At 72.2% G+C, this 57200-nt stretch carries 52 protein-coding genes and 1 riboswitch (2 of these 53 running past the window's edge); of the genes, 33 read left to right on the forward strand and 19 right to left on the reverse strand.

The window, feature by feature from the left end; genetic code table 11:
• Window positions 1-910: the 5' portion of an N-acetylmuramoyl-L-alanine amidase gene (locus ACFC0Z_RS22480; RefSeq protein ID WP_376440715.1), read on the reverse strand. The gene continues 1916 nt to the left of window position 1, outside the view; only the first 910 of its 2826 coding nucleotides appear in the window; the start codon lies at window positions 908-910; the stop codon falls past the left edge of the window.
• A 174-nt stretch (window positions 911-1084) separates the two neighbouring features.
• On the opposite strand from ACFC0Z_RS22480, the gene ACFC0Z_RS22485 reads away from it, so the two are divergent.
• Together ACFC0Z_RS22485 and ACFC0Z_RS22490 are read left to right on the forward strand one after the other, a co-directional pair.
• Entirely contained in the window at window positions 1085-2437 is a 1353-nt protein-coding gene (locus ACFC0Z_RS22485; protein ID WP_376440718.1) for a class II 3-deoxy-7-phosphoheptulonate synthase, read from the forward strand.
• A 138-nt stretch (window positions 2438-2575) separates the two neighbouring features.
• Window positions 2576-2845: a bacterioferritin-associated ferredoxin gene (locus ACFC0Z_RS22490; RefSeq protein WP_376440720.1), complete on the forward strand. Its 270-nt coding sequence runs from the start codon at window positions 2576-2578 to the stop codon at window positions 2843-2845.
• 25 nt (window positions 2846-2870) lie between these two features.
• On the opposite strand, the gene bfr is transcribed toward ACFC0Z_RS22490, so the two are convergent.
• Window positions 2871-3347, reverse strand: coding sequence for a bacterioferritin (gene bfr / locus ACFC0Z_RS22495; protein WP_352025269.1), 477 nt, complete (start codon window positions 3345-3347; stop codon window positions 2871-2873).
• Window positions 3348-3530: 183 nt separating this feature from the next.
• Here bfr and ACFC0Z_RS22500 point away from each other — a divergent pair, with 183 nt between their 5' ends.
• Window positions 3531-4181 carry a sulfite oxidase-like oxidoreductase gene (locus ACFC0Z_RS22500; protein WP_376440723.1) on the forward strand — a complete coding sequence of 217 codons (651 nt, stop codon included), beginning with the start codon at window positions 3531-3533 and terminating at the stop codon, window positions 4179-4181.
• Window positions 4182-4221: 40 nt separating this feature from the next.
• Here ACFC0Z_RS22500 and ACFC0Z_RS22505 read toward each other — a convergent pair whose 3' ends face one another.
• The 5 genes from ACFC0Z_RS22505 to thiO all read right to left on the reverse strand — a co-directional run bounded on the left by ACFC0Z_RS22505 (window position 4222) and on the right by thiO (window position 9293).
• Window positions 4222-5097 (reverse strand): deoxyribonuclease IV, encoded by an 876-nt coding sequence (locus ACFC0Z_RS22505; RefSeq protein ID WP_376440725.1) that lies wholly within the window; start codon window positions 5095-5097, stop codon window positions 4222-4224.
• A 5-nt stretch (window positions 5098-5102) separates the two neighbouring features.
• Window positions 5103-7031, reverse strand: a complete 1929-nt coding sequence (gene pknB / locus ACFC0Z_RS22510) for a Stk1 family PASTA domain-containing Ser/Thr kinase (protein ID WP_376440728.1) — start codon at window positions 7029-7031, stop codon at window positions 5103-5105.
• Window positions 7032-7129: 98 nt separating this feature from the next.
• Window positions 7130-7924 (reverse strand): thiazole synthase, encoded by a 795-nt coding sequence (locus tag ACFC0Z_RS22515; protein WP_376440731.1) that lies wholly within the window; start codon window positions 7922-7924, stop codon window positions 7130-7132.
• Between the two features lie 5 nt (window positions 7925-7929).
• The gene (gene thiS, locus ACFC0Z_RS22520; RefSeq protein WP_376440733.1) at window positions 7930-8142 is read right to left on the reverse strand and encodes a sulfur carrier protein ThiS; all 213 of its coding nucleotides are present in this window, start codon (window positions 8140-8142) and stop codon (window positions 7930-7932) included.
• Entirely contained in the window at window positions 8139-9293 is a 1155-nt protein-coding gene (gene thiO, locus ACFC0Z_RS22525; RefSeq protein WP_376440736.1) for a glycine oxidase ThiO, read from the reverse strand. The genes thiS and thiO overlap by 4 nt, the downstream gene beginning before the upstream one ends.
• Window positions 9291-9403, reverse strand: a riboswitch (TPP riboswitch). Its footprint overlaps the gene before it by 3 nt.
• A gap of 82 nt (window positions 9404-9485) precedes the next feature.
• On the opposite strand from thiO, the gene ACFC0Z_RS22530 reads away from it, so the two are divergent.
• The 5 genes from ACFC0Z_RS22530 to ACFC0Z_RS22550 all read left to right on the forward strand — a co-directional run bounded on the left by ACFC0Z_RS22530 (window position 9486) and on the right by ACFC0Z_RS22550 (window position 13965).
• The gene (locus ACFC0Z_RS22530; RefSeq protein ID WP_376440739.1) at window positions 9486-10709 is read left to right on the forward strand and encodes an NAD(P)/FAD-dependent oxidoreductase; all 1224 of its coding nucleotides are present in this window, start codon (window positions 9486-9488) and stop codon (window positions 10707-10709) included.
• A 57-nt stretch (window positions 10710-10766) separates the two neighbouring features.
• Window positions 10767-11132 (forward strand): Rv2175c family DNA-binding protein, encoded by a 366-nt coding sequence (locus ACFC0Z_RS22535; protein ID WP_376440742.1) that lies wholly within the window; start codon window positions 10767-10769, stop codon window positions 11130-11132.
• 123 nt (window positions 11133-11255) lie between these two features.
• Entirely contained in the window at window positions 11256-11909 is a 654-nt protein-coding gene (gene thiE / locus ACFC0Z_RS22540) for a thiamine phosphate synthase (protein WP_376440744.1), read from the forward strand.
• Window positions 11910-12068: 159 nt separating this feature from the next.
• The gene (gene metF, locus ACFC0Z_RS22545; RefSeq protein WP_376440747.1) at window positions 12069-12986 is read left to right on the forward strand and encodes a methylenetetrahydrofolate reductase [NAD(P)H]; all 918 of its coding nucleotides are present in this window, start codon (window positions 12069-12071) and stop codon (window positions 12984-12986) included.
• 55 nt (window positions 12987-13041) lie between these two features.
• A complete protein-coding gene (locus tag ACFC0Z_RS22550; protein WP_376440750.1) occupies window positions 13042-13965 on the forward strand; it encodes a hypothetical protein in 924 nt (307 codons plus the stop codon).
• A gap of 1 nt (window position 13966) precedes the next feature.
• On the opposite strand, the gene ACFC0Z_RS22555 is transcribed toward ACFC0Z_RS22550, so the two are convergent.
• The 5 genes from ACFC0Z_RS22555 to ACFC0Z_RS22575 all read right to left on the reverse strand — a co-directional run bounded on the left by ACFC0Z_RS22555 (window position 13967) and on the right by ACFC0Z_RS22575 (window position 19927).
• Window positions 13967-15403, reverse strand: coding sequence for a phytoene desaturase family protein (locus ACFC0Z_RS22555; RefSeq protein WP_376440753.1), 1437 nt, complete (start codon window positions 15401-15403; stop codon window positions 13967-13969).
• Between the two features lie 9 nt (window positions 15404-15412).
• The gene (locus tag ACFC0Z_RS22560) at window positions 15413-16036 is read right to left on the reverse strand and encodes a DUF4126 domain-containing protein (protein ID WP_376440755.1); all 624 of its coding nucleotides are present in this window, start codon (window positions 16034-16036) and stop codon (window positions 15413-15415) included.
• Window positions 16037-16316: 280 nt separating this feature from the next.
• On the reverse strand, window positions 16317-16925 hold the full coding sequence (locus tag ACFC0Z_RS22565) for a TetR/AcrR family transcriptional regulator (protein ID WP_376440757.1): 609 nt from the start codon (window positions 16923-16925) through the stop codon (window positions 16317-16319).
• A 28-nt stretch (window positions 16926-16953) separates the two neighbouring features.
• The gene (locus tag ACFC0Z_RS22570) at window positions 16954-19095 is read right to left on the reverse strand and encodes a YhgE/Pip family protein (protein WP_376440760.1); all 2142 of its coding nucleotides are present in this window, start codon (window positions 19093-19095) and stop codon (window positions 16954-16956) included.
• Window positions 19067-19927, reverse strand: a complete 861-nt coding sequence (locus ACFC0Z_RS22575; protein ID WP_376440762.1) for an ATP-binding cassette domain-containing protein — start codon at window positions 19925-19927, stop codon at window positions 19067-19069. The genes ACFC0Z_RS22570 and ACFC0Z_RS22575 overlap by 29 nt, the downstream gene beginning before the upstream one ends.
• Before the next feature lie 166 nt (window positions 19928-20093).
• Between ACFC0Z_RS22575 and ACFC0Z_RS22580 the strand changes: the two genes are divergently transcribed.
• The 3 genes from ACFC0Z_RS22580 to ACFC0Z_RS22590 all read left to right on the forward strand — a co-directional run bounded on the left by ACFC0Z_RS22580 (window position 20094) and on the right by ACFC0Z_RS22590 (window position 22041).
• The gene (locus ACFC0Z_RS22580; protein ID WP_376440765.1) at window positions 20094-20531 is read left to right on the forward strand and encodes an SAV_6107 family HEPN domain-containing protein; all 438 of its coding nucleotides are present in this window, start codon (window positions 20094-20096) and stop codon (window positions 20529-20531) included.
• Window positions 20532-20598: 67 nt separating this feature from the next.
• Complete coding sequence (locus tag ACFC0Z_RS22585; RefSeq protein ID WP_376440767.1) at window positions 20599-21387, forward strand: methyltransferase; 789 nt, start codon at window positions 20599-20601, stop codon at window positions 21385-21387.
• Between the two features lie 249 nt (window positions 21388-21636).
• Window positions 21637-22041, forward strand: a complete 405-nt coding sequence (locus ACFC0Z_RS22590) for a DUF3040 domain-containing protein (RefSeq protein ID WP_376440770.1) — start codon at window positions 21637-21639, stop codon at window positions 22039-22041.
• Between the two features lie 115 nt (window positions 22042-22156).
• Here ACFC0Z_RS22590 and ACFC0Z_RS22595 read toward each other — a convergent pair whose 3' ends face one another.
• From ACFC0Z_RS22595 to ACFC0Z_RS22610, 4 genes are all read right to left on the reverse strand, one after another.
• Window positions 22157-24574: a DUF3488 and DUF4129 domain-containing transglutaminase family protein gene (locus tag ACFC0Z_RS22595; protein WP_376440772.1), complete on the reverse strand. Its 2418-nt coding sequence runs from the start codon at window positions 24572-24574 to the stop codon at window positions 22157-22159.
• A complete protein-coding gene (locus tag ACFC0Z_RS22600; protein ID WP_376440775.1) occupies window positions 24571-25932 on the reverse strand; it encodes a DUF58 domain-containing protein in 1362 nt (453 codons plus the stop codon). Before ACFC0Z_RS22600 ends, ACFC0Z_RS22595 begins: the two co-directional genes overlap by 4 nt.
• The gene (locus ACFC0Z_RS22605; protein ID WP_376440778.1) at window positions 25932-26951 is read right to left on the reverse strand and encodes an AAA family ATPase; all 1020 of its coding nucleotides are present in this window, start codon (window positions 26949-26951) and stop codon (window positions 25932-25934) included. The genes ACFC0Z_RS22600 and ACFC0Z_RS22605 overlap by 1 nt, the downstream gene beginning before the upstream one ends.
• Window positions 26952-27117: 166 nt before the next feature.
• Window positions 27118-27657: a beta-class carbonic anhydrase gene (locus ACFC0Z_RS22610; protein WP_376440781.1), complete on the reverse strand. Its 540-nt coding sequence runs from the start codon at window positions 27655-27657 to the stop codon at window positions 27118-27120.
• Window positions 27658-28008: 351 nt separating this feature from the next.
• On the opposite strand from ACFC0Z_RS22610, the gene rsmH reads away from it, so the two are divergent.
• The 16 genes from rsmH to ACFC0Z_RS22690 all read left to right on the forward strand — a co-directional run bounded on the left by rsmH (window position 28009) and on the right by ACFC0Z_RS22690 (window position 46280).
• Window positions 28009-28965: a 16S rRNA (cytosine(1402)-N(4))-methyltransferase RsmH gene (gene rsmH, locus ACFC0Z_RS22615; protein WP_376440784.1), complete on the forward strand. Its 957-nt coding sequence runs from the start codon at window positions 28009-28011 to the stop codon at window positions 28963-28965.
• Window positions 28962-29600, forward strand: a complete 639-nt coding sequence (locus ACFC0Z_RS22620; RefSeq protein WP_376440787.1) for a hypothetical protein — start codon at window positions 28962-28964, stop codon at window positions 29598-29600. The genes rsmH and ACFC0Z_RS22620 overlap by 4 nt, the downstream gene beginning before the upstream one ends.
• Before the next feature lie 6 nt (window positions 29601-29606).
• A complete protein-coding gene (locus ACFC0Z_RS22625) occupies window positions 29607-32024 on the forward strand; it encodes a penicillin-binding transpeptidase domain-containing protein (protein WP_376440790.1) in 2418 nt (805 codons plus the stop codon).
• 16 nt (window positions 32025-32040) lie between these two features.
• Window positions 32041-33765: a UDP-N-acetylmuramoyl-L-alanyl-D-glutamate--2,6-diaminopimelate ligase gene (locus tag ACFC0Z_RS22630; protein ID WP_376440793.1), complete on the forward strand. Its 1725-nt coding sequence runs from the start codon at window positions 32041-32043 to the stop codon at window positions 33763-33765.
• Window positions 33766-33769: 4 nt separating this feature from the next.
• A complete protein-coding gene (gene murF / locus ACFC0Z_RS22635) occupies window positions 33770-35194 on the forward strand; it encodes a UDP-N-acetylmuramoyl-tripeptide--D-alanyl-D-alanine ligase (protein WP_376440795.1) in 1425 nt (474 codons plus the stop codon).
• Entirely contained in the window at window positions 35191-36261 is a 1071-nt protein-coding gene (mraY, locus tag ACFC0Z_RS22640) for a phospho-N-acetylmuramoyl-pentapeptide-transferase (RefSeq protein ID WP_376440798.1), read from the forward strand. Before murF ends, mraY begins: the two co-directional genes overlap by 4 nt.
• Window positions 36243-37682: a UDP-N-acetylmuramoyl-L-alanine--D-glutamate ligase gene (murD, locus tag ACFC0Z_RS22645; protein ID WP_376440800.1), complete on the forward strand. Its 1440-nt coding sequence runs from the start codon at window positions 36243-36245 to the stop codon at window positions 37680-37682. The genes mraY and murD overlap by 19 nt, the downstream gene beginning before the upstream one ends.
• Window positions 37683-37737: 55 nt before the next feature.
• Complete coding sequence (gene ftsW, locus ACFC0Z_RS22650) at window positions 37738-39078, forward strand: putative lipid II flippase FtsW (RefSeq protein ID WP_376440803.1); 1341 nt, start codon at window positions 37738-37740, stop codon at window positions 39076-39078.
• Window positions 39079-39084: 6 nt separating this feature from the next.
• A complete protein-coding gene (gene murG, locus ACFC0Z_RS22655) occupies window positions 39085-40179 on the forward strand; it encodes an undecaprenyldiphospho-muramoylpentapeptide beta-N-acetylglucosaminyltransferase (protein ID WP_376440806.1) in 1095 nt (364 codons plus the stop codon).
• Between the two features lie 24 nt (window positions 40180-40203).
• Complete coding sequence (locus ACFC0Z_RS22660; protein WP_376440809.1) at window positions 40204-41007, forward strand: cell division protein FtsQ/DivIB; 804 nt, start codon at window positions 40204-40206, stop codon at window positions 41005-41007.
• A 293-nt stretch (window positions 41008-41300) separates the two neighbouring features.
• Complete coding sequence (ftsZ, locus tag ACFC0Z_RS22665; protein ID WP_376440811.1) at window positions 41301-42512, forward strand: cell division protein FtsZ; 1212 nt, start codon at window positions 41301-41303, stop codon at window positions 42510-42512.
• Entirely contained in the window at window positions 42509-43273 is a 765-nt protein-coding gene (gene pgeF, locus ACFC0Z_RS22670) for a peptidoglycan editing factor PgeF (RefSeq protein WP_376440813.1), read from the forward strand. The genes ftsZ and pgeF overlap by 4 nt, the downstream gene beginning before the upstream one ends.
• A complete protein-coding gene (locus tag ACFC0Z_RS22675) occupies window positions 43270-43989 on the forward strand; it encodes a YggS family pyridoxal phosphate-dependent enzyme (RefSeq protein ID WP_376440816.1) in 720 nt (239 codons plus the stop codon). The genes pgeF and ACFC0Z_RS22675 overlap by 4 nt, the downstream gene beginning before the upstream one ends.
• A gap of 139 nt (window positions 43990-44128) precedes the next feature.
• Window positions 44129-44749 carry a cell division protein SepF gene (locus ACFC0Z_RS22680; protein ID WP_376440819.1) on the forward strand — a complete coding sequence of 207 codons (621 nt, stop codon included), beginning with the start codon at window positions 44129-44131 and terminating at the stop codon, window positions 44747-44749.
• Window positions 44750-44830: 81 nt separating this feature from the next.
• Window positions 44831-45121, forward strand: coding sequence for a YggT family protein (locus tag ACFC0Z_RS22685; protein WP_017238790.1), 291 nt, complete (start codon window positions 44831-44833; stop codon window positions 45119-45121).
• 61 nt (window positions 45122-45182) lie between these two features.
• The gene (locus ACFC0Z_RS22690; RefSeq protein ID WP_376440822.1) at window positions 45183-46280 is read left to right on the forward strand and encodes a DivIVA domain-containing protein; all 1098 of its coding nucleotides are present in this window, start codon (window positions 45183-45185) and stop codon (window positions 46278-46280) included.
• Window positions 46281-46791: 511 nt separating this feature from the next.
• On the opposite strand, the gene ileS is transcribed toward ACFC0Z_RS22690, so the two are convergent.
• The gene (gene ileS, locus ACFC0Z_RS22695) at window positions 46792-49929 is read right to left on the reverse strand and encodes an isoleucine--tRNA ligase (RefSeq protein ID WP_376440824.1); all 3138 of its coding nucleotides are present in this window, start codon (window positions 49927-49929) and stop codon (window positions 46792-46794) included.
• Window positions 49930-50498: 569 nt separating this feature from the next.
• On the opposite strand from ileS, the gene ACFC0Z_RS22700 reads away from it, so the two are divergent.
• From ACFC0Z_RS22700 to ACFC0Z_RS22725, 6 genes are all read left to right on the forward strand, one after another.
• Window positions 50499-51173 carry a TraR/DksA family transcriptional regulator gene (locus tag ACFC0Z_RS22700; RefSeq protein ID WP_376440827.1) on the forward strand — a complete coding sequence of 225 codons (675 nt, stop codon included), beginning with the start codon at window positions 50499-50501 and terminating at the stop codon, window positions 51171-51173.
• Between the two features lie 67 nt (window positions 51174-51240).
• Complete coding sequence (gene lspA / locus ACFC0Z_RS22705; RefSeq protein ID WP_376440830.1) at window positions 51241-51873, forward strand: signal peptidase II; 633 nt, start codon at window positions 51241-51243, stop codon at window positions 51871-51873.
• A 17-nt stretch (window positions 51874-51890) separates the two neighbouring features.
• On the forward strand, window positions 51891-52832 hold the full coding sequence (locus ACFC0Z_RS22710; RefSeq protein WP_376440832.1) for an RluA family pseudouridine synthase: 942 nt from the start codon (window positions 51891-51893) through the stop codon (window positions 52830-52832).
• Complete coding sequence (locus ACFC0Z_RS22715; RefSeq protein ID WP_376440835.1) at window positions 52829-53299, forward strand: GNAT family N-acetyltransferase; 471 nt, start codon at window positions 52829-52831, stop codon at window positions 53297-53299. Before ACFC0Z_RS22710 ends, ACFC0Z_RS22715 begins: the two co-directional genes overlap by 4 nt.
• Before the next feature lie 87 nt (window positions 53300-53386).
• Entirely contained in the window at window positions 53387-54970 is a 1584-nt protein-coding gene (locus tag ACFC0Z_RS22720; protein ID WP_376440837.1) for a Na+/H+ antiporter, read from the forward strand.
• Window positions 54971-55008: 38 nt separating this feature from the next.
• Window positions 55009-55578 (forward strand): dienelactone hydrolase family protein, encoded by a 570-nt coding sequence (locus ACFC0Z_RS22725; protein WP_376440840.1) that lies wholly within the window; start codon window positions 55009-55011, stop codon window positions 55576-55578.
• Window positions 55579-55683: 105 nt separating this feature from the next.
• Here ACFC0Z_RS22725 and ACFC0Z_RS22730 read toward each other — a convergent pair whose 3' ends face one another.
• A complete protein-coding gene (locus ACFC0Z_RS22730) occupies window positions 55684-56652 on the reverse strand; it encodes a zinc metalloprotease (protein ID WP_376440843.1) in 969 nt (322 codons plus the stop codon).
• 346 nt (window positions 56653-56998) lie between these two features.
• Window positions 56999-57200, reverse strand: partial view of an alkaline phosphatase D family protein gene (locus tag ACFC0Z_RS22735; RefSeq protein WP_376440845.1) — the final stretch only. It continues 1448 nt past the right edge of the window; the window shows 202 of its 1650 coding nt (coding positions 1449-1650); the start codon falls outside the window, past its right edge — the gene reads right to left on this strand; its stop codon occupies window positions 56999-57001.

Below are 57200 nucleotides of genomic sequence, written 5' to 3' on the forward strand. Positions count from 1 at the left end.
CGGCGAGCGTGTAGTTCTTCTGCCCGGTGCTCGGGACCTCGGCCGGTCGGAATTCACAGCTCAGGTTCGACGGGCACTCGGGGGTCGGGAGTGCCGTGGTGGCGGTGAAGGTCGCTGCCAGCGGCACGTTCGACGGTTTGACCGGCTCCACCGCCGGGTCCGCCGGAAGCGCGACCGACTCGCCGTCGGTGGTGAGCGCGGCCTCGCCGGTCTTGATCGACTCGAAGACGCGCTTCGCGAAGAGGTCGGCGCCCTTCTTGTCGGGGGACTGGCTGTAGCGGGCCACGGCCGGGTACCAGGCACCCGGGTCGTCGGACAGCTCGGCGCCCGCCTGCTTCTGGTACTCGGCGAGCAGGGCGGCACCGGCGCGGACCGACGCGGCGGTGTCGTCCTGGACGGCGTCGGCGGAGCTGTCGATCAGCTCGGCCGCCTTGTCCAGGGTGTGCAGCCGCGGGTCGTCGGTGTCGACGGTCAGGTTCGGCATGGCCCTGAGGGCCTTCAGCGCCTTCGCGGCGTTGAAGGTCTTCTCGATCTCGGCCTTGCCGCTCGCGTTGAGGTGGGAGAGGAGCTCCTCGTCGCTGGGGTCCTCGACGTCCTCCGGGTCGACCTTCGTCAGGCCCATGACGTTGTACGCGCCCGTGGTGCTCGGCAGACCGTCGTGGGACTCCCACCGGGTCTGGTTGTACGACACCGCCATCAGAACACTCTGCGGTACGTCGAACTCACGCGCCGCATTCGCGAACTGCGACTGCAGGGAGGCATCCCCCGTCGTCTTCGCGTCGCCGTTCGCGCCGACGAGGCCCGGCGAGGCGATCGCGAGGGTGCCGATCGTGGCCGTGGCGACGACGGCCGCAGCCGCTCCGTACATGAGCCGTTTCTTCTTGCGGTCCCTGCGGTGCCTCTGGGTCACGCCCACCCCTGTGAGTTCGGCTTTGCTCTTGTTAAAACGAGTTAAGAAAGTGAAACGGGCCAGAGGGTAACACCACTCGAACGAGCGAAGATCACCGGGAGACATTCGGGGCGCGTGTCTCAGCCACTGGGCAGTGCGACGGACACGGTCGCGGGACCCCGTACTGTGGTGTGCGTGACCGTGAACGCTGATACCCACGCCGTCGCCAAGGCGACCTGGCGAGACCTGCCCGCGGCGCAGCAGCCTGAGTACCCCGATGCCGAGGCTCTGCGCGATGTGATCGCGGACCTCGAGTCGTATCCTCCGCTCGTCTTCGCCGGCGAGTGCGACCAGCTGCGCGCCCGGATGGGAGCCGTCGCCCGTGGCGAGGCGTTCCTGCTCCAGGGCGGCGACTGCGCCGAGGCCTTCGACGCCGTGTCCGCCGACCACATCCGGGCCAAGCTCAAGACCCTGCTCCAGATGAGCGCCGTCCTCACCTACGCGGCCTCCGTGCCCGTCGTGAAGATCGGCCGCATCGCGGGCCAGTACTCCAAGCCCCGTTCCAAGGGGACCGAGACCCGCGACGGCGTGACCCTGCCGACGTACCGCGGTGACTCGGTCAACGGCTTCGACTTCACCGAGGCGGCCCGCATCCCGGACCCCGAGCGCCTGAAGCGGATGTACAACGCCTCCGCCTCGACGCTCAACCTGGTGCGCGCCTTCACCACCGGTGGCTACGCCGACCTGCGCCAGGTGCACGCCTGGAACCAGGACTTCGTGAAGTCGTCCCCCTCGGGCCAGCGGTACGAGCAGCTGGCGCGCGAGATCGACAACGCGCTCAACTTCATGAAGGCCTGTGGCACCGACCCGGCCGAGTTCAAGGCCGTCGAGTTCTACGCCTCCCACGAGGCGCTGCTCCTCGACTACGAGGGTGCCCTGACCCGTACGGACTCGCGCACCGGCAAGCTGTACGACACCTCCGGCCACATGGTCTGGATCGGTGAGCGCACCCGCCAGCTCGACCACGCCCACATCGAGTTCTGCTCGCAGATCGCGAACCCGATCGGCATCAAGCTGGGCCCGACGACCACGGTCGACGAGGCGCTGACGTACATCGACCGTCTCGACCCCGAGCGCGAGCCGGGCCGGCTGACCTTCATCGTCCGCATGGGCGCCGACAAGGTCCGCGACAAGCTCCCCGAGCTCGTCGAGAAGGTCACCGCCTCGGGCGCGGTCGTCGCCTGGGTCACCGACCCGATGCACGGCAACACCTTCGAGGCCGCCTCCGGCCACAAGACCCGCCGCTTCGACGACGTGCTCGACGAGGTCAAGGGCTTCTTCGAGGTCCACAAGGAGCTCGGCACCCACCCGGGCGGCATCCACGTCGAGCTCACCGGTGACGACGTCACCGAGTGCGTGGGCGGCGGCGACGAGATCTTCGTCGACGACCTGCACCAGCGCTACGAGACGGCCTGCGACCCGCGGCTCAACCGCAGCCAGTCGCTCGACCTGGCGTTCCTGGTGGCGGAGATGTACCGCGACCAGTGAGGGTCGTGATCAGTAGGTAGGTTCCTACGGGGATGGGGCGCGGATCGTTGTGATCCGCGCCCCATCGTCGTATGGGGGGCTTTTGAAGCCCCGACCCGCCGGGTAAGGTTAGGTTAACCTAAACGATCTCGGCGGGAGGTGAACCGCGTGTACGTCTGCTCATGCTTCGGTGTCACGGAGAAGCAGGTCAAGGAGCACGCGGACGCGGGCGCCTGCACGCCCCGCCAGATCGCCTCGGCCTGCAAGGCCGGCACGGACTGCGGTTCCTGCGTCCGTCGTATTCAGGCCATTCTCGGGCGCGGGAACTGCCCCCGGCGCGAGCTCGTGGACCAGGGCATGCCCGCCCTGACGGCCGAGATGGGCGCCGAGATGGCCGACACCGTCGTGGAGCTCGGCGAAGCCGCCTGACGCGGCCGACCGTCTTGCCGGCCGACTAGCTCGGCTGCTCGATGAGCGTCGAGACGTAGAGCGCCTCGCCCAGGGACTCGATCAGCTCCAGCTGCGTGTCCAGGTAGTCGATGTGGTGCTCCTCGTCGGCGAGGATCTCCTCGAAGAGGTTGGCGGACGTCACGTCCCCCTTCGCGCGCATGACCTCGATCCCGCGCTTGAGGCGGTCGATCGCCTCCACCTCGACCTGGCGGTCCGCCTGGAACATCTCGGTGATCGTCTGGCCGACCCGGACGTGGAAGAGCCGCTGGTAGTTGGGCAGGCCGTCGAGCATGAGGATGCGCTCGGTCAGCTTGTCCGCGTGCTTCATCTCGTCGATGGACTCTTCACGGGTGTACTTGGCGAGCTTCGTCCACCCCTTGTTGTCCTGGATGCGGTAGTGCAGCCAGTACTGGTTGATGGCCGTCAGCTCGCCGGTCAGCTGCTCGTTGAGGAACTCGAGGACCTCGGGGTCGCCCTGCATCGCAGAGGCTCCTTCCGTTGCACGTGGTGTGTTCGCGCCGTCACTGGGCAGGATGGCCGCATCCTCGCACCCCGAATGGGGGGAGTCCAGTAAGTGCAGGCTTAGTGCGACTTGTCCTAATAAAAGGCCGGGTAAGGGGTCTGCTGGTCATCACCACCCCTCGCCGTCTGTCACCATGGAGGAATGGGTCAGCCGGAGAGCGGAGAACGCCGGGAAGATGAAGCGGGGGAGCCGGATCGTTCACCGGATCTTCCGCCGGGCCAGCGCATCCAGCGAGGCTGGCCGGTCACCCACTACGGACCCGTGCCCAAGTTCAAGCCGGAGCGCTGGGAGTTCCGCGTCTTCGGCGCGACGGCGGACGGTGACAAGCGCTGCTGGAACCACGAGGAGTTCTCGGCGCTGCCGTTCTCCACGGTCGTGGCCGATCTCCACTGCGTGACGAAGTTCAGCATGCTCGGCGCCGAGTGGGGCGGGGTGCCCGCCCGGACCATCCTCGAACTCGCGCCGCCCGCTCCGCAGGTCACGCACGTGATGGTGTGGGCCGAGTACGGCTACAGCGCCAACATGCGACTCGCCGACTTCGCCGACGACCGCACGATCTTCGCCACCCACAAGGGCGGGGAGCTCCTCACCGCCGAGCACGGCTTCCCGCTGCGGCTCGTCGTCCCGCACCTGTACGCCTGGAAGGGCCCCAAGTGGGTCCGCGGCGTGGAGTACATGGCCGCCGACCGCCGCGGCTTCTGGGAGGAGCGCGGCTACCACAACCTCGGCGACCCCTGGACGGAGCAGCGCTACTCGTACCAGGAGGAGCCGGGGGACGGCCCGGAACTGTAGCCGCCCGGAGCCGTAGTGGCGGGAAAGCGGCGGGAAGCCGTCAGGCCCGGCGCTCGCGCAGCTTCTTCAGGAGCTCGACGTCCGCGATGTGCCCCTCCGTGCCGCCGGGCGTCTCGATGATCAACGGCACGCCGTCGGTGGCCGGGTGGCGCAGCAGGTGGCCGAAGGCCTCCTCGCCGATGTGACCGGCGCCGATGTTCGCGTGGCGGTCCTTGTGGGCGCCCACGACGTCCTTCGAGTCGTTGGCGTGGATCAGCTTCAGCCGGCCCTCGCCGACGGTCGCCACCAGCTGGTCGAGGGTCTGCGTCGCGCCGTGCGGACCGGTCAGGTCGTGGCCCGCGGCGAAGATGTGGCAGGTGTCGAGGCAGATGCCGAGCTTCGGGTGGTGGTCGAGGGCGTCGAAGTACGGACCGAACTCCTCGGCGCGCGAGCAGAGCGAGAAGCCCTGGCCGGCCGTGGACTCGATGAGGAGGTCCGGGTCGTCCTCGTGCGTCAGCTCGTCGAGGAGCGGCAGCATCCGCTCCCGTACCTGCGCGAGCGCCTCCGCGCGCGGGCGGCCGCCGGTCGCGGAGCCGGTGTGGACCACCACGCCCCTCGCGCCGATCTCGCGGCCCCGGCGCAGCGAGTGCCGCAGGGACTCGACCGACTTCTCGACGGTGGCCTCGGTGTGGGAGCCGAAGTTGATGAGGTACGGGGCGTGGACCCAGGCCGAGATCGACTCGGCGGCGCACTCCTCCCGGAACCGCTCGTCCTGGGCGGGGTTGCCGGCGGGGGTGGCCCAGCCACGCGGGTTGGCGACGAAGACCTGGACGGTCTCGGCGCCGAGGGTGCGGGCGTAGCCGAGGCCGACGGTGGCGAGGCCGCCGGCCACGGGGACGTGGCCGCCGACGGGGTTGCGCAGGAGTGCGTCGCGCATGGTGCTCAGAGTCCCTTGATCGTGAGGGTGACGGTGGAGCCCTCGGGGGCGGTGTCGCCGCCGTCGACGGACTGGCTCGCGACCGTGTCGCCGAGGAACGGGAAGGACTTCTTGATCTCGACCTCGAAGCCCGCCTCCGTCAGGGCCGCGCGGGCGTCGTCGGTGGTCTCCCCGGTGACGTCCGGGACCTCGACCATCCTCGGGCCCTTGGAGACGGTGAGGGTGATCGTGTCGCCCTCGGCGGCGCGGCTGCCCTCGGCGAGGGACTGCGCGGCGACGGAGCCGGACGGCTCGGGGGAGTGGACCCGCTCCGGCGCGACCTTCACGGTCAGGCCGTCCTCCTCCAGGAGGGCGGTGGCGTCGGCGAGGGTCTCGCCGGTGACGTCGGGGACGTCGACCGGGGAGCCCTTGCTGACGAGGAGGGCGACGGCGGAGTCGGGGCTGCGCTCGGTGCCGGCCGCGGGGTCGGTGCTGATCACCGCGCCCTGGGCGACGGTGTCGTTGAACTCGCTGGTCACGACGCCGGGGGCGAGCCCGTCCTCGGTGAGGATGCGCTTCGCCTCGGCGAGGGGCTTGTTCCTGAGGTTCGGGACCTTCACGGTCTCGGGGCCGCGGGAGATCGTCAGGGTCACCGTGCCGTTGCCCCGGACCCGTTCGCCGGGGGCCGGGTCGACGGCCATGACCGTGCCGCGCTCGTACACCTCGCTGAAGGCGCGCTTCGTCGTGCCGACGTCGAGGCCGGCGTCCTTGACGCGCTTCGTCGCGACGGCCTCGGTCTGGCCGAGGACGGCGGGGACGCGGGTGAACTGGCCGGAATTGATGTACCAGACGCCGGTACCGAGGCCGAGGAGGAGCAGCACGGCGAGGACGATCGTGAGGGGGCCGCGGGGCGGTCTCCGGCGGCCGGCTGCGCGAGTGGCCGGGGGCGGCGGCACGGGGGTGGGCATGACGTTCGTGTGCTGGACGGGCTGCCGCTCGTCGCCGCCGTCCGCCTCGGCCGGTACGGCGCGGGCGATGACGGAGGTCCGGTCGTCGGCGGTGTCCCGGGCGCCGGAGCGGGCCTGCGGGGGCTCGGCGTCCAGCTGCTCGTCGCCGAGCGCCGCGCGGGCCTCGCGGAGCAGGGCGAGCAGGGCGACGGCGTCGTGCGGGCGGACCTCGGGATTGCGGGCGGTCGCGGCCGCGACCAGCTCGTCCAGCTCCACGGCGAGGCCGGGGACGGCGGCGGAAGGGGCCGGGACGTCGGTGTGGAGGTGCCGGTAGAGGACCTGGGCGGGGGTGTCGCCGTCGTGCGGCTTGGCGCCGGTCAGCATCTCGTACAGCACGACACCGCAGGCGTACACGTCGGCGCGGGTGTCGGCGGTGCCGTGCTCGATCTGCTCCGGCGCGAGGTACGAGACGGTGCCGAGGACCGAGCCGGTGGTGGCGGTCGCGGAGCCGACGGCGCGCACGAGGCCGAAGTCGGCGACCTTGACGCGGCCGTCGTCCCCTATGAGGACGTTCTCCGGCTTCATGTCGCGGTGCACGAAACCGGCGCGGTGGGCGGCGCCGAGCGCGGCGAGGACGGGCTCCAGGATGTCGAGCGCGGCGCGGGGCGCGAGGGCGCCGCGCTCGCGCAGCACGTCGCGGAGGGTGCAGCCGGCGACGTACTCCATGGCCAGGTAGACGTAGGCGCCCTCGGCGCCCTGGTCGAAGACGCCGACGACGTTCGGGTGCGCGAGCCTCGCGACGGACTTCGCCTCGCGGATGAAGCGCTCGACGAAGGCGGCGTCGGTGGCGAGGGAGGGGTGCATCACCTTGAGCGCGAGGACGCGGTCGAGGCGGGTGTCCACGGCCCGGTAGACCGTGGCCATCCCGCCGACGGCGATGCGCGCGTCGACGCGGTAGCGGCCGTCGAGCAGCCGCCCGACGAGGGGGTCCTGAAGGGTCGTGTCCACGGCGTCGAGTCTACGAGCCGGTCAGGGGCCCCCTGCCCCGTCGCCCCCGTACTGCGTCGAACCTGTGACGAGCGCCTCGCGGGCGACGGGGCCGGGGGTCAGAACGCCGGGCGTTCGGGGTCCAGGCGGGGGAGGCCCGTCGTGGGGGAGGACGCTTCGGCGAAGTGGCGGCGGGGGATGCGTCCCGCCCGCCACGCCAGCCGCCCGGCCTCCACCGCGTGCCGCATCGCCGAGGCCATCAGCACCGGCTCCTGCGCCCGCGTCACCGCCGAGGCCAGCATCACCGCCGCGCACCCCAGCTCCATCGCGAGCGCCGCGTCCGACGCCGTGCCCGCGCCCGCGTCCAGGATCACGGGGACCTGGGCCCGTTCCACGATCAGCTGGAAGTTGTGCGGGTTCCGGATGCCGAGGCCCGAGCCGATCGGGGAGCCGAGGGGCATGATCGCCGCGCAGCCGACGTCCTCCAGCTTCCGGGCGAGGACCGGGTCGTCGTTGGTGTAGGGGAGGACGGTGAAGCCGTCGTCGACCAGGGTCTCGGCGGCGGCGAGGAGCTCCTCCCCGTCGGGGAGCAGCGTCCGCTCGTCGGCGACGACCTCCAGCTTGATCCAGTCCGTGCCGAGGGCCTCCCGCGCGAGCCGGGCCGTGAGGACGGCCTCGCCCGCGGTGTAGCAGCCGGCCGTGTTCGGCAGGACCCGGATGCCGAGCCGGTCGAGGACGGAGAGGACCGAGCCCTGGACCGTCGGGTCCAGGCGCCGCATGGCGACCGTGGTCAGCTCCGTACCGCTCGCGACGAGGGAGCGTTCCAGGACGTCGAGGCTGGGCGCGCCGCCCGTGCCCATGATCAGGCGGGAGGTGAGGTCCGTCCCGGCGAGCCTGAGGATGTCGTCGGACATGGTGCTCAGCCTCCCTGGACCGCGGTGAGGACTTCCACCCGGTCGCCGTCGCCGAGCACCGTCGTCGCCCACTCCCCGCGCGGCACCACCGTCTCGTTGAGCGCCGCCGCGACCCCGGAGCGGGCCGTGGTGAGGGCGGTGACGAGGGCGTCGAGGGTGGTCGGGGCGGCGAGTTCCCTCGGCTCCCCGTTCACGGACACGTGCACGTGCTGGGTCATGCGGGCTGCTCCTGGCGTGCGGGGGCGAATCGGCGGGGGGTGAAGGCGCGCGCCTCCGGCGGGAGGGCGCCCGTCGTGAGCACCTCCGCCATGACGTCGCCGGTGACGGGGGTGAGCAGCACCCCGTTGCGGTAGTGGCCGGTGGCCAGGTGGAGGCCGGGCAGGGCGGTGGGGCCGAGCAGCGGCGCGTTGTCGGGGGACGCGGGGCGCAGCCCGGCGCGGGTCTCGGTGAGCGGGAGCTCGGTGAGGCCGGGGACGAGTTCGTGCGCGTCGCGGAGGAGCTCGTACACCCCGCCCGCCGTCACCGTCGTGTCCCAGCCGAGCTCCTCGCTGGTCGCGCCGACGACGAGCTCGCCGTTCGCGCGCGGCACGAGGTAGACGTGGCTGCCGCGGACGACCGCGCGGACGGTACGGGAGAGGAAGGGGGCGTACGGGGCGGGAATCCGCAGCCGCAGGACCTGGCCCTTCACCGGGCGGACCGGCGGAAGGACCTCCTCCGGCACGCCCGCGAGGCGTCCGCTCAGGCTGCCGGCCGCCAGGACGACCTGGTCGGCCGTCAGCTCCTCGCCACCGGTGAGTACGGCTCCGGTGGCCCGGTCCCGGGCGACCGTCAGGCGCTCGGCCCGGGCGCGGTGGAAGACCACCCCGGCCCGCTCGCAGGCGACGAGGAGCGCGTCGGCGAGCCGGCGCGGGTCCACCTGGTGGTCGCCGTCCACCCGGAGCCCGCCGCGCACGCCGGGCGCGAGCATGGGTTCGAGGCGGCGGCAGTCGCGGCCGCTGAGCCACTCCGAGGTGAGGCCGCAGCGGGTCTGGAGCGCGTGGAGTTCGCGCAGGTGGGCGCGGTCGTCGGCGTCGAGGGCGACGGCGAGGGTGCCGCAGGCGCGGTAGCCGGTGTCGTGACCGGTCGCCTCCTCCAGCTCGGCGACGAACGACGGATAGCGCTCCGCGGAGGCGAGGTTGAGCCCGAGCAGGGTCTCCTCGCCGTAGTGGAGTTCGGTGACGGCGGCGAGCATCCCGGCCGCGACCCGCGCGGCGCCGCCGCCCGGGTCCGGGTCGGCCACGGCGGTGCGCAGGCCGCGCCGCGCGGCCCGCCAGGCCGTGACCAGGCCGATGATGCCGCCCCCGACCACGAGGACATCGGAAGAACGCATGGGCGTCCAGCCCCTCCCTTCGCCGGCATGACCCGGATCAGGTTCGTACGGTCGGAGGCCGGCCAGCCTCCCTCTCAGCCCGGTGCGTCCGGGCTCCCGCGAGTGCTTTACGCCCGCCAGACTAGCCCGCGTCGACGGGGGGTCACAGGCCCCTCCCTTCCTGACGGTCCGTCAGATGCGTAAGGTGGGCGGGTGAGCGAGCAGAAGCAGGCACAGCAGCACGTCGTGATCGTCGGCGCCGGAATGGCGGGCGTGCAGACCGCCGTCGCCCTCCGGGAGCAGGGCTTCACCGGCCCCGTGACCCTCATCGGCGCCGAGCCCCACCAGCCCTACGACCGGCCCCCGCTCTCCAAGGCGGTCCTCCTCGGCAAGGCCGAGGACTCCGCCTTCGACGTCGACTTCGAGGAGCTCGGCGTCGAGCTGCGCCTCGGCCTCGACGTCCTCGGGCTGCGCGCCGCCGACCGCGAGATCGACACCGAGGCCGGACCCGTCCCGTACGACGTCCTCGTCCTCGCCACCGGCGCCCACCCGGTCAACCTGCCCGGCGCCGACGGCGTCCCCGGCGTCCACCTCCTGCGCACCCTCGACGACGCCGCCCGCCTCGCCCCCGTCCTGGAGCGCCGCCACGCCGTCGTGGTCGTCGGCGCGGGCTGGATCGGCGCCGAGTTCGTCACCGCCGCGCGCGAGGCCGGCTGCGAGGTCACCGTCGTCGAGGCCGCCGACCGCCCCCTCGCCGGAGCCCTCCCCGCCGAGGTCACCGGGCCCATGGCCGGCTGGTACGCGGAGAACGGCGCCGAACTCCTCACCCACGCGCGCGTGGAGGCGATCCGCCCCGGCACGCCCGGCCGGGTCGTCCTCGCCGACGGCCGCGAGCTGCCCGCCGACGCCGTCGTCGTCGGCATCGGCGCCCGCCCCGCCACCGGCTGGCTCGCCGGCTCCGGCATCGCCCTCGACCCGAGCGGCGCCGTCACCGCCGACGACCGGCTGCGCACCAGCCTGCCCGGGGTGTACGCGGTCGGCGACTGCGCCTCCTACCCCTCCGCCCGCTACGGCGAGCGGCTCCTCGTCCACCACTGGGACAACGCCCTCCAGGGCCCGCGCACGGTGGCGGCCGACATCACGGGCGCCGACCCGGCCCCGTACGACCCGGTGCCGTACTTCTGGTCCGAGCAGTTCGGCCGCTTCGTCCAGTACGCCGGTCACCACGCCCACGCCGACGAGCTCCTGTGGCGCGGCGACCCGGCGGGCGAGAGCTGGTCCGTCCTGTGGCTGCGCGCCGGGGTCCCGGTCGCGCTGCTCGCCGTCGGACGGCCCCGCGACCTCGCCCAGGGCCGCAAGCTCATCGAGGCGGGCACCCCGGTCGACCGCGAGCGCGCCGCCGATCCGGCCGTCCCGCTGAAGTCGGCCGCCGCGTAGACGGGCGACCGGAGGGCCCGACTACCGACTGTCAGTCCGGGATGGCAGGCTTGTCCTGTGACCGAGATTGACGTAAAGATCGATGCGCTCGTCCCCGCCTGGCTCTACGTGCCCGACATCGCGGAGGCGCTCGACATCGACGTGCTGCGCGTACGACAGCTGATCAAGGACGGCCAGCTCATCGCCGTGCGCCGCGGCGAGAACAGGTCCCTGCAGATCCCCGCCGCCTTCATCCAGGGCGACAAGATCGTCAAGGGCCTCGTCGGCCTCCTGACCGTCCTCCGGGACGACGGCTTCACCGACGAGGAGATGCTGGAGTGGCTCTTCACTCCGGACGAGAGCCTGCCGGGCACGCCCGCCCAGGCGCTCAACGAGAACCGCGGCACGGAGGTGAAGCGCCGCGCCCAGGCGCTCGCCATCTGACGCCTGCACCGCACCAGGACACCACGCGCGGGTGACGCGGCGGCCGGCCCACCGAGGACCGGCTGCCGCGCCACCGGCGCCACCGACGGGGGAGACCCCGCCACCGACGGGGGGAACCCACCCATGCCCACGCCTCGTGAGCGGCTCGCCGACGCCCGGCTCTACCTCTGCACCGACGCCCGGAAGCGCCAGGGCGACCTGCCCGCCTTCCTCGACGCCGTGCTCTCCTCCGGCGTGGACATCGTGCAGCTCCGCGACAAGGGCATGGAGGCCGGCGAGGAGCTGGAGCACCTCGCCGTCTTCGCCGAGGCCGCCCGCCGGCACGGCAAGCTCCTCGCGGTGAACGACCGGGCCGACGTCGCCCACGCCATCGGCTCCGACGTCCTCCACCTCGGCCAGGGCGACCTGCCCGTCCCCGCCGCCCGCGCCATCCTCGGCGACGAGGTGCTGACCGGCCGTTCCTGCCACTCCGAGGCCGAGGCGGCGGCCGCCGCCGTCGAGCCCGGCGTGGACTACTTCTGCACCGGCCCCTGCTGGCCCACCCCCACCAAGCCCGGCCGGTACGCGCCCGGACTCGACCTCGTGCGGTACGCGGCGGGGCTCGGCCAGGACCGCCCCTGGTTCGCCATCGGCGGCATCGACGAGACCAACCTCGACGAGGTGCTGGACGCGGGCGCCCGCCGGATCGTCGTCGTCCGGGCCATCACCGAGGCCGAGGACCCGGCCGCCGCGACGGCCGCCCTCGCGAAGCGCGTACGGGAGCGCGCCGGGAGCTGACCCCAGGGGGCAGCCGCCCCGAGGGGAGCGGACATGGGGCGACAGGCGCGCGAAATCCGCGCCACGGGGGCCCGACCTTCGGCCGAACAATGTCCGAAAACGTGTCCACGACTCGGACGCGGTCTACGCAGCCCGGCGCCCCCCGTCTAACCTGCCGGTATGGCCCTAGGTACCGCTTCCGTCCGATCCGACCGTGCGCGCACGGTCCGCGACATCCTCGCCGCCGGTGAAACGTCGTACTCCTTCGAGTTCTACGCGCCCCGGACCGAGAAGGGCGAGCAGGTCCTCTGGAACGCCATGCGCCGCGTCGAGGCGGTCGGCCCGAGCTTCGTCTCCGTGACGTACGGTGCCGGCGGCACCACCCGCGGTGGCACGGTCAAGGCCACCCAGAAGATCGCCTCCGACACCACGCTCACCCCCGTCGCCCACCTCACGGCCGTGGACCACTCGGTCGCCGAGCTGCGCAACGTCCTCGGCCAGTACGCCGACGCCGGCATCCGCAACATGCTCGCGCTGCGCGGCGACCCGGCCGGCGACCCGCTGGGGGAGTGGGTCGAGCACCCCGAGGGCGTGCGGTACGCCGCCGACCTCGTCCGGCTCATCAAGGAGTCCGGCGACTTCTGCGTCGGCGTCGCCGCCTTCCCCGAGATGCACCCGCGCTCCGCCGACTGGGACACGGACATCCGGCACTTCGTGGACAAGTGCCGCGCCGGTGCCGACTACGCGATCACCCAGATGTTCTTCGACCCGGAGAAGTACCTGCGGCTGCGCGACAGCGTCACCAAGGCCGGCTGCGAGACCCCGATCATCCCCGAGGTCATGCCCGTCGTGAACGTGAAGACCCTCGACCGGCTGCCCCAGCTCAGCAACGCCGCCTTCCCCGCGGATGTGAAAGACCGCATCCTCGCGGTCAAGGACGATCCGGCCGCTGTACGCTCCATCGGTATCGAGTTCGCGACGGAGTTCTGCGCGCGTCTGCTCTCCGAGGGTGTCCCCGGACTGCACTTCATCACGCTGAACAGCTCCACCGCGACGCTCGAGATCTACGAGAATCTCGGACTGCACCAGCAGTCGTGACCGGTCGTACCCGCCCCTGACCCGCGGCGGTGACCGTGGAGAGGGGCGGCGGGGCATGGGGTGGACGGTCCTCTACATCGCGTTCGGCGTGGTCGCGTTGTGGCTGCTGGGAGAGGTGCTCCTCCAGTACAAGGCGCGGCTCCGCTGGCGGCTGCTCGCCTTCACCGGCTTCCTCGGCGTGGTCCTGGGCGTGCTGCTGCCCTCGGTCGCGGTCATCGTCGCGGGCGCGGTCGGCTTCGCCGTCGGCCAGACCTACGTGACGCTCTCCTTCCGCCGCGGCTTCTCCACCGGCTGGGCGATCGGCGGGAACCCGGGCGAGAGCCGCCGCCGTCGCAGGGACGTTCCGGCGGAGGCCGGGCCGACCCTGGAGGTCACCGGGCTCTCGTACGGCTCCGACGGCTCCGAGGACTCCGCGGAGACGCCCGCCGGGACGACGGCGGTGTACGAGCCCCAGCCGATGCCCGACGAGACCGGCCAGTACGGGATCTACGACATCGACCGGAACCAGGCGCGGGGACAGGAGCAGGAGCAGGCTCCGTACGAGGAGCAGCCCCAGTACCAGGACCAGGGTCACTACCAGGGCCAGGGCCAGGACCAGGGCGATTACGCAGGCCAGGGCTACGACGGCTACGCGCCCGCGTACGAGCAGCAGCAGGGCCACGAGTACCCGCAGCAGTACGCGTACCAGCAGTCCGACTACCAGCAGGCGGAGTACCCGCAGTCCGGGTACCCGCAGCCCGAGTACCAGCAGGCGGGGTACGACCAGCAGCAGTACGCGGCCTACTCCGACCCGTACATCGGCGGTCCGAACACGGACGGCCGGCAGCAGTACGCCGCCCCGTACTACGGCGACGCCTACGCGCCCTCGTACACCTACGACACCCCGCCGGGCGGTGTCTGGGTCCCGCAGCAGCGCGACACCGAGCCCGCCCCGCAGCAGCAGCCGCACCCGGACGACCAGCAGCAGTACCGGTACTGACTCACTGGGAGCCGCGGAAGTCCGTTCCCTCGACGATCAGACCCGCGACCAGCGCGCCCGACATGCCCGCGTGGGCGAGCCCGCCGCCCGGGTGCGACCAGCCGCCCGCGAAGTACAGGCCGGGCAGCGGGGAGACGTTCGCGGCGGGCAGCAGCCGCCCGCCGTCCCCGCCGAGCGCGGGACCCGGCACCTCGGCGATCCCCGTGTCACGCCGTACGTCCTCCGGGGTGCGGACGTGCCGCCACAGCAGCCGGTCCGCGAGGCCGGGGACCGCGAGACCGGCCGCCTCGACCATCCGGTCGGCGAACGCCTCCCAGTCGTTCCCCTCGGAAGCCGCGCGGACCGTCGCCGTGACGGTCACCGCCTCGTGCTCCGCGTCGGGCCGCAGCGCCGGGTCGTCCGGCCGAAGGACCGTCACCGTCGGCCGCCCGCCCGCCGCGTGGACAACCGTGCGGTGCGCGGCCGTCGCCTCCCGGGCACCGCGCAGGGCCAGACAGACCGTCACGCGGCTCGTCACCGCCTCCTGGTGGTGAGGCCAGTCGTCCTGCCGCTCCCAGCCGACGACCTGGTCGCGGTAGAGCACCGGGACCGGCGCGCCCGCGACCACGTGGTCCGCCTCGACCCTTTCGCCCCCGGCGAGCACGATCCCGGCGGCCCGGCCGTCCTTCTCCAGGACCTCCTCCACGGCCGCCTCGAAGACGAACTCCACCCGCCGCTTGCGGCACCGCTCGTACACCGCGTCGGCAAGGGCCCGCAGGCCCCCGCCCACGTACCAGCTGCCGAAGGTCTGCTCCATGTACGGCAGGACCGCGGCGGCGGCCGGCGCGGTCGCCGGGTCGAAGCCGTACGACCCGGCGTACGCGTCGAGGAGGGCGACGAGCCGGGGGTCCTTCAGCTCCCGCGCCCCGACCTGGGCGAGCGTCGTCGTCGGGCGGCGCAGCAGACCGGCCTTGAGCGCGGGGTACGGCTCACGGGCCAGCGGCGCCGGGTCGGCGGGCTGCGGCTCTTCGAGCAGCGGGCGCCGGGTACGGTCCCAGGCCTCGCGCGCCCGGGTCAGGAAGTCGCCCCACCGCTCGCCCGCGCCGGCGCCGAGCGCCGCGTCCAGGGCGCCGACCGTGCCGGCCCGGGAGGCGTTCGGCAGGTCGACGCGGGTGCCGTCGGCGAAGACGTGACGGCTCGCCGGATCGACCTGGGTGAGCGTCACGCTCTGCTCCAGGGACTCCTTGCCGGTCTTCACGAACAGGTCCCGGTAGACCGCCGGGAGATGCAGCAGGCCGGGGCCGGTGTCGAAGGCGAAGCCCTCGCGCTCGTACCGCCCGACGGCACCGCCGTACGTCGTCGTCCGCTCGTACACCGTCACCCGGTGGCCCGCCACGGCCAGTCGGGCCGCCGCCGACATGGCGCCGAGTCCCGCGCCGATCACCACAATCCGTGCCATGCGACGACCCTATCCGGGGCCGTCCGGCGGCCGTGACTCCAGGGCGGCGAGACGCCTCTCCTCCCGGCGCTGCGCCCTGCGGCGCAGGAAGCGCCGGATCCGCCGGGCGAGGAAGACCAGTATCACCAGGCCGAGTGCGAGCAGGACGCCCGCGATGATCGCCGCGGGCACCGGGTGGAAGATCGCGAAGGTGACGATCCCGGCGACGCCGAGGTCCTCGGCCAGGCTGATCCCCACGTTGGTGAACGGTTCCGGCGAGGTGTTCACCGCCATCCGCGTCCCGGCCTTCACGAAGTGGCTGAGCAGCGCCGTCGTCCCGCCGACCGCGCCCGCCGCCAGCTCGGGGATCGAGCCGTTCTGCCCGGCGAGCAGGGCCGCGACGACGGCTCCCGCGATCGGCCGGATCACCGTGTGCACGGAGTCCCAGGCCGAGTCGACGTACGGGATCTTGTCCGCCACCGCCTCGCACAGGAAGAGGACGCCCGCGACGACGAGGACGTCCGTGCGCTGCAGCGACTCGGGCACCTCGTCGGTGAGTCCGGTCAGGCCGAAGACGCCGAACAGCAGGACCACCGCGTACGCGTTGATCCCGCTCGCCCAGCCGCTGGTGAACACCAGGGGGAGTACCGACATCCCGAAAGCGTAACCAGTCTGAGTATCCGTACCTAGATGCCGACTGAGTACGTGTACGGATTCGTCCCGGCCCCGTGGAGGGAAGAGTGGAGTCCACGGAAGGGGCGCGGCTCCGGCACCGCCGGCACGGGGCTGCGGAACGGGGTCGCGCGTCTGCCGGCAAGGGGGAGAAGCGAAGAAGCCGGTGCGGCGGGCTCGGGGGGATCGAGCCACACCGCACCGGCTTCCTCGTGTCGCTACCGGCCTCCGACCGTGTCGCCGGCGGCCGCCGACCGGGTCGCTACCGGCCGCCGACGCGGCCGTGCAGCAGCCGCGAGAGCGCCGCGTGCACGTCGTCGAGCGAACGGCCGCTCTGGAACGCCTGCCAGTCGAGCGCCGCCACGAGCACCATCCCGACCAGCGCTGCCGCCGTCAGCTGCACGTCGATGTCCTCGCTCAGCTCGCCCTCCGCGACACCGGCCCGCAGGACGCCCTCGACCACCGCGACCGCCTCCTGGCGGACCACCAGGAGGGTGGAGTTCCAGGCCCGGTTGGTGCGCCAGAGCTCGGCCACGTACAGCTGGGTGAAGGCCGGGTAGCGGTCGATGAAGACGAGACCGGCCCGGATCATCGCGTCGATCGCGTCGATCCGGCTCCCGCCCCGCTCGGCGGTCTCCTCGGCCGCCGCGCGGAGCGAGGCGGTGAGCAGGGAGACCCCGTGGCGCAGCAGCTCCTCGAAGAGCTCGGTCTTGCTCTTGAAGTTGTAGTAGACCGTGCCCTTGGCCACCCCCGCCCGTTCGGCGATCTCGTCGACCGTCGTCGCGGAGAAACCCTGCTCCGCGATGAGGGTGACGGCCGCCTCGTAGAGCTTCGCGCGGGTGGCCTGGCGTCGGGTGCTGCTGCTGTCCATGGGGGTGATTCTCACAGGGCTCGCGGGTTCAGAGGGACAGTTCGGGGTGCAGCCGGTCGAGTGTCCACACCTGCTTCCGGCGGGCGGACAGCGCGGTCAGGGCCAGGGCGCCCAGGGTGAACGCGGTCAGGACGGCGCAGGCCTGCCAGACGGGTCCGAGGTCGCCGCCCGAGATGAGCCGGCGCAGGGCCTCGACCACGTACGTCATCGGCAGGAAGGGGTGGACGGCGTTGAAGAAGCCCGGGCTGGTCTGGACGGGATAGGTGCCGCCCGCCGAGGTCAGCTGGACCATGAGGACCGCGAGGACGAGGATCCGGCCGGCCGCGCCGAAGCGGGCGTTGAGCCACTGGATGATCGCCGCGAAGCAGCAGGTGGTCAGGGCGAGGAAGCCGACCGTGCCGGCGGCCCTGGCCATCTGGAGGCCGAGGCCCCAGTGCAGGACCGACATGAGCGCGCCGACCTGGAGGACGCCGATCGCCACCACGGGCAGCCAGCCGGCGAGCGCGATCCGCCAGGCGGAACCGCCGGCCGCGAGGGCCCGCCGGTTCATCGGCTGGATGATCATGTAGGCGACCATGGCGCCGACCCAGAGGGAGAGCGGGATGAAGTACGGGGCGAAACCGGTGCCGTAGTTCGGGGCCTTGTGCAGGGACTGGGCGGCGAGCTTGACCGGGTCGGCCATGACCTCGGTCCGCAGGTCGCGCTCCTTCTCGTCGTAGTCCGGGATCTGCTTGACGCCGTCGTGCAGGCCCACGGCCAGCTCGCCGGAGCCGCCGGCCAGCTTGAACAGGCCGCCGTCGAGCTCGCCCGCGCCCTTCTTCAGCTTGCCGACGCCCGCGTCCAGGTCGACGGAGCCGGTCTTGGCGGAGGTGATGCCGGTGTGCAGCGTGTCCGCGCCCTTGGCGACCTTCTGCGCGCCCGCGTTGAGGTCGTTGATCTTCTTGATGGCGCCCTCGACGTCCTCGTCGAGGTGCGGGGCGCGCACGGCCAGCTCGTCGGCCTGCTTCTTGAGCTTCGCGAGCTTCGCGTCCAGGGCCTTGAGGTCGCCGGTGTTGTCCTTGGTCAGCGTGTGGACGTCGTCCGCGAGGGTGGCGACGTCGCTCGCGCTCTGCGAGGCCTTCGCGAGCTTCCCGCAGATCCGCTCGATCCGTTCGGCGGTCTCCGTGGCGGTCTCCGGGGCGGTCTCCGGCCCCGGCCCCGGCTCCCGCTTCGCGGCCGTGCACTCCTCGCGGTGGAGCGCGGCCAGCTCCTTGTCGGCCGCGTGGGCGCCCGCACGGACGAGGGGGGCGCGCTTGACGAGGTCGTCCAGGTTGTTGCGGACGGCCACGACGGCGTCCGAGGTGAGCTTCGCCGTGTCGCGGATCGAGGTGCCGTTGTTCGCCAGGTACGGGCGGACCTTGTCGGCCGTGCCGTTGACCTTGTCGGCGAGGGCCTGCGTGCCCTGGGCGACCTTGAGGGAACCGGCCTCCAGGTCCTTGGCGCCCTTGTCGAGCTTCTTGAGCCCGGCGGCGAGGTCGCCGCTGCCCGTCTTGGCGTCGGTGAGGCCGTCGGCGAGGCTCTTGGAGCCCGTCTTCGCCTTGTCCACGCCGTTCTTGAGGTCGGTCGCGCCCTTGGCGGCCTTCGCGGTGGCGTCGTGGATGCCGGAGAAGGAGATGAAGATCTTGTCGAGGAAGGTGCGGGAGGACTTGGTGGAGGCGGCGGTGCGCACCTCGGAGAAGACCGTCCGCGAGATCTGGCCGACGATGTAGTTGTTGGCGTCGTTGGTCCGCACCCGCAGCGCACCGGTCTCGGGGGAGTCGCCGGAGCTGGAGGCGATCCGGGAGCTGAAGTCGGCGGGCATGGTCAGGGACAGGTAGTACGTCCCGTCCTCGACGCCCTTGCGCGCCTCCTCGTCGCTCACCTGGTGCCACGCGAAGGTGTTGCTCTCCAGGAGCCCCTTGGCGATGTCGTCGCCGGCGTTGACGGTCTTGCCGTCGGTGGTGGCGCCCCGGTCCTCGTTGACGAGGGCGACGGGGATCTTGTCCAGGCGGCCGTACGGGTCCCAGAACGAGTACAGGTAGAGGGCGCCGTAGAGCAGGGGGAGGAGCAGGACGGCGACGAGCGCGGCACGCGGCAGCTTTCCGCGGCCGAAGCGCTTCAGCTCAAGCGCGGCGAGTTTCGGCGAGCGCATCGGCTGCCCCCTCCTCGGTGTCGGTATCGGTGTCGGTGTCGGTGTCGGGCTTGGTCTCGGTGCCAGGGGTGATGCCGTCGAGCGCCTCGTCGACATCGGCGTCGGCGTCGGCGTCGACCGTCGTGAGGCGCAGGGCGCCCGCGGGGGCCTCGGCGCAGACGGCGAGGACGGTCGTCCCGGACTCGGCCACCGCGCGCAGCAGTGCCCAGGCCTCGGCCCGGTCGGCGTCCGAGAGCTTCAGGTCCGTGTCGTCGAGGGCGATGAGCCGGGGGCGGCCGATCAGGGCCAGGGCGACGGTGAGCCGCAGGGCTTCGAGCCGCTCCAGGTCCCGTACGGAGGTCCGCTCGCCCTTCGGCAGGGCGTCGAGGTCGAGCCCGGAGGCGGCCACGGCCTCGTCGATACGGGCCCGGGCCGCGGCGGCGCGCTCGGAGGGGCGGCGCAGCAGCGCCCGCACGGAACCGTCGAAGCGGCGCTGGAGCATGACCCGCTCGCGCAGGTGCTCGGCGACGGTGAAGGCGGGGTCGAGCTCGCTGACGCCGGGGACCTGGCCGAGCGCGCTGATCCGGCGGGCGGCGGCGAGCTTGCGGGGCAGCGGGACGCCGCCGACCTCGGCGTGGCCCTCGGTGGCCTTCATGCGGCCGGTGAGGGCGAGCAGCAGGCAGGTGCGGCCGGAGCCGGAGGGGCCCTCGATCGCCACGAGCGTGCCCGGCTCGGCCCGGAAGGAGACCTCCCGGAAGGCCCAGCCGCGCGGTCCCTTCAGGCCGAAGTGCTCCGCGACCACGGCGGCGCCGTGCGGTTGCCCGTCGGCCCGTTCCTCGGGCTGCGCTTCCACGGGCCCACCCCCCACTTCCCCGTTTTTGAACTGACTGGTCAGTCCAAAAGTTACCCGGAGGTAGTGAATCAAGCAAAACCCCAGGTCAGAGCCGATTGTCAGTGGGGCCCGGCACGATAAGGGCATACGGCCACAGAGCCGTCACACGAAGACAGGAGGCTCCGCCATGGCCGGTCCGTCCGTAGCCGCCGCGCCCGTCCTCGACCTGCTCGACAAGGCCAGGGCGGGGCTCGCCGAGGCCGCTCTGCTCGACCGGCCCCACGAGCGGTACGCCACCGCGCACCTCGCCGCACTGCGCGCCGCGGCTGCCGTCCTCGCCGCGCGCGCCGTGCCCGACACCGCTCCCCGCCACCGCCGGCGGATAAGCAGCGCCTGGGAGCTGCTCCCCCGGCTCGCGCCCGAGCTGACCGAGTGGAGCGCCCTCTTCGCCTCCGGCGCCGCGCGCCGGGCCCGTGCCGAGGCCGGCATCGCGAGCGCGGTGACCCGGCGCGAGGCCGACGACCTGCTCAGGGAGGCCGGGCGCTTCCTCGACCTGGTCGAGGGGCTGCTCGCCGTCCAGCCGCCGCTGCCCCGCCAGCCGACGGGGGGTGAGGCCGATGGATGATCCGAAACGCGGGCCCGAGGCCATAGGGTGGGGAGCGTTCGTACCCGTCACCGAGGAGTCAACAGCCGTGCCGGACCCTTCCCCTGTCTTCGGTCGAGAGACGTCGTCGCGCCCGTCGCGCGCCTCCCTGCGTACCGCCGTCGTCTGGGACGTCCTGAAGGACGCCCTCGACCGCCGGGTCGAGGCCACCGGGAAAGACTGCCTCGACGTCCTCGACACGGGTGGCGGCTCCGGAAACTTCGCGGTGCCGGTGGCCCGCCTCGGCCACCGGGTCACCGTCGTCGACCCCAGCCCCAACGCGCTCTTCGCGCTGGAGCGCCGCGCCGCCGAGGCCGGTGTCGCCGACCGGGTCACCGGTGTCCAGGGGGACATCAGCGGCCTCTTCGACGTGGTCGGACGCGAGTCGTACGACTCCGTGCTCTGCCACGGCGTCCTGGAGTACGTCGACGACCCGGCCGAGGGCGTGCGGAACGCGGTGGCGGCGCTCCGCCCCGGCGGCAGCCTGAGTCTGCTCGCCGCCGGACTCGGCGGCGCCGTGCTCGCGCGGGCGCTCGCCGGTCACTTCACCGAGGCCAGGACCGCGCTGACCGACCCGGCCGGACGCTGGGGCGACGGCGACCCCGTGCCCCGTCGGTTCACCGCCGAGCAGCTCGTCGAGCTCAGCACCGAGGCCGGCCTCGAAGTCGGTGCCGTGCACGGCGTCCGCGTCTTCGCCGACCTGGTCCCCGGGGTCCTCGTGGACACCGAGCCGGGCGCCGCGGAGGCCCTCATGAGGCTGGAGGCGGCGGCCGCCGAGCTGCCCTCCTTCCATGCCATCGCCACCCAGCTGCACGTTCTCGGCGAGAAGCACGTCTGACGGCCGGCGACACCCGATCGGCGGAGTGCGCACAGCCCGCCCGATCCGGGGCTACTCCCCGTATGATCGAGGGACACCATCCGGCATGACGGAGACGGACCCGGGGAATCAACGCCTCAGGAACCGATCCGCATGGCGGCCCGGATTGGCTTTTCGGCATTGAGGGCGGGTTTCACGGGGGCGATTCCCTGCCTATCCTGAAAGGGCCGCAAACCGGTCGCCCCCGCGACCGACGACTAGGAGGACTCCGTGCCGCTCTCGGAGCACGAGCAGCGAATGCTCGAGCAGATGGAGCGAGCGCTGTACGCCGAAGATCCCAAGTTCGCGACAGCGCTCGAGGGAAGCGGGCTGCGCACGTACACCCGTCGACGGGTGTACCAGGCAGTCGCAGGCTTCCTGGTGGGTATCGCGCTCCTCATGGCCGGAATGGTCGCTCAGCAGATCTGGATCAGCGTGGTGGGGTTCCTCGTCATGCTGGGCTGCGCGGTCCTGGCGGTCACCGGCTGGCGCAAGGCGCCCAAGCCGGGCGAGCAGCAGGCCAGGGGCGGGCAGGCCGCAGGCGGCCGACAGGCCCGGCAGCGACGCTCCACCATGAACCGCATCGAAGAGCGGTGGCAGCGCCGCCGCGACGAACAGCAGGGCGGCGGCCACTGACGGGCCGCTGAGCGGCAGCCCCGCACCCTCGTACACAGGAGCCCCGCCAGGCCCGAGTTCCCACTCGGCGCCCGGCGGGGCTCCTTCGTTCTCCCCGTATCAGGCCATCAGGGCCTCACGGCGCCGAGCGGGGCGTCCGGCGGAGGCCGTTCGGCAGCAGGGCCGCGCGCCGCCGTGACCAGGAGGCCGTCACCGACGCCCACCACGCCGAGGCCGCCCAGCGCAGCCGGACCGCCGAGCGCGGCGCGAGGAGCGCGCGCAGGCGCCCCTTGCGGCCGGCACCCGCGAGGAAACCGGCCCGTACCCGCTCCGCCTCCTCGGCGAGACCCGCCACCGGCTCGGGCCGCGGCGCGTACAGCACCTGCTCCACCGCACCGGCCACCCGGTGCACGGCTTCGGCCGGTTCTCCCCGCAGCTCACCCAGTCGGACCAATCGCTCCGCGATCTTCCTCGGGGTGAGGGAATCGTCCGGCTCGACGCCGTGGTCCCAGGCCGTGTCGGTGATCTCGCGCCAGACCGCGAGGGTCCGCGCCGCCAGCTCCTCCGGGCCGCGACCGTCGCCGGGCCCGAGCCGCCGGGCCCGTACCCGCCGCCGCCAGACCATCGGCAGGAGCGGTACGCCGAGCAGCACGAGCGCCCCGGCGGAGATCAGCGCCACCTGGAGGACGTCCGGTCCGCCGCCGTCCGAGAGGTCACCCGCGAGCGCCGCGTCCGGGCCGCAGTCGCCCAGCCGCTTCATCTGCGGCGTGCAGCTCTCCGAGGCCGACGGGGCGACGGTCGGCCGCGCCGAGGCGCTCTGCTCCGGCTGCGCCGGACCCGTGGCCGTGCCCGTGGGCGTCGTCGCCCGGGTGTAGGACGGGGTGGAGCCCCGCGAGGGCGTCGGCTCGAACCGGGTCCAGCCGGCCCCCTCGAAGTACAGCTCGGGCCAGGCGTGCGCGTCCCGGATGCCCACCGAGACCGAGCCGTCGGTCTGTGTGGTGCCCGGCATGAAGCCGACCGCCACGCGCGCGGGGATGCCGAGCGAGCGGGCCATCGCCGCCATCGAGAAGGAGAAGTGGACGCAGAAGCCGCGCTTGTCCTTGAGGAAGCGGGAGATCGCCTGCGTCCCGGTGCCGGAGTCGACGTCCACGTCGTACTGGAAGCCCCCGTCCTCGGAGAACCAGTTCTGGAGCTTCACCGCCCGCTCGTAGTCGTTGGCCGCGCCCTTGGTGACCTGCACGGCCGTCGTCCGCACGTCGGCGGGGAGGGAGACGGGGACCTTCGTGTACTCGTTCCGCAGCTTCTCCGGCGCGGGCTGGGCCGCGGCCAGCTGCTCGGCCGTGGGCCGCACGTCCAGGCTGGTGACCTGGTAGCGGGCGCCCTTGGTCGTCTGCTTGTCGTCGCCGACGAGCATCCGGCCGGCCGGTTCGAACCGCCAGTTCCCCGAGACGGCGACCCGGCCCGCCGGGAACGGCATCGGCAGCCACTTCTGCTCGTACGCGTCCGACGCGACGAGGTTGGTGGTCACCTCCGTGATGTCGACCGACTGCGCGAGGCCCTGGGGCCACGGCAGCTGCGGGGGGACGTCCTCGATCGGGCGGACCGAGGACTTCCACGAGGTGCCGTCGAACTGGTCCAGGGCGACGAGCCGCAGGTAGAGGCCGCTGTTGTCCTTGGCGTTGGTCCGGTAGCGCAGGACCTCCCGGTCCTCCTGCTGGCGCAGGTTGTCCTGGAGCGAGACCAGCGGGTTCACGGCCGAGATCGTGCCGCCCTTGCCGGTGCCCGGGCCGCCCTCGCCGTTCCCGCCGCCGAACAGGCCGCCGGAGAAGCCCGGCAGCGCGAGCGGCACCACCAGCGCGACGCCCATGGCGACCGCGCCGATCCGGCGGCCCGTACGGACCGGGGCGGAGGCGGAACCGCCGGTCGCCACCGAGGAGCCCCGCTTCCCGGAGCGCTGGGCGGCGCCGAAGACCCGCCCCCACTGCGAGAGCCGGTCGCGGCTCTCGGCGAGGAGCAGCAGCAGAAAGCCGGTGGCGGCGAGGAGGAACCAGAGCCATCCCGCGCCGCCCCCGGAGAGCCCCGCGGCCACCGAGTACAGCGCGAGCAGCGGCAGCCCGGCCGGGGCCGCCCTGCGGAAGGTGACCGCCAGGGTGTCCACCAGGAGCCCTATCGCCACCACGCCGGTGACGAGCAGGAGCTGGATGCCTTCGGTGTCCGGCGCGGGAACCGCGTACGTCCCGACGTCCTCGACGCCCGCCCGGAACAGCTCGACGATCCACGCGAAGGCCGACGGCCCCGGGATCACCCAGAGGATCGCCTGCCCGCGGGCGAAGAACAGGGTCAGCGCGAGCACGACCGTGACCAGCTGCGCGAGCAGCGTCAGCGGCCGGGCGAGCGGAACCCGCCGGGTCAGCGTGCCGACGCCGCTCACCATGGCGAGGACGAAGGCCGCCGTGAAGATCCAGGTCGCCGGCTTCACCAGCGGGAGCAGCGCCCCGGCCGCCATCAGGGTGGCGCCCCAGGCGGCGAGCGTCAGCCGCGCGCGGCCGCTCATGACCAACCTCCGTACGTGTCGGCGGCGGATTCCGCGCGGACCCCCGCCGCCTGCTGCCACAGGTCCGCGAGCCGCGCCCCGGCGGGCACGGCGAGCACCGTCCAGCCCGCCTCGCGCAGCTGCCGTACGCGGTCCTCGACCGCCCCGGCGACCGCGCCGCCCGTCAGCCACGTGCCCGAGTCCAGGACGAAGGCGACGGCGGCGCCGGTCCGGCCGCGCATCCGGGCCGCGAGCGCCGCCTGTTCTTCGTCGAGATCGCCGAGGAAGGCCACGAGCAGGCCCTCGTCACCGCCGCGCAGCACGTCGGAGGCGCGGGAGAGCCCGGCCCCCTCGGAGTGGTCGACGATCGCGAGGGTGTCCATCAGCAGGCCGGCCGTGTCGGCCGAGTCCTGGGTCGAACCGGCGAAACCGTCGGAACCCTCACCGGGGACCGCGCTGCCGGAGTCGGTGAGCAGCCGGACCGCGTATCCCCGCCCGAGCATGTGCACCAGGGCCGAGGCCGCGCCGGAGACCGCCCACTCGAAGGCGGAGTCGGGGCCGCTGCCCTGGTAGGCGATCCGGCGGGTGTCGAGGAGGACCGTGCAGCGGGCCCGCTGCGGCTGCTCCTCGCGGCGGACCATCAGCTCGCCGTACCGGGCGGTGGAGCGCCAGTGCACCCGGCGCAGGTCGTCGCCGTGCCGGTAGGCGCGCGGGATGACGTCGTCGTCGCCGGCGAGCGCCAGGGAGCGCTGGTGCCCCTCGCCGTACCCGGAGGACTCGCCGGTGAGCTTCACCGGGGGCAGCGCCTCGGTCCTCGGCACGACGGTGAGGGTGTCGTACGCGCTGAACGAGCGGGTCAGCTCGCACAGCCCGAACGGGTCGTTCAGCCGCAGCTGGAGCGGGCCGAGCGGGAACCGTCCGCGCAGGTCGGAGCGGACCCGGTAGGACACCTCGCGGCGGCCGCCCGCCTCGACCCGGTCGAGGACGAACCGGGGGCGGGGCCCCAGCATGTACGGCACGTGGTCCTGGAGCATCAGCAGCCCGGTCGGCAGCTTGGAGACGTTCTCCATCCGCAGCTGGACCCGGGCCTCGGCGCCCGCCTCCACCCGCTGCGGGGTGAGCCGGCGGGCGGCCGCGACCCGGTAGCGGGTGCGGTGCAGGACGAGGACGCAGATCAGCGGCAGGGCGGCGAGGAGCAGCCCGACGCGCAGCAGGTCGGCCTGGCCGAGGACGTACGCGCAGACGGCGGCGGCCACCCCGGCGGCGAGGAAGGACCGGCCGCGGGTGGTGAGACCGCCGAAGGCGGCCCGCAGACCGCCCCGGTCGTCTTCGCCCCGCTGCCCGTCCGCCACCGAGGCGGCTGCGGAGGCGGCACCCATCACAGCCGCCGGGCGCCGGGCTGCTGCTGGCCGAGGTGCGGTCCGGCGGGCGGGGCCGCGGCCGGGACGGGGGTGCGCTGGAGGATGTCCTGGACGACCTGCTCGGCCGTGCGCCGGTTCAGCTGGGCCTGCGCCGTCGGCAGCAGCCGGTGGGCGAGGACGGGCGCGGCGAGGGCCTGGAGGTCGTCCGGCAGGACGTAGTCGCGGCCGCTCAGCGCGGCGGAGGCCTTCGCGGCCCGCAGCAGGTGGAGCGTGGCACGGGGGGAGGCGCCGAGCCGGAGGTCGGTGTGGGTGCGGGTGGCGGCGACGATGTCGACCGCGTACCGCCGTACGGCGTCGGCCACGTGGACCGCCCGCACCGCCTCGATCAGCTTCAGGATGTCGTGCGCGTGCGCGACCGGCTGGAGGTCGTCGAGCGGGGAGGCCGAGCCGTGCACGTCGAGCATCCGGAGCTCGGCCTCGGCGCTCGGGTAGCCCATCGACACCCGGGCCATGAAGCGGTCGCGCTGGGCCTCGGGCAGCGGGTAGGTGCCCTCCATCTCGACCGGGTTCTGCGTGGCGACCACCATGAAGGGGCTGGGCAGTTCGTACGTCTGGCCGTCGACCGTGACCTGCCGCTCCTCCATGGACTCCAGGAGCGCCGACTGGGTCTTCGGCGAGGCGCGGTTGATCTCGTCGCCGATGACGATCTGGGCGAAGATCGCGCCCGGCTTGAACTCGAACTCCCGCTGCTGCTGGTCGAAGATCGACACACCCGTGACGTCCGAGGGCAGCAGGTCGGGGGTGAACTGGATGCGGCGCACCGAGCAGTCGATGGACCGCGCCAGGGTCTTGGCGAGCATGGTCTTGCCCACGCCGGGGACATCCTCGATGAGGAGATGCCCCTCGGCGAGCAGAACGGTCAGCGAAAGCCGTACGACCTCGGGCTTCCCCTCGATCACACCCTCCATCGACCTGCGGACACGCTCCGCGGTCGTGGTCAGATCAGCGAGGTTCGCTCGATCGTCATAGGTCGTCACCCGGCCCTCCTCGGCCTTCCGGAACACCGACACCTGCCCCCGTCCGGGTGGACGGGGGGTGTCACCCGAGCATTCTTGATGCCGTGACCGGGTCGTGTCACTCGCCTGAGGACAAGTGCGAGGGAAATGCCTGGGTTTGGACCGTTGTGCCGGGACGTCCCGACGGTTACGCCGGGTCGATCTCGCGCAGCAGGCCCGTCGTCACGTCGAAGACGAAGCCCCGGACGTCGTCCGCGTGCAGCAGGAACGGAGAGGTCCGCACCCGCGCCATCGACTGGCGGACGTCCTGGTCGACGTCACGGAAGGCCTCGACCGCCCAGGTCGGACGCTGGCCGACCTCGTTCTCCAGGTCGTGACGGAAGTCCTCGGTGAGCGACTCGAGACCGCAGCCGGTGTGGTGGACCAGCATCACGCTGCGCGTGCCGAGGGCGCGCTGGCTGATCGTGAGGGAGCGGATCACGTCGTCGGTGACCACGCCGCCGGCGTTGCGGATCGTGTGGCAGTCGCCCAGTTCGAGGCCGAGGGCCGCGTGCAGGTCGAGACGGGCGTCCATGCAGGCGACGACGGCGACGCGCAGCACGGGGCGGGCGTCCATGCCCGGGTCGGTGAAGTCCGAGGCGTACTGCTCGTTCGCCGTGACGAGGCGGTCCGTGACCGAACCGGTGGCGGGTATGGCGTCGGCGGTGGGGTGCGCGGAGGTCGACATGCTTGTGACGGTAACGGTCACAAGGCCCCCGGGCCTGCTGTGAGAGGGGACAAAGAACCGCGATTGACCTTGTTGTGAGGTAACCCACAAGGCCCCGCCGTCAACCGCCGAACGGGTGAGCCGCCCGGAATGTCCCACCGGTCCGCCGGGTCCGCGCGACGCGCCAGCCGGTTGATTGACCGGCGCGTCCCGTGGACTAAAGTGACGCGAAGTTCACGGAGACATTGAGGATATCGAGCGATTTCCGCGGTTTCTCCCCCGTGTGTGCGGTGGCATTTACGGCTCGGCCTTCTCCCGCTCGCCGGTCGGACCCGGCGGTACGTGCCTCCGCGCCGGATCTGAGAGGGCGCATTGAGCAACGACCGCCACGTCCCGGTGATGCTCCAGCGGTGCCTGGACATGCTGGCCCCCGCACTGGAGCGCCCCGGCGCGGTCGTCGTCGACTGCACCCTGGGCCTCGGAGGCCACAGCGAGGCCCTGCTCACGAGGTTCCCCGAGGTGCGGCTCGTCGCCCTCGACCGGGACAAGGAGGCCCTGCGCCTCTCCGGCGAGCGCCTCGCCCCCTTCGGGGAGCGCGCCACCCTCGTCCACGCCGTGTACGACGAGCTGCCCGAGGTCCTCGACCGGCTCGGCATCCCGAAGGTGGACGGCGTCCTCTTCGACCTCGGCGTCTCCTCCATGCAGCTGGACGAGGCCGACCGCGGCTTCGCCTACGCCCAGGACGCCCCGCTCGACATGCGCATGGACCAGTCGACCGGCATCAGCGCGGCCGAGGTCCTCAACACCTACCCGGCCGGCGAGCTCGTCCGCATCCTGCGTGCGTACGGCGAGGAGAAGCAGGCCAAGCGGATCGTCTCCGCCGTCGTGCGCGAGCGCGAGAAGGAGCCCTTCACCAACAGCGCCCGGCTCGTCGAGCTCATCCGCGACTCCCTGCCGCAGGCGGCCAAGCGCACCGGCGGCAACCCGGCCAAGCGAACCTTCCAGGCCCTGCGCATCGAGGTCAACCGCGAACTCGAAGCCGTCGAGAACGCCATCCCGGCGGCCGTGAAGGCCCTCGCCGTCGGCGGCCGGATCGCCGTCCTCTCGTACCAGTCGCTCGAGGACCGCATCGTCAAGCAGGTCTTCGCGGCCGGCGCCGCGACCACCGCCCCGCCCGGCCTCCCGGTCGTCCCCGAGAAGTACCAGCCCCGCCTGAAGCTGCTCACGCGCGGCGCCGAGCTGCCGACCGAGGAGGAGGTCGCCGAGAACCGGCGCGCCGCCCCCGCGCGTCTCAGAGGTGTCGAGCGCATCCGGGAGGACGTGCTGTGAGTACGGCGAAGGGGCCCCTCAAAGGGAGGGCGGCGCGGCTCGGACGGCTCATGCCCTCGGGACCGAACACGGCCGCCCGTACCCCCTTCGTCCTGCTCGTCTTCGTCCTCCTCGGCGGCGGGCTCATCACCCTCCTCCTGCTGAACTCGGCCCTCAACCAGGGCTCGTTCAAGCTGCGCGAGCTCAAGGACAGGACCACCGAGCTCACCGACGAGGAGCAGGCGCTCCAGCGCGACGTCGACGTCTACGTCGCCCCCGACGCCCTGGAGCGCCGGGCCCGCGAGCTCGGCATGGTCCCCGGCGGCAGCCCCGCCTTCCTCGGGCCCGACGGCAAGGTGCTCGGCGAGCGCTCGGTCGCGGCCTCCCCGAAGCCGACGCCGACCCCGAAGCCGACGCCCAAGCCGACCCCGCCGCCCACCCCGAAGCCCACGGCGACGGGCACGCCTTCCGCGTCGGGCGGCGCCACCCCGCCGTCGGCCACCCAGCCCAACCCCGGGCAGACACCGGCCACGACGGCCGGCACCGCGCCCACCGGCGGAGGGCCCAGGAAGCCGGGTCCCACCGGCACCGGCCCCACAGAGACGGCGCCGCCACGGCAATCCGACGCAACCGCTCCGACGACCTCCGGTAGGTGACCCGCAGTGCCCTCAGAGGAGCCCCCGCGCCGCCGCGTCCCCGGCCCGGCCCGGCCTTCCCGCCCGCGCCCCGCCTCCGGCGACCGCCCGTCCCGCGACCGTACGACCGGTGACCGCGCCGCCCGCGACCGCGCGCCCGGCGACCGTGACGCCCGTGACCGCACGACGGGTGACCGCTCGTCCCGCGACCGCACGACCGGAGACCGCGCCGCCCGCGACCGCGCGCCCGGAGACCGCGATGCCCGGGACCGTACGACGGGCGACCGCTCGTCGCGGGACCGTACGTCCCGCGACCGCGCCCCGGGCGACCGCGCGCCCCGGGACCGCGCGTCCGCCGACCGCTCCGCCCGTGACCGCACGACCGGCGATCGACCGGCCCGTGACCGCACGACCGGCGACCGTGCCGCCGGGGGCCGTGCCGCCGGCGCGGACCGCACCTCGCGCGACCGCGCGGCGGCGGGGGGCGGCGGCGCCCGGCCGCGTACCCCCGGCGCCCGCACGCCCGGAGCCCGTACCCCCGGTGCGCGCGGCTCGCGGCCCGCGCCCCGGCCCGCCGCCAAGCGGCCCGCGCCGCGACCGGCGCGGAAGCCGCGGACCATCCGGCTCGGCAGCCCCCGGCCCCGGCTGCGGCTGATCTCCTTCGGCCTCACGCTCGTCATGCTGGTCTTCGTCGTCCGGCTGCTCCAGGTGCAGGCCGTCGACGCCAGCGCGTACGCGGCCAAGGCCGACCGGTACCGCTTCCAGGAGTACACGCTCTCCGCCGACCGCGGCGGGATCACCGACCGCAACGGCATCGCGCTCGCCGCCAGCGTCGACGCGTACGACATCACCGCCGACCCCAAGCTCTTCACGCCCGAGGAGTCCAAGGTCCCCGACGCCCCCGAGCAGGCCGCGGCCCTCCTCGCCCCGATCCTGGGCAAGGAGCCCGCCGAGCTCGCCAAGAAGCTCCGTACCCCCAAGTCCCGGTACACCCTGCTCGCCCGCAAGCAGACCCCGCAGGTCTGGAACCAGATCAAGGACCTCAGGAAGGTCTACGGGCAGAAGGCCCAGGCCAAGGGCGGCACCGGCGTCAACCTGCTCGGCGGCATCCTCAGCGAGCCCAGCAGCAAGCGCGTGTACCCCAACAACGAACTCGCCGCCGGGATACTGGGATACGTCAACGCCGAGGGCAAGGGCGCCGGCGGCATCGAGTCCCAGCTCGACCCGCAGCTCGCCGGCAAGGACGGCAAGGTCCGCTTCACCGAGTCCAACGGCCGCCAGGTGCCCACCGCGGGCTCCCAGGGAACCCCCGCCGTCCCCGGCTCCGACATCGAGCTGACCATCGACCGGGACATCCAGTGGGCCGCCCAGAAGGCCATCACCGAACAGGTGCGGAAGTCCAAGGCCGACCGCGGCTACGTCGTCGTGCAGAACACGAGGACCGGCGAGGTCCTGGCCATGGCCAACGCCCCCGGCTTCGACCCCAACGACCTCTCCGCCGCCAACTCCGCCGCCATGGGAAACGCGGCCCTCCAGGACGCCTACGAGCCCGGCTCCACCGCCAAGGTGATCTCCATGGCCGCCGTCCTGGAGGAGAACAAGGCCGAGCCCGGCACCCACGTCACCGTCCCCAACCGGCTCCACCGCGGCGACCGGCTCTTCAAGGACGACATCGACCACCCGACCTGGTACCTGACGCTCAACGGCGTCCTCGCCAAGTCCAGCAACATCGGCACCATCCTCGCCACCGGCCGGCTCGGCGAGACCCAGGCCGAGTCCAACAAGGTCCTCCACTCCTACCTGCGCAAGTTCGGCCTCGGCAGCCCCACGGGACTGAACTTCCCGGGCGAGACCCCCGGCATCCTCGCCGAGCCCGGGGACTGGTCGACCTCCCAGCAGTTCACGATCCCCTTCGGCCAGGGCCTCTCCGTCAGCGCCATGCAGGCCGCCTCCGTCTACTCGACGGTCGCCAACGGAGGCGTACGGATCGAGCCGACCCTCGTCCGCGGCACCAAGGGCGCCGACGGCCGCTTCACGCCCGCCCCGGCCCCCGAGCAGAGCCGGGTCGTCAGCGAGAAGACCGCCGACACCCTCGCCAAGATGCTGGAGTCCGTCGTCGAGGACGAGGAGGGCACCGGCAACAGGGCCGCCATCCCCGGCTACCGCGTCGCCGGCAAGACCGGCACCGCCAACCGCGTCGACCCCGAGCTCGGCCGCTACAAGGGCTACACCGCCTCGTTCGCCGGCTTCGCGCCCGCCGACGACCCGCAGATCACCGTCTACTGCGCCATCCAGAACCCCACGAAGGGCAGCTACTTCGGCGGCCAGATCTGCGGACCCATCTACAAGAAGGTCATGGAGTTCGCTCTCAAGACCCTCCACGTGGCCCCCTCGGGCAAAGAGCCCGCCCGACTGCCGGTCACCTTCGAACCCCCCACCCCGTGACACTCCGGGAGCACCAGTGACAACGATCACCCCCCATTCCGGGAACCGGAAATCGAACTCCGACGACGCCCCGGGCTCTTTTGGCCCCGCACAGGGTGCGCCCGGTACGCTCACCGCCGTGCCACACGCTGATCAGTCCCGAACCACCCCGCCCCGGCCGGAGCAGGCCCGCCCCACACCCCTGGGCGACCTGGCCGCACAGCTGGGCGTCGACACCCTCGACGCCGGCCCCGCCGGATCCGCCGCGGCCTCCGTCGCCGTCACCGGCATCACGCACGACTCCAGGGCCGTACGCCCCGGGGACGTGTACGCGGCCCTGCCCGGCGCCCGCCTCCACGGCGCCGACTTCGCCGCCCAGGCCGCCGGACTCGGAGCCGCCGCCGTCCTCACCGACCCGACCGGCGCCGAGCGCGCCGCAGCGACCGGCCTGCCGGTCCTGGTCGTCGAGAACCCGCGCGGCCGGATGGGCGAGCTCGCCGCCGCGATCTACGGGCGGCCCGGCGAGGACCTCCTCCAGATCGGCATCACCGGCACCTCCGGCAAGACCACCACGGCCTACCTGGTCGAGGGCGGCCTGCGCGGCGCCGGACGCAGCACCGGACTCGTCGGCACCGTCGAGATGCGCATCGGCGACGAGCGCATCAAGTCCGAGCGCACCACCCCCGAGGCCACCGACCTCCAGGCCCTCTTCGCCGTCATGCGCGAGCGGGGCGTCGAGGCCGTCGCCATGGAGGTCTCCAGCCACGCCCTCGTGCTCGGCCGGGTCGACGGCTGCGTCTTCGACGTCGCCGTCTTCAACAACCTCAGCCCGGAGCACATGGAGTTCCACTCCGACATGGAGGACTACTTCCGGGCCAAGGCCATGCTCTTCACCCCGCAGCGCAGCAAGCTCGGCATCGTGAACGTCGACGACGCGTACGGCCGCCGGCTCGCGAAGGAGGCGACCGTCCCGGTCGTCACCTTCTCCGCCGAGGGCCGCGAGGACGCCGACTGGCGTGCCGAGGACCTCGTCCTCGGCTCCCACGACTCGACGTTCACCGCCGTCGGCCCGCGGGGCGAGCGGGTCTCCGCCACCGCCCCGCTGCCCGGCCCGTTCAACGTCGCCAACACCCTCGCCGCCATCGCGACGCTCGCCGCCGCCGGCCTCGAACCGAAGGCCGCGGCCGACGGCGTCGCCGCCGTCCCCGGCGTCCCCGGCCGCCTGGAGCGGGTCGACGCCGGACAGCCGTACCTCGCGGTCGTCGACTACGCCCACAAGACGGACGCCGTCGAATCGGTCCTGCGCTCCCTGCGCGAGGTCACCGTGGGCCGCCTCCACGTGGTCATCGGCTGCGGCGGGGACCGCGACACCACCAAACGCGGCCCGATGGGCGCCGCCGCGGCCCGGCTCGCCGACACCGCCGTCCTGACCTCCGACAACCCCCGCTCCGAGGACCCGCTCGCGATCCTCACCGCGATGCTCGCGGGCGCCGCCGAGGTGCCGGCGGGGGAGCGCGGCTCCGTCCTGGTCGAACCCGACCGGGCCGCCGCCATCGCCGCCGCCGTGCACCGGGCCCGGCCGGGGGACACCGTCCTGGTCGCCGGCAAGGGCCACGAGCAGGGCCAGGAGATCGCCGGGGCCGTACGCCCCTTCGACGACCGCGAGGTGCTGCGCGCGGCCATCCTCGAACAGGCGCGCCTCGACCACCAGCAGAAGGCCCGGCACATCCGGGAAGACAGCCCCCAGAACAGTCAGGGATGAAGCAGTGATCGCCCTCTCCCTCGCCGAGATCGCCGAAATCGTCGGCGGGCAGACGCACGACATACCGGATCCGGCCGCCCGGGTCACCGGGCCCGTCGTCATCGACTCCCGCGAGGTGCGGACCGGCGGCCTCTTCGTCGCCTTCGCCGGCGAGCATGTCGACGGCCACGACTACGCGGAGCGCGCCGTCACGGCGGGCGCGGCGGCCGTCCTGGCCGCCCGGCCCGTCGGCGTACCCGCGATCGTCGTGGACGACGTGCAGACGGCGCTCGGGGCCCTCTCCCGCGCGGTCGTCGAGCGGCTCGGCACCGATGTCGTCGCCCTCACCGGCTCCGCCGGCAAGACGTCCACGAAGGACCTGATCGCCCAGGTCCTCGACAAGCACGCCCCCACCGTGTGGACGCCGGGCTCCCTCAACAACGAGATCGGCCTGCCGCTCACCGCGCTCCGCGCGAGCGAGGAGACCCGGCACCTGGTCCTGGAGATGGGCGCCCGCGGCATCGGCCACATCCGCTACCTCACCGGCCTCACGCCGCCCCGCATCGGCCTCGTCCTCAACGTGGGCACCGCCCACATCGGCGAGTTCGGCGGCCGGGAGCAGATCGCCCAGGCGAAGGGCGAGCTCGTCGAGAGCCTGCCGTCCGCCGAGGACGGCGGCATCGCGATCCTCAACGCCGACGACCCGCTCGTCCGCGCGATGGCGAGCCGCACCCGGGCCCGCGTGACCCTCTTCGGCGAAGCGGACGAAGCGGCCGTACGGGCCGAGAACGTCCGCCTCACAGAAACCGGACAGCCTTCTTTCAGGCTTCACACACCCACCGGGTGCAGCGACGTGACCTTGCGCCTGTACGGTGAGCACCACGTGTCGAACGCGCTCGCCGCGGCCGCCGTCGCGCACGAGCTGGGCATGCCCGTCGAGGAGATCGCCACCGCGCTCTCCGAAGCGGGCACCCTGTCGCGCTGGCGCATGGAGGTCACCGAGCGTCCGGACGGCGTGACGATCGTCAACGACGCCTACAACGCCAACCCCGAGTCCATGCGGGCCGCCCTGCGCGCGCTCGCGGCCATGGGCAGGGCCGCTCAGGCCCGAGGGGCGCGGACGTGGGCGGTGCTCGGCAAGATGGCCGAGCTCGGTGACGCATCGCTCGTCGAGCACGACGCGGTCGGACGGCTTGTCGTCCGGCTCAACGTCAGCAAGCTCGTCGCGGTCGGGGACAGGGAAGCGTCCTGGCTGCAACTGGGCGCATATAACGAGGGTTCGTGGGGTGAGGAGTCGGTGCACGTGTCCGACGCGCAGGCGGCTGTCGACCTGTTGCGCAGGGAGCTGCGTCCGGGGGACGTCGTCCTTGTGAAGGCTTCCAGGTCGGTTGGTCTCGAAGGGGTCGCGCAGGCCCTCCTCGACACCGAGGGCGAGGTCGCCGGACGATGAGGCAGATCCTCTTCGCGGGGGCCATCGGCCTCTTCCTCACCCTGGTCGGTACGCCGCTGCTGATCAAGCTCCTGGCCCGCAAGGGGTACGGGCAGTTCATCCGCGACGACGGCCCGCGCGGCCACGCCGGGAAGAAGGGCACGCCCACCATGGGCGGCATCTCCTTCATCCTGGCCACGCTCATCGCGTACGCCCTGACCAAGGTCATCACCGGCGAGGACCCGACGTACTCGGGCGTCCTGGTGCTGTTCCTCATGGCCGGCATGGGCCTGGTCGGCTTCCTCGACGACTACATCAAGATCGTCAAGCAGCGTTCGCTCGGCCTGCGGGCCAAGGCGAAGATGGCCGGCCAGCTGATCGTCGGCATCGCCTTCGCCGTGCTCTCGCTCCAGTTCGCGGACGCGCGGGGGAACACCCCGGCCTCCGAGAAGCTCTCCTTCATCACGGACTTCGGCTGGGCCATCGGCCCGGTGCTCTTCGTGGTGTGGGCGCTCTTCATGATCCTGGCCATGTCCAACGGCGTGAACCTGACGGACGGCCTCGACGGTCTGGCCACCGGCGCCTCGGTGATGGTCTTCGGCGCGTACACCTTCATCGGGCTCTGGCAGTTCCAGGAGTCCTGTGCCAACGCGATGACGCTGACCAACCCCAACGCGTGCTTCGAGGTGCGCGACCCGCTGGACCTCGCGGTGGTCGCCTCCGCCCTCATGGGCGCCTGCTTCGGCTTCCTGTGGTGGAACACCTCGCCCGCCAAGATCTTCATGGGTGACACCGGTTCGCTGGCCCTCGGCGGCGCGCTCGCCGGTCTCGCCATCTGCTCCCGTACGGAGCTTCTCCTCGCGCTGCTCGGCGGCCTCTTCGTGCTGATCACGATGTCCGTGGTCATCCAGGTCGGCTCGTTCAAGATGACCGGCAAGCGCGTCTTCCGGATGGCCCCCCTCCAGCACCACTTCGAACTCAAGGGGTGGTCCGAGGTCCTGGTCGTCGTCCGGTTCTGGATCATCCAGGGCATGTGCGTGATCGTGGGCCTGGGTCTCTTCTACGCGGGATGGGCAGCCGAAAAGTGACGGAACAGCTCGACTGGAACGGCAAGAGGGTCACCGTCGCGGGGCTCGGGATCTCCGGGATCCCGGCCGCGCGGGTGCTGCACGGCCTGGGCGCCGTCGTGACCGTCGTCAACGACGGCGACGACGAGCGCTCCCGGGCCCAGGCGGCCGACCTGGAGGCGGCGGGCATCACCGTCCGCCTCGGGGACGGGGCCACCCTGCCGGCCGGTACCGAGCTGATCGTCACCACCCCCGGCTGGCAGCCCGACAAGCCCCTCTTCACGGCCGCCGCCGAGGCGGGCGTGGAGATCTGGGGCGACGTCGAGCTGGCCTGGCGCCTCCGGGGCCCCGACGCGGCTCCGTGGCTCGCGGTCACCGGTACCAACGGCAAGACCACGACCGTACGGATGCTCGCCTCGATCCTGGAGGCGGCCGGGCTCAAGACCGCCGCCGTCGGCAACATCGGCGTCTCGCTCCTCGACGCCGTCCTCGGCGACGAGACCTACGACGTCCTCGCCGTCGAGCTCTCCAGCTACCAGCTCCACTGGTCGCCCTCGCTCCGCGTCCACTCGGCCGCCGTGCTCAACCTGGCGCCCGACCACCTCGACTGGCACGGCTCCATGGAGGCGTACGCCGCCGACAAGGGCCGTATCTACGAGGGCAACCGGGTCGCCTGCGTCTACAACGTGGCCGACCAGGTCACCGAGGACCTCGTCCGCGAGGCCGACGTGGAGGAGGGCTGCCGCGCCATCGGCTTCACCCTCGGCACCCCCGGCCCCTCCCAGCTCGGCGTCGTCGAGGGCATCCTCGTCGACCGCGCCTTCGTCGAGAACCGGCAGAAGAACGCCCAGGAGCTCGCCGAGGTCGCCGACGTCCAGCCGCCGGCCCCGCACAACATCGCCAACGCGCTCGCCGCCGCCGCCCTCGCCCGCGCCTTCGGCGTCGACGCGAAGGCCGTACGGGACGGACTGCGGGCCTTCCGGCCCGACCCGCACCGCATCGAGCTGGTCGAGGAGGTCGAGGGAGTCACGTACGTCGACGACTCCAAGGCCACCAACACCCACGCGGCCGAGGCCTCCCTCGCGGCCTACGAGTCGATCGTCTGGATCGCCGGCGGCCTCGCCAAGGGCGCCGCGTTCGACGAGCTCGTCGCCGCCTCGGCGAAGCGCCTGCGCGGCGCCGTCCTGATCGGCGCCGACCGCGCTCTGATCCGCGAAGCCCTGGCGCGACACGCCCCGGAGGTCCCGGTGGTGGACCTCGACCGGACCGACACTGGGGCGATGTCCGAGGCGGTCCGTGAGGCGGCGGGGATGGCCCGTCCGGGGGACACGGTGCTCCTGGCTCCGGCCTGTGCGTCGATGGACATGTTCACCAACTACAACAAGCGGGGCGAGGCCTTCGCGGACGCCGTCCGCGCGCTCGCCGCCACCGGGGACGCCTGACCTGACCAGTGGGAGGGTCCGGCCGGACCGGGCACGACTGGAGGGGGCAGCGACCATGCCGAGCAAGATCGCCGGGACACGCCGGCCTTCCGCCGTACGCGGCGGAGGGCGGGCGCCGGCGACCCCGCGGCCGGGGCGTGGCGGAGGCGTCCGGCGGCTCCACGAGCAGGCGGTACGGGCCTGGGACCGGCCCCTCACCGCGTACTACGTGATCATCGGCGCCGCCCTGCTCATCACCACGCTCGGCCTGGTGATGGTCTTCTCCGCCTCGATGATCACCGCGCTCCGGTACGACCTCGTGCCGTCCTACTTCTTCCGGAAGCAGTTCTTCGCCGCGCTCCTCGGCACCGGGCTGCTCCTCGCCGCCTCGCGGATGCCGGTGAAGCTGCACCGGGCGCTCGCCTACCCGATCCTCGTCGGCGCCGTCTTCCTGATGGTGCTCGTCCAGGTGCCCGGGATAGGGCACGCCGTCAACGGCAACCAGAACTGGATCTCGCTCGGCGGTCCCTTCCAGCTCCAGCCCAGCGAGTTCGGCAAGCTGGCGCTGATCCTCTGGGGGGCCGACCTGCTGGCCCGCAAGCAGGACATGGGCCTGCTCACGCAGTGGAAGCACATCCTGGTGCCGTTGGTCCCCGGCGCGTTCATGCTGCTCGGGCTGATCATGCTCGGCGGCGACATGGGCACCTCGATCATCCTCGCCGCGATCCTCTTCGGCCTCCTGTGGACGGCCGGCGCACCCACCCGCCTCTTCGTCGGGGTGCTCTCCGTGGCCGCTGCGATCGGCTTCCTGCTGATCAAGACCAGCGACAACCGGATGAAGCGCTTCCAGTGCGTTCTCGCGACCGACCCCGGCGGCGAGGGAGCCCCCTGTCTCCAGGCCGCGCACGGCATCTATGCTCTGGCCTCGGGTGGATGGTTCGGTTCCGGACTCGGCGCGAGCGTCGAGAAATGGGGCCAACTCCCGGAAGCCCACACCGACTTCATCTTCGCGGTCACCGGTGAGGAACTGGGCCTCGCGGGGACGCTGTCGGTACTCGCCCTGTTCGCGGCTCTAGGCTATGCGGGTATCCGCGTGGCCGGACGCACGGAGGACCCCTTCGTGAGGTATGCCGCGGGAGGCGTGACCACCTGGATCACGGCGCAGGCCGTGATCAACATCGGTGCGGTGCTCGGCTTGCTGCCGATCGCCGGTGTCCCGCTCCCGCTGTTCTCGTACGGGGGGTCGGCCCTGCTGCCGACCATGTTCGCCGTCGGGCTCCTCATCGCCTTCGCGCGACAGGAACCCGCCGCGAAAGCGGCCCTGGCCATGCGCCGCCCCGGCTGGGGCAAGCGGGCCGGGGTGAGATGGAAGTCGATGCGACGGCGCGTCAAGAAGCGCCCGTCCGGAGAGCGGTGAATTTCGGTGCATGTCGTACTTGCCGGCGGGGGGACCGCCGGCCACATCGAGCCCGCGCTGGCCCTCGCGGACGCCCTGCGCAGGCAGGACCCCAGCGTGGGGATCACGGCCCTCGGCACGGAGAAGGGCCTGGAGACGCGGCTCGTGCCCCAGCGGGGCTACGAGCTGGCGCTCATCCCCGCCGTACCGCTGCCGCGCAAGCCCACCCCCGAGCTGATGACCGTCCCCGGACGGCTGCGCAACACCATCAAGGCGGCCGAGCAGATCCTCGAACGCACCAAGGCCGACTGCGTCGTCGGCTTCGGCGGCTACGTGGCCCTGCCCGGCTACCTCGCCGCCAAGCGGCTCGGCGTGCCGATCGTGGTCCACGAGGCCAACGCCCGGCCCGGCCTGGCCAACAAGATCGGCTCGCGGTACGCGGCCGGGGTCGGCGTCGCCACCCCCGACAGCAAGCTCCGCAACGCCCGGTACATCGGCATCCCGCTGCGGCACACCATCTCGACCCTCGACCGGGCCCGGGTGCGCCCCGAGGCCCGCGCAGCCTTCGGGCTGGACCCGAACCTGCCGACGCTGCTCGTCTCGGGCGGCTCGCAGGGCGCCCGGCGGCTCAACGAGGTCGTCCAGCAGATCGCCCCGGTGCTCCAGCGCTCCGGCATCCAGATCCTGCACGTGGTCGGCCCGAAGAACGAACTGCCGCGTGTCGACAACATGCCCGGTATGCCGCCCTACGTGCCGGTACCGTACGTGGACCGGATGGATCTCGCGTACGCCGCCGCCGACATGATGCTCTGCCGCGCGGGCGCGATGACCGTCGCCGAGCTCTCCGCCGTCGGGCTGCCCGCCGCGTACGTCCCGCTGCCCATCGGCAACGGCGAACAGCGGCTCAACGCCCAGCCGGTGGTCAAGGCGGGCGGCGGACTCCTCGTCGACGACGCGGAGCTGACGCCGCAGTGGGTGCAGGGCAACGTCCTGCCCGTACTGGCCGATCCGCACCGGTTGTACGAGATGTCCCGCGCCGCGGCCGAGTTCGGCCGCCGGGACGCCGACGACCTGCTCGTCGGCATGGTGTACGAGGCGATCGCCGCCCGCCGACAGGCGTAGCGCGGCGGCGAAAGGCGGGGAAGCGTGGCAGCCGGACCGACGACCGCGGAAAAGAGCGGCGAGAGAAAACCGCACGGGTCGTCGGAACGGCCGCCCGGCGAGGAGGACCGGAACCGATTGTTCCGGGTGCCTCCCGTCCGGGTGTTGCTCATCGCCCTCGGCGTCCTCGCGCTCGTGGCCGGCGGGATCTGGGCGCTGTACGGATCGACCTGGTTCCGGGTGGAACGGGTGAAGACCTCCGGGCTCCGCGTCCTGACCCCCGCGGAGGTCGAATCGGTCGCCGCCGTTCCGGCCGGTTCCCCGCTCGTCTCCGTCGACACCGACGCCATCGCGGACCGTATCCGGAAGGAACTTCCGCGCGTCGAGTCGGTCGAGGTCGTGCGGTCCTGGCCGCACGGAATCGGTCTGAAAGTGACGGAACGGATGCCCGTTCTCCTGCTGGAAAAGGGCGGAAAGTTCGTCGAAGTGGACGGTTCCGGCACCCGGTTCGCCACCGTCGGCACCGCCCCCCGGAATGTCCCGAGGCTCCGCCTCGACGCCGCCGGATCGCCCAGCCTGCGCCGCTTCGACGAGGACCGGCTCCTCGACGAGGCGGTCCGCGTGCGGAGTGAACTCCCGGACGAAATCGCCGCGAACACTCGTGTCGTCCGCGTCGGCTCGTACGATTCCGTCACTCTGGAACTGACCAAGGGGCGAACCGTCTTCTGGGGGAGCGGCGAACACGGACCGGTGAAGGCCCGGGTGCTGACCGCCCTCATGAAAGCCTCGCCCAAAGCGGGGCACTTCGATGTAAGTGCCCCCACGGCGCCCGCCTCGTCCAGGAGTTGACGGCGAGTCCGTCGGCATATGCGCAGGTCGAGACCCTGGTTGGCCAGCGCTACGGGTGATCACATAGGGTGAAAAGAAAAACGGGAGGTTCGGCGTGTTCGTTGAACGGGCGCCACTTGTCGACTTAGTGTCCTGTTCGGAAGAGTCCAGCGAACAGAGACACTGGTAACCCTAAACTTCAACGTTAGGGTTTGGGTCGGCACTACGGACCGTCCCAATCGGCATCCGTCGTCGCAGCGCGCACCAACCACCGCGTCGCGGCGACACGTAACTCGAGGCGAGAGGCCTTCGACGTGGCAGCACCGCAGAACTACCTCGCAGTCATCAAGGTCATCGGTGTCGGCGGCGGTGGTGTCAATGCCATCAACCGAATGATCGAGGTGGGCCTCAAGGGCGTCGAGTTCATCGCGATCAACACCGACGCGCAAGCGCTGTTGATGAGCGACGCCGACGTCAAGCTCGACGTCGGCCGCGAACTCACCCGCGGCCTGGGCGCCGGGGCCAACCCGGCCGTCGGTCGCAAGGCGGCAGAGGACCACCGTGAGGAGATCGAGGAGGTCCTCAAGGGGGCCGACATGGTCTTCGTCACCGCCGGCGAAGGCGGCGGCACCGGCACCGGCGGCGCCCCCGTCGTGGCCAACATCGCGCGCTCGCTCGGCGCCCTCACGATCGGCGTGGTCACCCGCCCGTTCACCTTCGAGGGCCGTCGGCGCGCGAACCAGGCGGAGGACGGCATCGCCGAGCTCCGCGAAGAGGTCGACACCCTCATCGTCATCCCCAACGACCGACTGCTCTCGATCTCGGACCGTCAGGTCTCCGTGCTCGACGCGTTCAAGTCGGCCGACCAGGTCCTCCTGAGCGGTGTGCAGGGCATCACCGACCTCATCACCACCCCGGGCCTGATCAACCTCGACTTCGCCGACGTCAAGTCGGTCATGTCCGAGGCCGGCTCCGCCCTCATGGGCATCGGCTCGGCCCGTGGCGACGACCGCGCGGTGGCCGCCGCGGAGATGGCGATCTCCTCGCCGCTCCTGGAGGCCTCCATCGACGGCGCCCGTGGCGTGCTGCTCTCCATCTCCGGCGGCAGCGACCTCGGTCTCTTCGAGATCAACGAGGCCGCGCAGCTGGTCAGCGAGGCGGCCCACCCCGAGGCCAACATCATCTTCGGCGCCGTCATCGACGACGCCCTCGGCGACGAGGTCCGGGTCACGGTCATCGCGGCCGGCTTCGACGGCGGCCAGCCGCCGGCCCGCCGGGACAACATCATCGGCTCGGTCGCGGCCAAGCGCGAGGAGCCGGCCCCGGCCCCCCGCATCGCCGAGACGGCCCGCCCGCTCGGCGGCCTCGGCTCGGTGACCCCCCGCGAGGAGCCGGTCTCCGTCCCGGTCGAGCCGGCCCCGGTCAACGAGGTTCCGCCGGCGCCGGCCCCGCCGGTCGTCCCGCCGGCCCGTCCCTACGCGGACTCCCAGGCCGAGGAGCTGGACGTGCCGGACTTCCTGAAGTGATAGGGCAGTCCTTCCACGCGAACGGCGCGCACTTCGCCTTCACCGACAGGTGGGGCGGGGTGAGCGCCGTTCCGTACGTGGAGCTCAACCTCGGCGGCGCGGTCGGCGACGACCCCGAGGCCGTACGGACCAACCGGGCCCTCGCCGCCGGAGCCCTCGGGCTCGACCCGGCCCGGGTGGTCTGGATGAACCAGGTGCACGGCGCGGACGTCGCCCGGGTCGACGCCCCCTGGAGCGAGCGGAACGACGGGCCGGTCCCGGCGGTCGACGGTCTGGTGACCGCCACCCGCGGACTCGCCCTCGCCGTCCTCACCGCGGACTGCGTCCCGGTCCTGCTCGCCGACCCCGTCGCCGGTGTCGTCTCCGCCGCCCACGCCGGGCGGCCCGGGATGACCGCCGGTGTCGTCCCCGCCGCGGTCGAGGCGATGGTCCGCCTCGGCGCGGACCCCGCCCGGATCGTCGCCCGCACCGGCCCCGCCGTCTGCGGGCGCTGCTACGAGGTGCCCGCGGAGATGCGTGCCGAGGTCGCCGGGACCGAACCCGCCGCCTGGGCCGAGACGAGCTGGGGCACCCCCGCCGTCGACGTCGTCGCCGGGGTGCACGCCCAGCTCGAACGGCTCGGCGTGACGGACCGGCAGGCCAGCACGGTCTGCACCCGGGAATCCGATGACCACTACTCGTACCGCCGCGACCGCACCACCGGGCGACTCGCGGGATATGTCTGGTTGAGCCCGGAAGAGACGACTCAGGAAGAGGCATGACGGACCGCAAGGCAGAACTCGCCGAGAACCTGGACCGGGTGGAGGCGCGGATCGCCGCCGCCTGCGCCGCCGCCGGACGCCCGCGCGAGGAGGTGACCCTCGTCGTGGTCACCAAGACCTACCCCGCGAGCGACGTACGACTGCTCCACGGACTCGGCGTGCGGCACGTCGCCGAGAACCGCGACCAGGACGCCGCCCCCAAGGCGGCCGCGTGCGCGGACCTCGACCTGAAGTGGCACTTCGTGGGCCAGTTGCAGACGAACAAGGTCCGTTCCGTCGTGGGTTATGCCGATGTGGTGCAGTCCGTCGACCGTGTGAAGCTCGTTTCCTCGCTCTCCGCCGCGGCGGAGAAGGAGGGCCGCGAGCTCGGCTGCCTCCTCCAGGTCGCCCTCGACGCCGAGGTCGGCGAGCGGGGTGCCCGCGGCGGCGTGTCCCCGGAGGGGATCGAGGAGTTGGCGGCCGCGGTGGACGCGGCCCCCGCGCTCCGGCTCGACGGCCTCATGACCGTCGCGCCGCTCTCCGGTCCGTACGCCGGACGGCAACGCGCCGCCTTCGACCGGTTGATGGATTTGTCGACTGCCCTGCGCGCGACCCGTCCGGCTGCGAACATGGTCTCGGCAGGGATGAGCGCCGACCTCGAAGAGGCCGTCGCCGCCGGGGCGACACACGTACGCGTCGGTACGGCGGTACTCGGCGTCCGCCCCAAGCTCGGGTAACGTCGCGAAGCAAGTCGGACCACAGCAGAAAATATGGTCATTCCGCAGGAAAGCGGCGTGACTCGTGGATCGCGGGCGCTTGGTGATGCCCCGACATCGGCCGGAAGGGCGATCCACCACAGAGCGGAGGACTCAGAGAATGGCCGGCGCGATGCGCAAGATGGCGGTCTACCTCGGCCTCGTGGAGGACGATGGGTACGACGGCCGGGGCTTCGACCCCGACGACGACTTCGAACCCGAGCTGGAGCCCGAGCCCGAGCGCGAGCGGCGGCACACCCCTCCGCGGCAGGTCGAGCGGGAGGAACCGGTGCGCGTCGCGCAGCCTCCCGCACCCCGGGAACCGATCGCTCATTCTGTCCCGGTACTCGCCGAAAGTGGACGTCCGGCCCGAATTGCCCCCGTGGCATCCATCACACCCGAACGTCCGAGCCTGGAGAAGAACGCACCGGTGATCATGCCCAAGGTCGTGTCCGAGCGGGAGCCCTACCGCATCACCACGCTGCACCCCCGGACCTACAACGAGGCCCGTACCATCGGGGAACACTTCCGTGAGGGCACTCCGGTGATCATGAACCTCACGGAGATGGACGACACGGACGCGAAGCGACTTGTCGACTTTGCCGCCGGACTCGTCTTCGGGCTCCATGGCAGCATTGAGCGCGTGACGCAGAAGGTGTTCCTGTTGTCGCCTGCTAACGTCGATGTCACGGCGGAGGACAAGGCCCGGATCGCAGAGGGCGGATTCTTCAACCAGAGCTGAGAACTACAGAACCGGACGGACCGGCCGCGAAGCGGCCGGAACAAGTGAGAGCACGTAAGCCAGGGGAGAGGGAAACGCGGGATGGGCGTCGCACTACAGGTGGTCTACATCGTGCTGATGTGCTTCCTCGTCCTCCTGATCGTCCGGCTGGTCATGGACTACGTCTTCCAGTTCGCCCGTTCATGGCAACCCGGTAAGGCGATGGTGGTCGTTCTGGAGGCCACCTACACTGTCACCGATCCACCGCTCAAGCTTCTGCGGCGACTCATCCCGCCGCTGCGTCTCGGGGGCGTGGCACTCGACCTGTCCTTCTTCGTTCTGATGATCATCGTCTACATCCTGATCTCCATCGTGAGCAGTTTCGCGAGGTGAGAGTGGACGACGACGATACGGTCTTGCCGACTGCCGACGACTACGTAGAGGTGAAGAAGAGATGCCGTTGACCCCCGAGGACGTGCGGAACAAGCAGTTCACGACCGTCCGCCTTCGAGAAGGCTATGACGAGGACGAGGTCGATGCCTTCCTCGACGAGGTCGAGGCCGAGCTGACCCGCCTGCTCCGCGAGAACGAGGACCTGCGCGCCAAGCTGGCCGCCGCGACGCGTGCCGCCGCGCAGAACCAGCAGCAGGGCATGCGCAAGCCCCCGGAGCCGCAGGATCGTCCCGTCGGTCCCGGCGCTCCCGTGCCCGCCGCCATATCCGGACCGCCGGTCCAGCAGCAGCAGCCGCAGATGGGCCCGCCGCAGCTGCCGTCCGGTGCGCCCGCGCTGCCCCCCGGCCCCATGCAGGGCGGCCCCATGCAGGGCGGCCCCATGGGCCCCGGCCCGATGCAGGGCGGCCCCATGCAGGGCGGTCCGATGGGTCCCGGCCCGATGCAGGGCGGCCCCATGGGTCACCCGCAGCAGCAGCAGATGCAGCCGCAGATGCAGCAGCAGCCGCCGCAGGCGCCGGGTGGCGACAGTGCCGCGCGTGTCCTCTCGCTCGCCCAGCAGACCGCCGACCAGGCGATCGCCGAGGCGCGCTCCGAGGCCAACAAGATCGTCGGCGAGGCGCGTTCGCGCGCCGAGGGCCTGGAGCGGGACGCCCGCGCCAAGGCGGACGCTCTTGAGCGGGACGCGCAGGAGAAGCACCGCGTCGCGATGGGCTCCCTGGAGTCCGCTCGCGCGACGCTGGAGCGCAAGGTCGAGGACCTGCGCGGCTTCGAGCGCGAGTACCGTACGCGCCTGAAGTCGTACCTGGAGTCCCAGCTGCGTCAGCTGGAGACCCAGGCCGACGACTCGCTGGCTCCGCCGCGGACCCCCGCGACGGCGTCCCTGCCGCCGGCCCCCTCCATGGCCTCGGCGGGCGCGAGCGCCCCGTCCTACGGCGGCGGTGCGCCGTCCATGGGCGGTGCCCCGTCCTACGGCGGTCAGCAGCAGATGTCCCCGGCGATGACCCAGCCCATGGCTCCGGTCCGGCCGCAGGCTCCGCAGCCGATGCAGCAGGCGCCGGCGCCGATGCGTGGGTTCCTGATCGACGAGGACGACAACTGACGCGGCGGGACACGTGCTGAGCACGTAGCCGTCGGCAGGCTACGAAGGGCCGGGCGCCCTGGGTTCACCCCCAGGCCCCGGCCCTTCGCCGTACCCGGGGGCGGGGCGGGCGGGCCGTGGCGGGTCCCGGGTCCGCTGCGCGGGGCCTCTTCCCCACCCCGCCCCTTCCCGAACCGGGGCTCCGCCCCAGACCCCGCGCCTCAAACGCCGGCGGGGCTGGAGTGTCGGGGCTCTGCCCCGGACCCCGCGCCTCAAACGCCGGCGGGGCTGGAGTGTCGGGGCTCTGCCCCGGACCCCGCGCCTCAAGCGCCGACGGGGCTGAAATGCGGCCTGGCGGCCGTGCCCTCAAGCGCCGGGCGGGCTGGGTTTCCGCCCGCCGGGCGGAAACTCCAGCCCCGCCGGCGTTTGAGGCGCGGGGGTCCGGGGGCAGCGCCCCCGGTTTCGGGAAGGGGCGGGGTGGGGGAAAGCCAAAGGCCCGGCCCCCACCGGAGGCCGGGCCTTTCGCTTGGGGTTACGCCTTGCGGAGGCGGAAGGTGAGGGCGAGGCCCTCGTCTTCGAAGGGGGTGCCGTAGGTGGCGTCGGCTTCGCCCTCCGCGTGGTCCGTGGCGAGGACCTCGTCGGCGATGAGCGCCGCGTGCGCCGTCAGGGCCTCCGTGGTCTCCGGGGACGTGGAGGTCCAGCGCAGGGCGATCCGGTCCGCCACGTCCAGGCCGCTGTTCTTGCGGGCCTCCTGGATCAGGCGGATCGCGTCACGGGCGAGGCCGGCCTTGCGGAGTTCGGGGGTGATCTCCAGGTCCAGGGCGACCGTCGCGCCGGAGTCGGAGGCGACCGACCAGCCTTCGCGCGGGGTCTCCGTGATGATGACCTCCTCCGGGGTGACGGTGATCTCTTCGCCGTTCACCGTGAGCGCGGCGGAGCCCGAGCGGAGGGCGACGGAGAGCGCCGCCGCGTCCGCCGCCGCCACGGCCTTGGCCACGTCCTGCACGCCCTTGCCGAAGCGCTTGCCCAGCGCGCGGAAGTTCGCCTTGGCCGTGGTGTCGACCAGGCTGCCGCCGACCTCGGAGAGGGAGGCCAGGGAGGAGACGTTCAGCTCCTCCGTGATCTGGGCCTGGAGGTCGGCGGAGAGGGCGGCAAAGCCCGTCGCCGCCACGAGGGCGCGGGAGAGCGGCTGGCGGGTCTTCACGCCGGACTCCGCGCGCGTCGCCCGGCCGAGCTCCACCAGGCGGCGGACGAGGACCATCTGGGAGGAGAGGGTCGGGTCGATCGCGGAGGTGTCCGCCTCCGGCCAGGTGGCCAGGTGGACCGACTCGGGGGCGTCCGGCGTCACCGGGACCACCAGGTCCTGCCAGACCCGCTCCGTGATGAACGGGGTCAGCGGGGCCATCAGGCGGGTGACGGTCTCGACGACGTCGTGGAGCGTGCGGAGCGCGGCCTTGTCGCCCTGCCAGAAGCGGCGGCGCGAGCGGCGCACGTACCAGTTCGAGAGGTCGTCGACGAAGGCGGAGATCAGCTTGCCGGTGCGCTGGGTGTCGTACGCCTCCATCGCCTCGGTGACCTCGGCGACGAGGGTGTTCAGCTCGGAGAGCAGCCACCTGTCGAGGACGGTGCGGTCGGCCGGGGCCGGGTCCGCGGCCGACGGGGACCAGCCGGACGTACGGGCGTACAGGGCCTGGAAGGCGACGGTGTTCCAGTAGGTGAGGAGCGTCTTGCGGACGACCTCCTGGATCGTGCCGTGGCCGACGCGGCGGGCCGCCCACGGGGAGCCGCCGGCCGCCATGAACCAGCGGACCGCGTCGGCGCCGTGCTGGTCCATCAGGGGGATGGGCTGGAGGATGTTGCCCAGGTGCTTGGACATCTTCCGGCCGTCCTCGGCGAGGATGTGGCCCAGGCAGACCACGTTCTCGTAGGACGACTTGTCGAAGACGAGGGTGCCGACGGCCATCAGCGTGTAGAACCAGCCGCGGGTCTGGTCGATGGCCTCGGAGATGAACTGCGCCGGGTAGCGGGACTCGAACAGTTCCTTGTTCTGGTACGGGTAGCCGTACTGCGCGAACGGCATCGAACCCGAGTCGTACCAGGCGTCGATGACCTCGGGGACGCGGGTGGCCTCCAGCGAGCAGCCCTCGGTCGGGCAGCCGAACGTCACCGCGTCGATGAACGGGCGGTGCGGGTCAAGATCCGACTGGTCGGTGCCGGTCAGCTCGCTCAGCTCCGCGCGCGAGCCCACACAGGTCAGGTGGCCGTCCTCGCAGCGCCAGATCGGCAGCGGGGTGCCCCAGTAGCGGTTGCGGGAGAGCGCCCAGTCGACGTTGTTCGTCAGCCAGTCGCCGAAGCGGCCGTGCTTGACGGAGTCCGGGAACCAGTTGGTCTTCTCGTTCTCGGCGAGCATGCGGTCCTTGACCGCGGTGGTGCGGATGTACCAGGACGGCTGCGCGTAGTAGAGCAGGGCCGTGTGGCAGCGCCAGCAGTGCGGGTAGCTGTGCTCGTACGCGATGTGGCGGAAGAGCAGGCCGCGCGCGTCCAGGTCGGCGGTGAGCGCCTCGTCGGCCTTCTTGAAGAAGACGCCGCCGACCAGCGGCACGTCCTCCTCGAAGGTGCCGTCGGGGCGGACCGGGTTCACGACCGGCAGGCCGTACGCCTTGCAGACCTTGAGGTCGTCCTCGCCGAAGGCGGGGGACTGGTGGACCAGACCCGTGCCGTCCTCGGTCGTCACGTACTCGGCGTTGACGACGTAGTGCGCCTCGGCCGGGAACTCGATCAGCTCGAACGGGCGCTGGTAGGTCCAGCGCTCCATCTCGGCGCCGGTGAAGGACTCGCCGGTGGTGACCCAGCCCTCGCCGAGGGCCTTCTCCAGGAGCGGCTCGGCGACGACGACGCGCTCGTCGCCGTCGGTGGCGACCACGTAGGTCACCTCGGGGTGGGCGGCGACGGCCGTGTTGGACACGAGGGTCCACGGGGTCGTCGTCCAGACGAGGAGCGCCGCCTTGCCCGCGAGCGGGCCGGAGGTCAGCGGGAAGCGGACGTAGACGGAGGGGTCGACGACCGTCTCGTAGCCCTGAGCCAGCTCGTGGTCCGAGAGGCCGGTGCCGCAGCGGGGGCACCAGGGGGCGACGCGGTGGTCCTGGACGAGCAGGTCCTTGTCGAAGATCTGCTTGAGGGACCACCAGACGGACTCGATGTACGCGGGGTCCATCGTGCGGTACGCGTCGTCCAGGTCGACCCAGTAGCCCATACGGGTCGTGAGCTCGGCGAACGCGTCGGTGTGGCGGGTCACGGACTCGCGGCACTTCGCGTTGAACTCCGCGATGCCGTAGTCCTCGATGTCCTTCTTGCCGGAGAAGCCGAGCTCCTTCTCGACGGCGAGCTCGACCGGGAGGCCGTGGCAGTCCCAGCCGGCCTTGCGGGCCACGTGGTAGCCGCGCATGGTCCGGAAGCGGGGGAAGACGTCCTTGAAAACGCGGGCCTCGATGTGGTGGGCGCCGGGCATGCCGTTGGCGGTCGGCGGGCCCTCGTAGAACACCCATTCGGGGCGTCCCTCGGACTGCTCAAGGGTCTTCGCGAAGACCTTGTTGTCCTGCCAGAAGTCGAGCACCGCGTGCTCAAGGGCGGGCAGGTCTACCTGGGCGGGTACCGGGCGGTACTGCGACATCGAATCTTCCTCCGGCGGACTGATCCTCGTTCCGTCCGGAGGGACGAGAGCGCTGCTCCCGCGGTACCACCCTCCTTGACCCGGGGCGTGATCGTCCCGAGCCCCCTCATTGGGGCGCGACGCCGGGTCTAGTCACCGTGCTCTCGCACGGCTTTCTTCCGACGGCTCCGGGGTGATGCTTCACATCGGGCTCGCCCCCGGGCTCTCACCGTCCCCGGGTCGCTCATGGCTGCTTGCGACGCTACTCGTCCCCATCCAAGCCTTTCGCTCCGCCCAGTGTACGGGGCCCGGGGCGGCGGGGCCGACCCGGTTTTCCGCGCCCCCTCCCGTGCCTCCGAGGGCCACCCGAATGGCGAGACGGGGCGCGACGGAGTCGCCGTGCGGCCATGTGGGGGAGGGGCGGGGCGGATTACCCGGCGGGGAGCTGGGAACAACGGAGGCAGGCCCGTCCCGTGGGGAGCGGGGGGCGGGTGGGAACGGCGGCGTGCCCCGTTGCCGCGGGCCCTGGGCCGATTTATCGTCCCAGCACGATGCGCGAGCAAGATCACAAAATGTGAAGGGGCCGCGACATGGTGGCGAAGAAGACCGCCGCGAGCGCGAAGAAGTCCGTCGACGGTGTCGACGGCGCCGACCCCGTGGCCGGGAAGAAACCGGCCGCGAAGAAGGCGACGGCCACGAAGAAGTCGACGGCCGCCAAGAAGGCCCCGGCCAAGAAGACGGCCGCCGGGAAGGCGGCCGCCGCCAGGAAGCAGACAGGGCAGACAGGAGCCAGGACGGTGGCAGCGAAGAAGACCGCGGGCGGCGTGACCACGGCGGAGGACGAGGCCGCGGTGCCCTCGGCCCGTACCGGCGAGCTCGCGGTCCGTCCCGGCGAGGACCCCTGGACGCCGGAGGAGGTCGAGGAGGCCCGCACCGAGCTCCAGGCGGAGGTCCTGCGGCTGCGCAGCGAGCTCGTCCACTCGCAGGAGGAGCTCACGGGCCTCATGCGGGACTCGGGCGACGGCGCCGGCGACGACCAGGCGGACACCGGGACCAAGAACATCACCCGCGAGCACGAGCTCGCCCTCGCCGCCAACGCGCGCGAGATGCTGGAGCAGAGCGAGCACGCCCTGGAACGCCTCGACGCGGGCACGTACGGCCTCTGCGAGGTCTGCGGCAAGCCCATCGGCAAGGCCCGCATGCAGGCCTTCCCCCGGGCCACCCTCTGCGTCGAGGACAAGCAGCGCCAGGAGCGACGCGGCTGACGCCGGTCCATGCCCGTGTCGTACCCTCGGGGCACGGTCAGGCATCGAGGTCGAGGGACTCACTCACGTGGCAGAGGCGGAGCGCATCATCGGTACGCCGGAATCAGCAGGGGCCGAGGAGTCGGCCGCCTCCGCGGACGACACGGCCGCTCCCCAGGAGCGGCCCGAGGAGACGCCTGCGGAGACGCCCGAGGAGACGCCCGAGCGGCCCCGCGGCAAGCGCAGGGTTCTCGCGCTGATCATCGTGGCCGTGGTCGCCTACCTCCTCGACCTCGGCAGCAAGATGCTGGTCGTCGCCAAGCTGGAGGGGCGCGAGGCGATCCCGATCCTCGGCGATCTGCTGCGCCTCGACGCGATCCGCAATCCCGGCGCCGCCTTCGGCATGGGCGAGGCCTTCACGATCGTCTTCACCTGCATCGCCGCCGCCGTCATCATCGTCATCTTCCGGCTCGCCCGGAAGCTCTACAGCCTGCCCTGGGCCATCGCCCTGGGCCTGCTGCTCGGCGGGGCGCTCGGCAACCTCACGGACCGGATCTTCCGCTCGCCCGGCGTCTTCGAGGGCGCGGTCGTCGACTTCATCGCCCCCGCGCACTTCGCCGTCTTCAACCTCGCCGACTCGGCGATCGTCTGCGGCGGCATCCTGATCGTCATCCTGTCGTTCCGGGGCGTGGACCCGGACGGAACCATCCACAAGGACTGACAAGGCATACTCGACGGGTGAGTACGAGTCCCGAGATCCGCACCCTGCCCGTTCCCGATGGCCTGGAGGGCGAGCGCGTCGACGCCGCCATCGCCCGTATGTTCGGGTTCTCCCGTACGAAGGCGGCCGAGCTGGCCGCCGCCGGGAAGGTCCAGGTCGACGGCGCCGTCGTCGGCAAGTCCGAGCGGGTCAGCGGCGGCGCGTGGCTCGAGGTCGAGATGCCGGGCGCGGCCGCGCCGGTGCAGATCGTCGCCGAGCCCGTCGAGGGCATGGAGATCGTCCACGACGACGACGACATCGTCGTGATCATGAAGCCGGTCGGCGTCGCCGCGCACCCCAGCCCCGGCTGGACCGGCACCACCGTCATCGGCGGCCTCGCCGCCGCCGGGTACCGCATCTCCACCTCCGGCGCCGCCGAGCGCCAGGGCATCGTGCACCGCCTCGACGTCGGCACCTCCGGTCTCATGGTCGTCGCCAAGTCCGAGTACGCGTACACCTCGCTCAAGCGCCAGTTCAAGGAGCGCACGGTCGACAAGCGCTACAACGCGCTGGTCCAGGGCCACCCGGACCCGATGAGCGGCACCATCGACGCCCCCATCGGCCGGCACCCGAACCACGACTACAAGTGGGCCGTCACCGCCGAGGGCAAGCCCTCCGTGACGCACTACGACCTCATCGAGGCGTACCGTTCCGCCTCGCTGCTCGACATCAAGCTGGAGACGGGCCGCACGCACCAGATCCGCGTGCACATGTCCGCCCACCGTCACCCCTGCGTCGGCGACCTCACGTACGGGGCCGACCCCACGCTCGCCAAGCGCCTCGGCCTGACCCGGCAGTGGCTGCACGCCGTCCGGCTCGGCTTCGAGCACCCGGGCGACGGCTCGTGGGTCGAGTTCTCCAGCACGTACCCCGAGGACCTCCAGACGGCCCTGGACCGGATCGCCTCGGAGAGCCGGTGACCACCGCCGCGTACACCGTCCGCCAGGCCGCCGGCGAGGACGACCGCGAGGCGTGCTTCGCGGTCCGCCGTGACGTGTTCGTCCTGGAGCAGGGCGTTCCGCGGGAGCTGGAGTACGACACGTACGACGCGACCGCCGTCCACGTCCTCGCCCTCCGCGAGGACGGGCTGCCGCTCGGCACCGGACGCCTGCTGTACGGGGACGACGCCCTCGGCAAGACCGGCGGCGACGCCACGGTCGGCTCGCTCGGCCGGCTCGCCGTCGCCGAGGCGGCCCGCGGGCTCGGCGTCGGCGCGGCGCTCGTGAGGGCCGTCGAGGACGCGGCGCGCGAGCGCGGTCTCGCCGCCGTCGACCTGCACGCGCAGACGCACGCGCTCGGGTTCTACGAGCGGCTCGGGTACGTGGCGTACGGCCCCGAGTTCCCGGACGCGGGCATTCCGCACCGGGCGATGCGCAAGCCCCTGTAGGGGTGCCTCGGTCCGCTCCGGGCGGCACGTTCCCGACGCGGTCGGGGCGATAGTAGTCAAAACGGACGTACGTGGCAGGGTAGGGCCGTGGATCAATTGGCCCTGCTCTTCCTGCTGCTCCTCGGTGCCCTGCTCACCGTCCCGCTCGGCGACCGGCTCGGACTGCCCGCGCCCGTCCTGATGACCCTCTTCGGGGTCGTCCTGGCGTTCCTGCCCTTCGTGCCGGACGTCGAGATCCCGCCGGAGCTGATCCTTCCGCTGGTCCTCCCGCCGCTCCTGTACGCCTCCGTGCAGCGCACCTCCTGGCGGCAGTTCGCCGCCAACAAGCGGCCCATCTTCCTGCTCGCGGTCGCCCTCGTCTTCGTCACCACGGCCGCCGTCGGCGCCGTCGCGAACGCGCTCGTCCCCGGCCTCCCGCTCGCCGCCGCCCTCGCGCTCGGCGCGCTCGTCGCCCCGCCCGACCCGGTCGCGGCCACGGCCGTCGCCGGTCAGCTCGGCCTGCCGCGCCGGATGGTCTCGATCCTGGAGGGCGAGGGGCTCTTCAACGACGTCACCGCGATCGTGCTCTACCACGTGGCCATCGCCGCGACCGTCAGCGGCACCTTCTCCTGGCCGGAGGCGGTCGGCGAGCTCGTGCTCTCCGCCGTGGTCGCCGTCATCGTCGGCCTGGGGCTCGGCTGGCTCTCCAACAAGCTCATCGGCCTGCTCGGGGACGTCACCCTCCAGACCGGGCTCACCCTCCTCGTGCCCTTCGTGAGCTACGTCCTCGCCGAGGAGCTGCACGGCTCGGGCGTCCTCGCCGTCCTGGTCACCGCGCTCTTCCTCGCCGAGCACGCCGTCGACGCCGACGACGTCATGGGCCGGCTCGCCGGACAGACCTTCTGGCAGATCGTCGACACCCTCGTCACCGGCATCGCCTTCGGCCTCATCGGCCTGGAGGTCATCCACGTCTTCGGCGTCGCCGAGGGCCGCGGCTGGGAGATGGTCGGCTGGGGCGCGGCCGTCGTCGCGGTGGTCGTCGGCGTACGGCTCCTGTGGCTGCTCCCCGCCACCTGGATCGCGAAGCGGATGCACCCGCAGCACGCCGAGGAGGAGATCCCGATGAGCTGGCGGGAGACCGTGATCATGTGGTGGGCGGGGATGCGCGGAGTGGCCTCGGTGGCGCTCGCCCTGGCCATCCCGTTCACGACCGAGGACGGCTCGCCCTTCCCGGGCCGCGACGAGATCGTCTTCATCGCCTTCTGCGTGATCGTCGCCACCCTCGTCTTCCAGGGCCTCACCCTGCCCTGGCTGGTCAAGCGGCTCGGCGTACGGGCCGACAGCGAGGCCGAGCGGGCCCTCGAACGCGAGCTCGCGATCCGGGCGGCCAAGGCCGCCAAGCGCAGGCTCAAGGAGATCCAGGAGGTCGAGGAGCTCCCCGAGGAGGTCCAGGAGCGGCTGATGCGGGGCGCGTACGACATCGGGGCCCGGATCAGCACCGACATGGTCGACGAGGAGCGGAAGGCCGCCTTCGCCGAACGGGCCGACCGGCTCAAGGCCGTCCACCGGATCCAGCGGGAGCTGATGTCGGCCGCCCGGCACGAGATCCTCGCCGCGCGCAGCGAACCGGGCGCCGACCCGGAGGTCGTGGACCGGGTGCTGCGCCAGCTGGACGTGCGCAGCATGCGCTGAGCGCGGCCCGGGCCCGGCCGGATGGGAGGATGGGGGGCATGGACATCATGCTCTTCCACTCGGCCTACGGGCTGACCCCTTCCGTCGAGGCCGCCGCCGAGCGGCTCCGCGCCGCGGGCCACCAGGTCTGGACGCCGGACCTCTACGGGGGGAAGACGGTCGGCACCGTCGAGGAGGGCGTGGCGCTCCGGGACCAGATCGGCAAGGACGAGCTGCTCAAGCGGGCGGTCCTGGCCGCCGCCCCCTACTCCGAGCGCGGGCTGGTCTACATGGGCCTCTCGCTCGGCGCCTCGATCGCGCAGACCCTGGCGCTCGGCGACGAGAAGGCGCGCGGGCTGCTGCTCTTCCACGGCACCTCGGACCTGGCCGAGTCGGCCTCGGTCGACGAGCTTCCCGTACAGCTGCACGTTGCGGAGCCCGACCCGTTCGAGACGGACGACTGGCTGTCGTCCTGGTACCTCCAGATGCGCAGGGCCGGGGCCGAGGTGGAGATCCACCGCTACCGGGGCGCGGGCCACGTCTACACGGACGCGGAGCTGCCGGACTACGACGCGGAGGCGGCCGAGCGGACCTGGTCGGTGGCGCTGGCCTTCCTGGACGAGCTGTAGGACCCGTCCGGCGGGAACGCGGGAACGGGGTGTGGCCCCCGGGGAGTTCCCCGGGGGCCACACTCGCGTCTGGAACCGTGTCCGGAGCCGTGTCCGGATGCCGCGTCAGGCGCGGTAGGCGGTCCAGTAGTCGTTCATCCGGGTCACCTGACCGGCGGTGAACTGGTACATGCACGCGTCGTACGTGTAGTCCATGAAGTTGTGGATCGGGTCCACACCGGCCTTGTTGGTGCAGGTGTCACGGCCGGTCGGGCACTCGTAGGCCGCGCTCTTCTCGGCCGGGGTGTCGGCGACGCCGTCCCCCGAGCCGCTGCAGCCGCCCTGGAAGGTGTGGTAGAGGCCCATCCAGTGGCCGACCTCGTGGGTCGCGGTGTCGCCCTCGTTGTAGTTGGCCGCCGAGCCGCCCGGGAGGGAGGCGTCGAGGACGACGACGCCGTCCATGGACGGGTTCGAGGCGTACGAGGACGGGAAGGTCGCCCAGCCGAGCAGGCCGCCGCCGAGGTTGGCGGTGTAGAAGTTCAGCGCGCCGGCGCCGCCCTTGCGGAGGGTCTGCTTCATCTGCTTCTCGGCGGTGGAGCCGGAGGACAGGTTGTACCAGGTGGCGTTGTCCGTGTAGTCGGTTCCGGCCAGCGTGAACTGGAAGTTGGAGTTCACGTTGCCCGTCCCCTGGCCGGCGTAGGCCGCGTTGAGGACGTTCATCTGGTTGTTGATCTGGGTGGCGGTGAGCTTGCCCGTCGTGCCCGAGTGGACGACGTGGAAGTAGACGGGGATGTTCACCACGGCGGCCGCGGCGGTGGCGCCGGAGAGGCGCTGCTCGGCGCGGGCGGCGGCGATCTTCTTCTTGAAGTCGTCGTCCATGGCCTTGGCCTGGGTGGCGGAGACCTCGTTGGGCTCGGCCTTGTGGGTGTCCGCGCCGCGCGCCTTGCGGGCGCCGGAGAGAGCGGTGGTGCCGTCCGCGCACTCCTCGGCGGAGGCGCCGGCGAGGGTGGCCGCGCCGGTGGCGACGGGGGCGGACAGGGGGGCCAGGGCCAGGGTTCCGGCCATGACGGCGGTGCCGATCATACGACGTGACATGCGGGGGGATATACGGACAAGAGCACGCATGGTGACTCCTCGCGGGGGGTGTCGGAGAGGAACTTCCTCGCCAATGCGGGGAGATTACGCGTCCATGTCAGATGCCGGAGAGGAGTGATCAAGCCCAATCATTCGTGGGGCAATTCGGTCGATCGGGAGGAAATTCTTGCGTGAATCCCGGAGTTTGAGACCCGGACGTAACGAATGAGGCGCCTGGGGCTGGTGATGTGTCCGGGTTTGTTCTCCGGACCCACCACCAGCCGTAGCGATGTCATCTGCCGTTAACGTGATCGATCATGGCCGAAAATCGTCGCTGAGGAGTCGTCAAGAAGTCGACAGGGGAACATCAGCGCACTGGCTGGTACACGCGCTCGACGCGCTGCGTTCCGTTCAGGGTCCGGTAGGAGCGCGCCCAGGCCGAGCTCGCGGCCGGGTCCGTCTTGTCGGAGACCGTGTAGTAGTCCATCTGCGAACGCTCGGCGGTCACGTCGAGGACTCCGTACCCGTGGTGGTCCATGTCCACCCACTTCACGTGCCGATTGGCGGCC

Origin of the sequence: Streptomyces sp. NPDC056144 (assembly GCF_042264145.1) — a bacterium.
Taxonomy (GTDB): domain Bacteria; phylum Actinomycetota; class Actinomycetes; order Streptomycetales; family Streptomycetaceae; genus Streptomyces.

Coding starts and splice junctions, on each gene's coding strand:
- ACFC0Z_RS22565 (WP_376440757.1), bottom strand. CDS start 16,925: ATGGACAGCAGCAGCACCCGACGCCAGGCCACCCGCGCGAAGCTCTAC.
- ACFC0Z_RS22560 (WP_376440755.1), bottom strand. CDS start 16,036: ATGTCGGTACTCCCCCTGGTGTTCACCAGCGGCTGGGCGAGCGGGATC.
- ACFC0Z_RS22725 (WP_376440840.1), top strand. CDS start 55,009: ATGGACATCATGCTCTTCCACTCGGCCTACGGGCTGACCCCTTCCGTC.
- ACFC0Z_RS22730 (WP_376440843.1), bottom strand. CDS start 56,652: ATGTCACGTCGTATGATCGGCACCGCCGTCATGGCCGGAACCCTGGCC.
- thiS (WP_376440733.1), bottom strand. CDS start 8,142: ATGACCCAGCACGTGCACGTGTCCGTGAACGGGGAGCCGAGGGAACTC.
- ACFC0Z_RS22700 (WP_376440827.1), top strand. CDS start 50,499: ATGGTGGCGAAGAAGACCGCCGCGAGCGCGAAGAAGTCCGTCGACGGT.
- murD (WP_376440800.1), top strand. CDS start 36,243: ATGGGCAGCCGAAAAGTGACGGAACAGCTCGACTGGAACGGCAAGAGG.
- ACFC0Z_RS22675 (WP_376440816.1), top strand. CDS start 43,270: ATGACGGACCGCAAGGCAGAACTCGCCGAGAACCTGGACCGGGTGGAG.
- ACFC0Z_RS22500 (WP_376440723.1), top strand. CDS start 3,531: ATGGGTCAGCCGGAGAGCGGAGAACGCCGGGAAGATGAAGCGGGGGAG.
- ACFC0Z_RS22595 (WP_376440772.1), bottom strand. CDS start 24,574: ATGAGCGGCCGCGCGCGGCTGACGCTCGCCGCCTGGGGCGCCACCCTG.
- thiE (WP_376440744.1), top strand. CDS start 11,256: ATGCCCACGCCTCGTGAGCGGCTCGCCGACGCCCGGCTCTACCTCTGC.
- ACFC0Z_RS22600 (WP_376440775.1), bottom strand. CDS start 25,932: ATGGGTGCCGCCTCCGCAGCCGCCTCGGTGGCGGACGGGCAGCGGGGC.
- ACFC0Z_RS22690 (WP_376440822.1), top strand. CDS start 45,183: ATGCCGTTGACCCCCGAGGACGTGCGGAACAAGCAGTTCACGACCGTC.
- mraY (WP_376440798.1), top strand. CDS start 35,191: ATGAGGCAGATCCTCTTCGCGGGGGCCATCGGCCTCTTCCTCACCCTG.
- ileS (WP_376440824.1), bottom strand. CDS start 49,929: ATGTCGCAGTACCGCCCGGTACCCGCCCAGGTAGACCTGCCCGCCCTT.
- ACFC0Z_RS22610 (WP_376440781.1), bottom strand. CDS start 27,657: ATGTCGACCTCCGCGCACCCCACCGCCGACGCCATACCCGCCACCGGT.
- ftsW (WP_376440803.1), top strand. CDS start 37,738: ATGCCGAGCAAGATCGCCGGGACACGCCGGCCTTCCGCCGTACGCGGC.
- ACFC0Z_RS22570 (WP_376440760.1), bottom strand. CDS start 19,095: ATGCGCTCGCCGAAACTCGCCGCGCTTGAGCTGAAGCGCTTCGGCCGC.
- ACFC0Z_RS22685 (WP_017238790.1), top strand. CDS start 44,831: ATGGGCGTCGCACTACAGGTGGTCTACATCGTGCTGATGTGCTTCCTC.
- ACFC0Z_RS22580 (WP_376440765.1), top strand. CDS start 20,094: ATGGCCGGTCCGTCCGTAGCCGCCGCGCCCGTCCTCGACCTGCTCGAC.
- metF (WP_376440747.1), top strand. CDS start 12,069: ATGGCCCTAGGTACCGCTTCCGTCCGATCCGACCGTGCGCGCACGGTC.
- ACFC0Z_RS22505 (WP_376440725.1), bottom strand. CDS start 5,097: ATGCGCGACGCACTCCTGCGCAACCCCGTCGGCGGCCACGTCCCCGTG.
- ACFC0Z_RS22550 (WP_376440750.1), top strand. CDS start 13,042: ATGGGGTGGACGGTCCTCTACATCGCGTTCGGCGTGGTCGCGTTGTGG.
- thiO (WP_376440736.1), bottom strand. CDS start 9,293: ATGCGTTCTTCCGATGTCCTCGTGGTCGGGGGCGGCATCATCGGCCTG.
- bfr (WP_352025269.1), bottom strand. CDS start 3,347: ATGCAGGGCGACCCCGAGGTCCTCGAGTTCCTCAACGAGCAGCTGACC.
- ACFC0Z_RS22680 (WP_376440819.1), top strand. CDS start 44,129: ATGGCCGGCGCGATGCGCAAGATGGCGGTCTACCTCGGCCTCGTGGAG.
- ACFC0Z_RS22515 (WP_376440731.1), bottom strand. CDS start 7,924: ATGTCCGACGACATCCTCAGGCTCGCCGGGACGGACCTCACCTCCCGC.
- ACFC0Z_RS22555 (WP_376440753.1), bottom strand. CDS start 15,403: ATGGCACGGATTGTGGTGATCGGCGCGGGACTCGGCGCCATGTCGGCG.